Genomic DNA, 57,671 nt, shown 5'->3' on the forward strand with positions numbered 1-57,671 from the left:
AGATACTTATTTAGTGAAACAAATTAAAAATAATGATTTGCTGATGTTGTTCAGAACGGCAAGTAGGCAATACTCGGATGCTTCGATTTTTATGCATGAGGCGATAGCCCGTAAAGCAGGACTTTCAGGGGCCGACCATAAATATCTCGGATTGATACTGCAGCACAAATCAATTACAGCAGGGGATATTTCGAAACTTACGGGCTTAACCACGGGTGCAGTTACCGGCCTCATTGATCGGTTGGAGGAAAAAGGGCTGCTTAAAAGACAATTTGTCAAATCGGATAGGAGAAAGGTTGTGGTGGTTCCAAATATTGAAAATAGCATGAAGCTACTGAGCCCGTTTTTTGACGAACTGCAACAGAAAACCCAGAAACTACTCGCTACTTTTTCGGAACAGGAAATACAAACCATTGCACGATATTTTACCGAAGCCACTGAGATAATGAAAGAAACAGCAGATCATTTAAATAATAAATAAAATGGAAAACCTATCCACCAACGAGGTAACCAGAGCCGAAATATGGCTTGGCATTACTACGCTCATCTATTTTTTGATGAATGGTGCACAAATTTTTGAAACGATGGTATTTGTGCCCAAATGGGTTTCATCGGCTCCCGATAATTTTAAACTGCTGCTTGATGGAAACGGCACCAGCCTTAAAGTTTTCTGGATTGTTCTCCATTCGCTTCATGAGCTTACATGGATTTTGGCCCTTGTTTTTTGCTGGAAGATTGACCCTGTGCGAAATTGGCTTTTAATCCTTTTGGCAGTTCATTTGGCCGTAAGGGTATGGACATTGATGTTTTTCGCACCAAATATCATAGCATTTCAAAAAATGGCTGCAACGCAGGTGTTTCCAAACGACCTGGTTCATCGGGTTTCACTTTGGCAAACACTAAATTACCTCAGAGTGGCTATATTTTTTGCAATTTCCTGTGGCCTTATTCCTTTATGTTTTAAAGTGTTTGGCATGACGAAATAGACGGACCAAAACCCGCTATCCGGCATACGTGCTTGAATAGAATATCTTTCCAGAGATGATTTTATTGCACTCAACCCGACGTTTTGCCGATATATAGGCTTGCATAAGTTCACGTAAAACGATCCTTTATTCTATAGGATTTTAAAAAAAGTTTAAAAATAATTACTACTATTCCTATATACTTTATATATTTGGCGGATGAAATCGATAAAAATATTTTGTTCCATGCCACAATTAACCATGCACTATTGCTGTAAAGTGAGGTAAGGGAGTACTATATATATCTGATTTTAAAGACATAACATAGATGCTTCTCCTGAAAGAGAGGCATTTTTTGAATAAAAACACAACGAACAACCAATGCAAAGTTTTAGAACAGAACTTGAAAATCCAATCATAGAACAGGATATCATTGATCTTGAGCGTAAGATCAAGGCCTTCCGTGACGGTACGATACACGAAGAAAAATTTAGGAGCCTTCGCTTGGCAAGGGGCGTTTACGGACAGCGCCAGCCAGGGGTGCAAATGGTACGCATTAAACTGCCATTTGGTAAGGTAACTTTTAAACAATTGTTGCGTATTGCGGATATTGCTGATGAGTACGGAAGTGGCAACCTGCATTTAACCACCCGTCAGGATATTCAAATCCACTATGTGAGCCTAGACAGGACCCCGGAGCTTTGGGCCAAGCTGGAGCAAGATGACATCACCCTGCGTGAAGCTTGTGGGAACACCGTTCGTAACGTTACTTCGTCGCCAAATGCAGGTATTGATCCAGATGAACCTTTCGATGTTTCTCCGTACGCACAGGCTGTTTTTGCTTATTTTCTGCGTAATCCCATCTGTCAGGAAATGGGCAGGAAAATTAAAATCTCTTTTTCTTCGAGTGATAAGGATACGGCCTACAGCTATATCCATGATTTGGGATTTATTCCGAAAATCAACGAAAAAGGAGAGCGCGGATTTAAGGTAATGCTAGCGGGTGGCTTGGGAGCACAGCCATTTTTGGCCAGTGCTGTTCAGGAATTTTTGCACGAAGATCAGCTAATTCCCTATACCGAAGCTGTGCTACGCGTGTTTGACCGATATGGCGAACGCAACAACCGTAACAAGGCCCGTTTAAAATACCTGGTTCAAAAGCTTGGTTTGGAAGAAGTACTGCGTTTGGTAGAGGAGGAGAAAATTGCCAACAAGGTGAAAACTTTTAAGGTAGATATTTCGGCCGTTCCTCAACCCGAACCACCAGCTGAACAGGATTATGCTACAGTAGCGATTGAAAATGAACAGCACTACCAGCATTGGTTGGCTACCAACGTGATTGAGCAAAAGCAGCAAGGTTTTTATGGCGTTTATATAAAAGTAACCATAGGCGATATTAAAACCGATAAAGCCAGGGCATTTGTAGCGGCTGTTAAACCTTTTGTGGCCGATGAAATCAGAATTACCCAAAACCAAGGCTTGCTGTTGAAATTTGTAAGAAAAGAAGCCTTGCCATCATTATATGTAGCCCTAAATCAACTTGGTTTTACCGCTTTAGGTTTTGATAGTTTGGCAGATATCACCACTTGCCCAGGAACAGATACCTGTAACCTCGGCATTTCTAACAGTATGACCTTAGCGGAAGTTTTGGAAGACGTGATTTACCACGATTTCCCAGAATTTATCTACGAGAAGAACATCAATATCAAAATCAGTGGGTGTATGAACTCCTGCGGCCAGCATGGTTTGGCCGAAATTGGCTTTCACGGAAGTTCCCTAAAGGCCGATGGTAAAGTAGTACCGGCAGTACAAGTGATGTTGGGCGGCGGTACCGTTGGAAATGGCTACGGCCGCGTGGCAGAACGCGTCATTAAAGTACCTTCAAAACGTGCCACAAGCGTACTGCACTATTTGCTTAACGATTTTAAAGAAAACAACCAGACAGAAGAAACCTTTCATCAGTATTACGATAGGCAAGGGAAAGATTATTTCTATCAGCTTTTGAAGCCTTTGGCAGATTTAACTGCCCTTAAAGCAGAAGAATTTGTGGATTGGGGACACGAGGAAACCTTTGTAACCGCCATTGGTGTAGGCGAATGTGCAGGCGTAGTGATTGATTTGGTAGCCACTTTATTATTGGAAGCTGATGAAAAATTTGGTTGGGCAACTGCTTCGTTAAACAATGGTGCTTATGCCGATGCCATTTATCATACCTATGCTTCGATGGTGAGTGCAGCAAAATCACTCTTGCTTGATAAAGGGGTAAACAGTAGTACACAAGCAGGGGTAATCAGGGAGTTTGATAATCATTATGTAGAAACTGGCGAGTTCAATTTTGGACAAAGTTTCTCGGATTTGGTACTGCAAATTAATCAAAACGAGCCTTCGGAAACTTTTGCCAAAGCTTACCACGAGCAGGCCGCACAGTTTTTAAATGATATTAAGGCAAAGAGAACAGAATTAATTAGCTAATTGGATTATTTGATAATTAGCTAATTATCGAATTTTCAAATCATCACATTAATAAAATGACACAACATAACAAACATATAGAATCAAAAATAACCTTATTAGGAGCTGGTCCTGGTGACCCAGATTTGTTAACTTTGAAAGGAGTAAAAGCACTACAGGCTGCTGATGTGGTATTATACGATGCCTTGACCAACGAAGCATTGTTGGAGCACGCACCAAAAGATGCCATTAAAGTATATGTAGGCAAACGTTCGGGAGAACACTCTCATTCGCAAGACGCTATTAACAGATTAATGATTGATTATGCCCTGAACTACGGACATGTAGTGAGATTAAAAGGTGGCGACCCTTTTGTGTTTGGTCGTGGTTACGAAGAGTTAGATTTTGCTGCTTCCTATAGTATTCCCGTATCAGTTATTCCAGGTATTTCTAGTTCTATTGGCGTGCCAGGATTGCAGCAAATACCCGTAACTCACCGTGGTTTGAGCGAAAGCTTTTGGGTAATTACGGGAACCACCACCAGCGGTCAAATTTCTGCGGATATTTATCAGGCAGCGCAGTCCAATGCAACGGTGGTTGTTTTAATGGGCTTAAAGCAATTGCCAAAAATTGCCGAAATATTTAGTGCAGCGGGAAAAGCCCAATTGCCTGCCGCAGTAGTGCAAAATGGCTCTGCTGAAAATGAAAAATTAGTTATAAGCACCGTACAGCATATTGTGGCTAAAGTAAACGAGGAGCAGATTGAAGCACCTGCCTTGCTTATCTTTGGAGAGGTTGTGTCATTACACCCATCCTTTAAAAATGTAATTAAACAATATGCAGCCATCTCCTAGTCCAAAAACAGCAGTAGAAACCTTGCCAAACCATCAAAATGGCAATCAGCTTTTTCCAGCTTTTATCAAGCTGAATGAGCTGCGTACTTTATTGGTTGGTGCGGGCGAAGTGGGACTGGAAAAATTAAATGCTATTGTGAACAACAGCGAAGAAGCCAATGTTACCGTGGTAGCCAAGGATATCCACAACGCTTTTTTTGAAATCGCAGCGGCCAAACCCAACGTGTCTATCAGGCAAAAGGCTTTTTCTGCGGATGATTTGGAAGATATCGACCTTGTTTTTGCTGCTACCAACAACAATACTTTTAACACTGAATTACGGGCCTTGGCGCATGAAAAAGGCCTGCTCATCAACGTAGCCGATAAACCAGAACTCTGCGATTTTTATTTAGGTTCTATTGTTAAAAAGGGAGATTTGAAGATTGCCATTTCTACCAACGGCAAATCGCCAACCATGGCTAAAAGGTTAAAGGAAGTACTGGACAATGCTATTCCCCAGGAAATAGACCATTCAATTGGTCAGCTTAATCAAATTAGGCATAACCTTAATGGCGATATCAAGCATAAAGTGAAGGTATTGAACGGCATTACAGCTACCTTTTTGGAGAAGGAGAATAAGTTCAATGCGAAAAAAATCGTGATCTGGTCGCTGTCTGTTATCGCCTTGATGGTGGTTGGACATATCTTCTTATCGTTTATCCCATTTGCCAAGCTCGGAGATGTATTTGTTGGCCTAACCGATCAAGTAGATAGTACTATTCTGTACTTTATTTTGGGCGGCTTTTTGGCACAATTGGTAGATGGTGCCTTGGGAATGGCCTATGGCGTAAGTGCTACCACTTTTTTACTTTCCTTTGGGGTAACGCCAGCGGCGGCAAGTGCCAGTGTACACGCCTCAGAGATTTTCACCAGCGGCGTTTCTGGCTTAATGCACCTTCGTTTTGGCAACGTACGCACCAAGTTATTTAAGAAACTGTTATTGCCCGGTATTATTGGCGCCATTGCAGGGGCCTATATTTTATCGTCTTTGGAAAACTACGGACATATCATTAAACCTGTAGTTTCTGCATACACCTTGTTTTTGGGAGTCAAGATTTTATTAAAGGCTGTTGCCAAGCAGAAAAAGACCAAACCTTTGAAAAAAATTGGGCCGTTGGCTTTTGTAGGCGCATTTTTAGATTCGATAGGGGGTGGTGGCTGGGGGCCAATTGTAACCTCAACGCTAATTGCCAGAGGCGGACACCCACGCTATACCATTGGGTCGGTTAACCTTACCGAGTTTTTTGTGACCTTGTCCAGTTCGCTAACCTTCATCATGATGATTGGTTTGACCCATTGGCAAATTATTTTGGGACTGATTTTGGGCGGCTGTATTGCCGCACCGTTTGGGGCGCTGCTAACCAAGCGGCTAAATGCCAAAACCATCATGATCATGGTAGGCATTATCGTTATCATCACCAGTTTAAGAACCATTTTTATATTGTTAAGTAAGTAATGATCAAAGTATTGAAGAAAGCGCTGGAAGGTTTGGACGTGGTTGCTAAACTCCAATATCTGGCCCAGAAATATAAAGATAAAATTGTATTTTCGACCAGTTTTGGCTGGGAAGACCAAGTGGTTACGCACCTGATATTTGCCCATAAAATCCCGATCAAAGTATTTACGTTGGAAACAGGCAGGCTTTTCCCAGAAACCTACTATGTATGGAACAGAACCTTGGAAATTTATCAGCAGCCCATTCATGCTTATTTCCCGCAAAGCGATTTGTTACAGGCTATGGTGGCAGCAAAAGGCCCAAATAGCTTTTACGAATCGGTAGAAAACCGAAAGGAATGCTGCTACATCAGAAAGATTGAGCCTTTGAAAAGGGCCCTGGCGGGAAATGAACTATGGATTACAGGCATTAGGGCCGACCAAAGTGCTAACCGCGAGGGGATGGAAGACATAGAGTGGGACGAAGGAAACCAATTACTTAAATTCCATCCCATTTTTGATTGGACGCTGGATGATGTAAAAGCTTACGTGAAGGAACATAACATTGTGTATAATACCCTGCACGATAAAGGTTTCCCTAGCATTGGTTGTGCGCCTTGTACACGTGCGGTTAGGGAAGGAGAGGATTTTAGGGCAGGCCGTTGGTGGTGGGAAGACCAAAGCAAGAAGGAGTGTGGCTTGCATGCGAGTTAGGTATTAGTAGCTAGGAATTAGGGGTTAGTAATGGTAGAAAAGCTGGAAGGTTGTAAAGTTGGAAAGTTTTGCTTCCGTTCCAAAGCACAATTCCCCTCTTTTAGAGGGGTGCCCGAAGGGCGGGGTGTTTGAGAGATATCAGCCCAACCCCAACAAAAATAAACCCGATAGTAGTGAAAAGTTTGTCAGGCTGAGCTTGTCGAAGGCCAAACTTGAAACGGATAGCGGGACTAAAGCAACCGAAGAGCAATTGACCTTGCTTTTCAAATTAAAAAAAGACATAACCAAAAAAATGAGTAGATATAATTTTGATTATTTGGATGAGCTTGAGGCAGAGGCTATCCATATCTTGAGAGAGGTAGCGGGGCAGTTTGAAAAACCTGCATTGCTGTTTTCGGGAGGTAAGGATTCCATTACTTTAGTTCGTTTGGCGGAGAAAGCTTTTAGGCCGGGGAAATTCCCGTTTCCATTGGTGCATATTGATACCGGCCACAACTTTGAGGAAACTATCGACTATCGCGACAAAATGGTGGCTCGTTTGGGCGAGCGACTGATTGTAGGTTCTGTACAACAGTCTATTGACGAAGGAAAAGTAGTGGAACAGAAAGGCAAAAATGCCAGTAGAAACGCTTTGCAAACGGTTACCCTGCTGGACACCATTGAGCAGCACCAGTTTGATGCCTGTATTGGCGGTGCCCGCCGGGACGAGGAAAAGGCCAGGGCTAAGGAACGTATTTTTTCGGTAAGGGATGAATTTGGACAGTGGGATCCCAAGCGCCAGCGCCCAGAGTTGTGGAACATTTATAATGGAAAAATCCACAAGGGCGAAAATGTGCGTGTGTTCCCCATCAGTAACTGGACAGAGCTTGATGTTTGGAATTATATCCGCAGAGAAAATATCGAACTGCCGAGCATTTATTTTGCCCATGATCGTGAGGTGATTACGCGTAACGGACAGTTGATGGCGGCTTCTCCGTTTGTGAATATGGACGAGGAAGATGTGGTAGAACGAAAGAAAGTGCGTTTCCGTACGGTGGGCGATATTTCTTGTACGGCAGCCATTGAATCGGAGGCTTTTTTGATTGATGACATTATTGCGGAAATCAGCCAGTCTAAAATCTCGGAACGTGGTGCCCGCATGGACGACAAGGTTTCGGAAGCGGCCATGGAAGACAGGAAAAAGGGGGGATATTTTTAGGGAGTATCTAGTAGCGAGTATCAAGTAGCAAGTACTTTGATATTCGTTTAATCTTGATACCCGATACTAATTACTTGATACTAAAAGATGAACATACTAAAATTTTTTACAGCGGGTAGTGTTGATGATGGCAAGAGCACTTTGATTGGCCGTTTGTTATATGATACCGATTCTATTTTAGCTGACCAGTTGGAGGCTATTCAGAATGCCAACAGAAAAAATGATGATGGTACGGTAGATTTGGCCATTTTAACGGATGGTTTGAGGGCAGAGCGTGAGCAGGGAATTACCATTGATGTGGCCTATAAATATTTCCAGACGGCCCAGCGCAAATTTATTATTGCCGATACGCCGGGCCATATCCAATATACCAGAAACATGGTTACGGGCGCATCTACGGCAAACTTGGCCATTATTTTGGTGGACGCCAGAAATGGTGTGGTTGAGCAAACCATTCGCCATTCTTATCTGGTGTCGCTGTTGGGCATTAAACATGTAGTGGTTGCCGTGAACAAAATGGATATGGTAGATTACAGCGAAACGGTATTTGATGCCATTGCCCAAAAATATAGAAGCTTGGCGCAGGAACTAAGGCTTGAGGATGTTACCTATATTCCTGTAAGTGCGCTAAAAGGCGATAACATCGTACACAAATCTGAAAGAATGGCTTGGTACAACGGAGATAGCCTATTGCATTTCCTGGAGAAGGTAGACACCCATGTACAGGAAAAATCGGAAAAAGCCAGATTGCCGGTACAGTGGGTAATTAGGCCCCAAACGGATGAACTGCATGACTACAGAGGATACGCCGGCCGGGTGGTAAGCGGTACTTTCAGGGTGAACGACAAGATTACCGTATTGCCATCTGGTGCAAGTTCTACCATCAGTAAAATTGAGTTTTTTGATAAGGAGTTGGCCGAGGCCTCTTCTGGCCAATCTGTAACCATACATTTGGCTACCGATGTGGATATTAGCCGCGGCGACACGATTGTAAATTCATCGGCTTTGCCGCAAGAAAGCAAGCTGATTGAAGCTGATTTGTGTTGGATGGACACCAAAGCTTTGGATACCTCAATCACTTATTTGCTCCAGCATAATAGCAAAGTAACTAAGGTTAAAATAGCTGATGTGGTGTACAAAGTGGATATCAATACGCTGGAAAAACACGCCGCAGATGAATTTAAGTTAAATGATATTGGCAGGGTAGTACTTAAAACTGCCGATGCACTGGCTTTGGACCTTTATCAGGAGAATAAGGCGAACGGTTCGGCAATATTAATTGACAGTCGTACCAATTTAACGGTTGGCGCTACCATGTTTAGGGCTTTGGCCGATTAGTTTTTTATATATATTAGTTTAAAGGTTGTCTTTTTTAGGCAACCTTTTTGGTTTAAACGGGATTTTAACCGTTAAGAAGTTAAGCGAAGGATGTTTGTTTAGCGGCCTTTGAGGGGGCAGGGGAACTTATCTTTGCAATTTTTCCTCCCGCTTAATTCTCCTCCAAGGGGAGACATGGGCAGTGCTATGATCTGAAAAAAGCGCAGAAATTTAAAAAATAAAAAAAACGTAAAACAATTTTGGCATTCAGGTGTTTACTGGGTATTGGTACACTAAAATCTTGAAGGAAATGGCCGAGAATTCTTTTCTGCACGGAGCTACTAACGAAAATACCCGTTCAGGTAAAACATCAAACGAGAGAAATTACACCTCAACAGCAGTAAAGGATTACGTGAACCAGCGTAGGGAAAAAGCTGCAAAACAAACAAAAGACGAAAAAAACAGGGTTTCGAATACAAAATTTTCGGAACACCAATGGGAAAACCCCAAGAAATATAATTAGGCCGTTTTACCACGGCCCTAAAAAAGGATTCCTACTCTATGGGAATCCTTTTTTTTATGGGCAAATCTATTGATCCGCTTCATTTTTGGGCGCACTGCGATCTGGTTCATAATGTAAACCAGGAGATAGCCAATATAACAGCACCATTCTCGAGTAGCGATAGTTAAAAGGCGAAAACAGCAAGGTAGTTACAAATAGCACTGCAATAAAGTACCAAAGGTTTTCGTATTCCAGCGCCAGGCCAAAAATATAGGCTGCTACTCCGGCGGTTACCATTTCGGCCACATTCATGGCGTAGCTCACAAACATAGCCACATAAAAGTAACCTGGCTCACGTTCAAACTTTAAGCCGCAATGTGGGCAATGTTCATTCATCTTCTGGATTTTCAAACTGTAGGTATTTCCCGTAAAAGTGTTTCCAACCCTACATCTGGGACATTTTGCATGGCTAAATGCGTACCATTGAGAAATATAGTAAGGGTGGTTTTTGATCTCTTCCATTATGGTATAGTTATAAATTGTTTTCTAAATTTATCGGGGGTAGTGCCTTCGTATTTCTTAAAGAACTTCACAAAATAAGATTGGTCTTCGAAATGGAGTTTATCTGCGATTTCCGAAACCCTGAGGTCTAAGTTAATCAACAGGCGCTTGGCTTCTAATAAAATCCTATCCCTAATTAATTTGCCTGCCGATGTCGCCAGGAAATCATTACAAAGTGCATTTAAATGGTTTGGAGTAATGTAAAGCAACTCTGCATATTGTTTGGGCAAACGTAATTTGGTAAAGTTTTGCTCAATAAGCTGCTGGAAATTTTTGAGAATGGTATGGTTATAGGGATTGAGCTCCTGATGATTGGTGGCGTAGTTAGTTCGGGCTACCTCAATAAAAATCCTAAGCAGCAAAACCCTCACCAGATCGTCGTTAATGGGCTTTGGGGTGTCACCCTCTTTAAGGATATCCTCAAAAATTAGGGTAATTTTTTTGCTCGTAGGTTCATCCAGCCACAACACCTGTTCTTCGGGCCTGCCGCTAAAGAAATTGAACTTGTCCAAATATTCTTGTTTAAGCAGCAAAGAACTGAAATAAGTCGTGGAAAAATTGATTAGATAGCCATCCGGTTCGCTCTCAAAATCCCAGCTGTGTACCTGTCCAGGTATCATGAAATAAATCATGTTGGCATCAACATCAAACACTTTAAAATCTATCTGTTGTTTGCCACTGCCCTTGGTGAAAAATACCAAGTGGTAAAAGCTGTGCCGGTGAGCAGTATGCAAGTGCTGGTGCTGTTTTGCATAGTGCCCAAACCTGCTCACTAAAATTCCATCGTTTTTATACGCTGAAAAATTTTGAATATCGTAAACAGGAATACTGGATTTCATGTAACAAAGTTATACAATTCACTTGGCCTGGCCATGGTGTTTTATGGTTTAAATATGGTTCTTTTTACTTATTGTGATGCTTTTTTTGCTTATTTATGGCTAATTTTATGGGTTTAAATACTTTTTTGGGCATGTTTACATCAAGCTGGCCAAAGGGTGGATGAATATTTTTTTGAAAAAAAAGTGAATGTTTTTTTGGTTTATTGGAATCCTGCCGTATATTTGTCCTCGAGAGCGTTAATTTAGATGATGGGGGTAGGACTTCGGTTCTATCTCCATTTCTTTTTTCAGGCCTTTTTGTAGTGATAATTCAGGTGCAAAAGGTACAGGCCCCCAATTAAAAATCCACCCAAAATATCTGTAAACCAATGCGCTCCCAAGTAAATTCTTGATAAGGGACCCATAACTATCATCAGATAGGAAAATGCGCTTATTCCAGTTCGTAAATAGCCGGGGATAGTGGTTAACCTGTGCATCAGCAATATCAAAAAACCAAAAAACACTACGTAGGAAAGTGTATGGCCGCTGGGGAAACTATGGTTATGGTAACTTTCTACAATGGTTACATATTCGTTGCTAGGCCTTGGCCTATTAAACAAACGTTTTAGTATAAAGGTAAGCAAGCCCGTAAACGAAATAGCGATGGTGAACCATGCTTCACGCCTAAATTTAAATACGAAAAAGAGCATTGCCGTAACAGCCATACAGCAAAAAGCTATGGCTACGTTGCCAAAAGCACTGATAATGATCATTACCTGGTCCAGAACAGGCTGATGAAATTGTTGGATCCATGTTGAAATAGCCAAATCAAAGCCATTAATGGGGTATTGTCCCACAAAAAAAGCCAATACAGCAAAGCTGATGATCAATAAAATACTGTAAAATAAACGAGGAGAGTTGTTCATGGCAAAACCTTGGTTAAACTGCAATTTCGGTAAAATTTAGCTTTTTATGATGTCGTAATTCTTTTTCTTGTGGGTAAGTGTTTTTTGCGGGTGTTTAGGTTTGCCGCAGAGGTTTTTGGAGTTTCCGCAAAGTATCGCAAAGCATAATTTTTGATCATTTCCAATGATGGATATTACCGATAAGACGACCAAACGAATACCCGGCAGGTCATGCGGCCTTAACAGGCGGTGATATTAAAATTTTTCGGTTACATGATCTTTAGATACCTTTGAACCAAGTATGACAAATACAACAGAAAACAAAGGATTGGAATTGAGAACCGTTAACGTAATCCGTTACGTAACGCCGTTAAGGGAAGGCGGTTCAATGCCCGCAATAGCCGAAGCCGATGACGGGTTTTTATATGTGCTCAAATTTAGGGGCGCCGGGCAGGGGCACAAAGCTTTAATTTCCGAAATTATAGGCGGTGAAATTGCCCGTGCCTTAGGACTTAAAATGCCCGAATTGGTTTTTGCCAATTTAGATGAAGCCTTTGGGCGCACCGAGCCCGATGAGGAGATACAGGATCTTTTGAAAGCAAGTGTAGGTTTAAACCTGGCACTACATTATTTATCAGGAGCAATTACCTATGATCCTACCATTACCAAAATAGATCCGGTTTTGGCCTCCAAAATAGTATGGATGGATTGCCTATTGACTAATATGGACAGAACCGCCCGCAATACCAATATGCTGTATTGGCATAAGGAACTTTGGTTGATAGACCATGGCGCATCGCTATATTTCCACCACTCGTGGCAAAATTGGGAAGAGCAGGCCAAACGTCCATTTGTGTTGGTGAAGGACCATGTACTGTTGCCGCAGGCTACTGAAATTGAATCTGTTGATACCGCGTTGAAAGCGATTTTAACACCACAGTTGATTGCCGACATTTTAGCGCTAATTCCCGATGAATGGTTGGATGAGCGCCTCTTTGGAACTGCAGAGGCCCAACGTAATGCCTATGCCCATTTTTTAAATACCCGAATTGAAAATTCTTCAGTTTTTGTAAAAGAAGCCGAAAATGCAAGACAGACACTTATTTGAGTATGCCGTGATTCGGGTTGTGCCTAGGGTAGAACGTGAAGAATTTATCAACGTTGGAATTATTCTGTATTGCGCCAAGTTGAAATATCTAAAAGCTGTATTTCATGTGGAACCTCTAAAATTGAAGGCGTTAAATTGTGAATTGGAAACCTGTGTTATTGAAGATAACCTAAAAGCTATCGCAAATATTGGTGCTGGAGGGAAGGCCGCCGGCCCCATCGGACTATTGGATCTGGCCAGCCGTTTCAGGTGGCTAACCGCAACCAGAAGCACAGTGGTACAATGTTCTAAAGTACATCCAGGCTTTTGCATCGATCCCGAAATTACATTAAAGGAGTTAATGGACAAATTGGTACTTTAATAGCCGCTCTAGTTGAACCAACTATTATAAATAAAAGCCATTCCCAACGGGATGGCTTTTTTTGCGTAAAGAAAAACGGCAGCCCATCCAAGCTGCCGTTTTTTCAACCAAATATAAATTGTATGAACATTGAGGCAAATATAATAAAGTCTACTAAATTAGTAGTATTTATTTATTATTTTTTTTGATCATGTTACAGATGGGGGATAAGCCCTGTAAGAACCGTAGGTATTTTAAGATGATAGCTTGCTTTTTGCCCAAATACTATAATTTTTCAATTATGATGGCAATATCGTACATAAGGTTGTGAAGATTTTATAAATAAGCTAGCACGAAATGGTTTAAGTTTGCTTTCGCTTGACAGGTAGTTGGGCACAGTTAATAAACCTAACCAAATATAAAACATTCATGAAGAACCTTCCTATTTTAGATATATCTATCATCTTGCTCTATTTGCTGGCAATGGTATTGGTAGGTATATATTTTGCACGAAAAAACAAAAGCGCCGAACAGTTTACCAAGGCTTCGGGCAAAATACCTGGATGGGCAATAGGTTTATCTATTTACGCAACGTTTTTGAGTAGTAATACTTTTTTGGGAGTTCCCGGAAAAGCTTTTGGAGGCAATTGGAATGCTTTCGTATTCAGTATATCCATGCCTTTGGCAGCTTGGGTAGCCTCCAAGTACTTTGTCCCTTTTTACCGTAGTGTAGGAGGTATATCTGCATATTCCCACTTAGAACACAGATTTGGGCCTTGGGCCAGAACCTACGCCGTAATTTGCTTTCTGTTAACACAGTTGGCACGTATGGGATCTATCTTTTTCGGTATCGCGTTAAGCCTACAGGCGTTAACGGGCTACAGTATGTCAACTGTAATGGTTGTGATGGGGATTAGCATCATTATCTATACCGTAATGGGAGGTATGGAAGCCGTGATCTGGACTGAAGTGGTGCAAGGGATCATCAAAACCTTGGGCGCATTGCTCATCATTTACCTTATTGTGGCCGATATGCCTGGAGGGATTTCCAAAATCATTGATATTGGCACCGCCGATCATAAGTTTAGCTTGGGCAGCTTTTCGCCAAACCTCACTGAATCCACCTTCTGGGTAGTGTTGTTCTACGGTTTCTTTATCAATCTCAACAACTTCGGGATGGATCAAAACTATGTGCAGCGTTACCATACGGCCAGTACCGAAAAAGAAGCTACCAAATCAGTTTGGTTATGCGTTTGGCTGTACGTGCCCGCCTCGCTGTTGTTCTTTATCATAGGAGTTTGCTTGTATGCATATTATCAGGTGCATCCAGAATTTACCGAAGTAATCAAAAGCCAAGTGGCCGCAGAGCGTTTGCCAACATCGGCAACACCGGCTCAAATTAGCGAAATGGCAGCCTCTTTAAAGCCAGCAGATTATGGCGATAAGGTAATGCCGCATTTTATGGTAAACAAAATTCCGGTGGGTTTGGTAGGACTGATCGTATCGGCCATCCTTTCGGCAGCCATGAGCACCATCAGCTCGGGAATGAACGCCTCGGCAACGGTGTTCACCGTTGATGTATTTAAAAGATATTTCAAGCCAGATTTAACAGATAAACAAAACCTGCGCACCTTGCACGTTACCACAGTAATTTTTGGCTTAATGGGCATGGGCACTGGCTTGGCCATGATAGGGGTTAAAAGCTTGTTGGACATTTGGTGGGAGCTATCCGGAATATTCGCCGGTGGTATGTTGGGCTTGTTCCTTTTGGGCATGATCAGCAAAAAAGCCAAAAATACTGAAGCTTTTACGGCTACTTTAATCGGTATTGCCGTAATCCTTTGGATGACTTTCTCCAGCTTCATTCCCGAGAAATATGAATTTTTGAGAAGTCCATTCCACAAAAACATGATCATCGTAGTGGGTACCCTCACCATTTTCTTGGCAGGGGTTATCATCACCAAATTAAAAGGAAACAAACAGGCTGCCTCGGAAGCATAGCATTTGATCGATTTTGAATTAAGAAGATTTTAAGAAGATAACATGAACACAAAAAAAGGATTTATCCCAGTAATGCTTACGCCGTTTAAAGACAATGGTGCGGTAGATTTTGATGGATTGACCAAGTTGACCGAACTTTATCTGGAAGCTGGCGCCGCTGGACTATTTGCCAATTGCCTATCTAGCGAGATGTTTGAGCTTTCTGAAGATGAGCGAATTGCCACCGTAAAACACGTAGTGAAATTGGCCGAAGGGAAAGTGCCGGTGGTAGCTACGGGAACTTTTGGAGGTGAGATTGCCAAACAGGCTGATTTTGTAAAACGAATTTATGATACCAAGGTGGATGCCGTGATCGGTATTACCGGATTATTGGCCGAAGAAAATGACAGTGATGAGGTGTTTGAAGCCAATGTACATCGCTTATTGCAGCAAACGGAAAATATACCCCTGGGTTTTTACGAGTGCCCGGTACCTTATAAAAGAGTAATTACGCCAAAGCAACTTGGAGATTTGGTAGCTACCGGTAGGGTAACCTATCATAAAGACACCTGTTTGGATATTAAACAAATAAGGGAAAAGCTTGCGTTAACCAAAGACGCTCCAAATTTTGGGCTGTATGATGCCTACATGGTACATGCGGTAGAGTCTTTAAAAGCCGGCTCGGCAGGTTTATCCTGCATACAGGGCAATTATTTCCCTGAATTGTTGGTTTGGCTTTGCAATCATTACAACAGTGCTGGCCTGCAAAATGAGGTGGCATTGGTACAGCAGTTTTTTATTGACCAAATGGATGTCATGCACGACGTATATCCAACGGTTGCAAAATATTATCTCCAAAAAAGAGGATTGCAGATTTCAACTTTTACCCGCAGAACTGGCATTGGCGAGTTTAATGCGGAAGTGAAAGCTAAAGTTGACCAACTCTTTGAAGATTATGCCAGCTTAAGGGAGCGAGTAAACCTCGAAAGCGTATTGGCATAAAAGTAAATGGTCTGTAATGGATTATTATTTTTGGTTTGGGCTCCTGCTAATAGTAGGAGCTTTTTTATGAAACAATCATGATGAAAACAAAATTGGTGTTGGGCATAGCTTTAAGCTTATCCCTAAATTTTGCGCAAGCACAACAGGCAAGCCCGGCCCTAATCAGCGGACAGCCTATAAAAAATGGCAATTCAAGTGGCTACGGGCGGCTTTCGCTACCATTTTACAATGGCCATAATATGGGATTTGCCGCAGTAAAAAATAAGCAGCCAAAAGACCTGTTCCTGCAGGGTACCGATGGCCATGGCAGGGGCACCTATTTGTATGTTTACAAGGGATTATCGCCAGAAGGCATACCAATTTTTGCCGAACCAGTAAAAATTACCGTGCCTTTTGAAGATAAGGGCGATAACAGGGGACTCATTGTTCAGGATAAAAGTGGAAAAATTTACGGCGTATGGGCATTTGGACAAACCCTCCGCTATGCTGAATTTAACAAAAGCAACCTCAGCTTTGCGGAATTAAAGCGCATCAATATCAAAGGACAGCCCAGAGGCTATGCTAATTTTGGGATTGTACCGCTAAAGGATGGCAGGTTACAGTTCCTGTTTTCGGTTGGACAAGAGGGCGTGTTTAGCAACGGAAAGGATTTTCCCAAAATGATTACCTACAATGCCGAAGGCTTTTGGCCCTACGAGCTCCGTAAAATGGGGGTGTTTGGTGGCATAGCCGATGGCTTGGAAACCCAAACCGTTCATATCAAGCAATTAACAGAACTTGACCAAGCCTTATTTACCATTGATGGTTTTGTGAAATTTACCATGGCCAATAATAGTTACGTACTTTCGGGAACCCGTTTGGGCAATGTGTTATTTTACAAGCTGGATGAAAGCGCAGGGACACTCTCTAAACGTAAACATGCCGTTAATCAGGATGGGGTGCTGTTGCGCAATCCGGGGGTACATTCTTCGCCAGCCTATTTTTTTGATGGTGAGCAAAGCCAAGGTTTAATTACAGTAGGTGAGGGCGGCGTGTATTATTATAAAAACACCAATAAGATAGACAGGAACGGTAACTTGGTGATGCAAGAACCTGTGCATGTACTTCAGCAAAATCCAAAAGTGTACGGTGGCTCCTTGGTGCAGCCGTCGGTAGCTGATTGGGATGGAGATGGTAAGTTAGATATCATTGCAGGCAATTCTATGGGATTTTTGTTCTTCTATAAAAATACGGGAAGCAACCAGCACCCTATTTACGGCGATCCACAGCCCTTAGTGGCCGATGGCAAGGTAATCCATGTGCAACCAGGCTATCGCGAGGATATCCAAGGACCGGGTGAAGCCAGATGGGGCTATACCTCGCCAAATGTTATTGATTGGGATGGCGACGGTTTATTGGATATTTTAACTGGCGACAGCCGTGGCAAGTTTATGGTTTACCTTAATATTGGCACTAAAACCGCTCCGAAACTGGACCGCGAGCATACGCTGTATCTTGATGGCATGGATATGTACGGCACTTGGCGTACCCGGCCAGGTGCTGCAAAACTAGGCGGCAGAATGGCTTACATCACCTTGGATAAGGATGACGAGTTTCACCTTTATTGGCAGTTGGACAAATACAACTTGGAAGATGGCGGCAAGCTAAAAATGGGCGATAAAAATATTAGAGGAAATAAACTTGGCGGTGGTACCGTAGGTCGTGCAAAGTTTGAAATTGTAGATTGGGATGGCGATGGCGTGAAAGACCTGTTGGTAGGTACTTACGGCAAACAATCTATTCCCGACACCCTGAACGGACTTCCAGTTAACATGAAACCTAAACGAGGATCAACCATTCTTTTCCTGAAAAATAGCGGTACCGAGGTAAAACCCAATTACGAATTTCCAAAAGTGTTGAAGTTTAAGGGACAGAATATTTCGTTGGGCGGGCATGAGATAGGTGGCTGTGTGGCGGCTATTGGCCCGGGCAGCAACCCCATGAATTTGGTAGTTGGTATAGAAACGGGTGTATTTATGTTTTACGATAAGAAAGACTTGAGCTGGTGAGGCCTTCATTTAAGAACTCGTTATTTTCGGCACCTTAGGCACCGAGGAACATTTTAGTTTTCTGCAAGTGCTTAGATAAACGAAGGTGCCTTGGCCGTTTGATGCATTTTAGCGTTTTATATATTTAAGAACATCTATTGGCCAAATCCGTCATTTCGAGAAATGAGAAATCCCATGGTTACCATTAATATGATGGACAACCTATGGCTGATATTGAAGAGTCTTATCTCCCAAATGTGCCCAGTAAAAAGCAGATAGATTCTCAAATGATAATATCCTACAAACATTAGCGAATAATAGATAAAATAACAGTATTGCAGTTCGGTAACTTTAAATAACTGAATATATACCCTCTGTACACTGTATGAAAAAGAAAACCTCTTTGTTGGCCGCATGCCATTATTCTTTTTTGGTCAAGAATTTTTTTTTGCTGACCATCTTGTTATTTACCGGAACTTTAGTTCAAGCGCAAATCTTAGCATGGCAATTTGCCCTTCCTGAACCTACAAAAGGCGTGGAAACCAGTATAGGAGCCACTACCGTTCACGAATTTTTGGAAACCTCCTTGCTTACCAGAGGCAAAGGGGTATTGCCTAAACAAGGCAATAGCCGAGGTTTTAGCGGTAATTTTGGGGTTGACGAAAGCTTTGAGGAAGCTCAAAAATCAAACTCCTACTTTCAATTTGAGGTAAAGCCCAAAAAAGGATATCAGTTTTCTTTAACCAGTTTAAAAGCTACCTTGAGAAGGCAAGAGCAATCGGCACATATCTACCAGTGGACTTACAGCCTCGATGGCAAAAACTTTATCAAAATAGCAGAAAGTGCCAACGTTACCTCTATCCACAATAACGGAGCCGTACAGGCGCCTATTGACCTCTCTCAAATCAAAGCGCTTCAACAGGTAAATAAACCAATTATCCTACGTCTATACGCTTGGGGCGGTTTAACCAATCAAGGAAAAGCCATTGCTTTTGGCTTCGGAAAATCAGATGCTAAAGGTAGCAATGCCTTAACACTGGAAGGTACAGTTAATAAGAGATAAAATAAACCAAACAAACTAAATAAAAGCGTATGAAGAAACTTTTACTAATTACAGGTTTAACCCTTATCAGCGTTTTCGCTCGTGGACAAATACTTGCGTGGGATTTTTTCAGCAACACCTCTACCGCAACTTCTTACAATTCAACCTATAATAACCCTGATGTGGATGCCTCCGTTTTAACCAGGGGAAGTGGCGCAGGAGCTGGCGGAGGATATTCTTACGGTTTCTCTATTCGATTTGTAGAAGGTGCCAATAGTTACGAAAATGCAAAAGCTAACAATGCTTATGTAGAATTTAAGGTAAAGAGTGCCTCCGCATACCTATCATTAGAGGGCATTGATGTGAAGCTAAGATCGCATTCATTAGGGGCCACAAAATATCGCTGGGCGTATAAAAGACCCGAGGATGCCGATTTCGTTCCTCTGGGTACCGCCGATGGAAATTTTCCGGCTTATGATTCTGCAAATGACACCGGCATACCGCAACCTACCTTAGAATTAAGTTCTGTAAGTGCTTTACAGGGAATACCCGCAAATACAGAAGTAATATTCAGGTTGTATGGATGGGGAGGAGTAGGCACAACCGGTAATAATACTTCCGCTATTGGTAAGTCATCTTCTGCTCAAGGATCTATTTCTTTGATGCTGAGAGGTGTCTCAACTTCGTCGCCTATCAGCTTGTCTACCGATAAACAGATCGTTTCATGGCAGTGGGCTGCTTTAGGGGCATCCACGACCAATCCCATTGCTGATCCGGTTTCCGCCACCAACTACGATGCAAACTTAAGTTCCTATACCTTGTCCAGAGGAGCGGGATTAACAGCAGCGGCATACCAAAGAGCCTTCGCTTCTACTTTGGCGGCAACTTCAACCAGTTTGGCAGATGCCGAAGCTGCAAATGAATATTATCAAATCACGTTAAGTTCTAATTCCGGATATTATAAAACTTTATCTTCTTTACTTTATAGAATAAGAAGAACAGCTGCGGGACCCACGTCATATCAATGGAAATATAGTATTGATGGGGAACCTGAAGTGAATATCGGGACCAGTGGAACTTTTCCTGCACCTGCGGCGGGGTCTGATGGTGTAGATATGTATTTGGATTTACAAGGAATTAATGCTTTGAAGAATATACCGTCTAACAAAAACATCACCTTGAAAATTTATATATGGGGCAATGCCTCTACTGCGGCCGCTTTTGGTTTTGGCCGATTTACCCACAACACCACAGATTTTAGCAGCTTATACCTCAGAGGTATCGTTAGCGCAACGCTACCCATAACTTTAACCTCGTTTAAGGCAACTAAACAAACCAATTCGGTACGTTTAAATTGGTACACCTCTGCTGAAAACGGCAATAGCCACTTTGAAGTATTAAGGGCCGGTGATGATCAAAAATTTTTGAGCATTGGCAAAGTCAATGGAAGCGGTACAACCAGCACGGCTAAAGGGTATGCGTTAACAGATTATAAGCCATTATTAGGAGGAAATTATTACAAACTTGTACAAACAGATATCAATGGCGATTTTAAAGAAGTAGGTGATGTACAACATGTACAATTTAATTTTTCAAAAACCTCTTTAACAGTGTTGCAACAAGAAGATCAGTCAACGGTTAAAGCTTTACTGACTATTGACAAGGCAGATCAAGCAAATGTTTTGGTGTACAATGTTTCGGGCAATGCGCTTTATCAGGGTCAAGTTGCCTTTAATAGCGGTGTTAATGAAATTTTACTCCCAATTCATTTAAACAGGGGGATGTATATCTTGAAAGTTAAAACACAATCAGGAGCAATATGGCAAACAAAATTTGTGAGATAAAAATGTTTTTGATGCTTATGCTGTAAGCCTTTTTGTCATTTTAGAACTAAATAAACCAATATAAACCAAACTATATGAAAAAGATTAACATTGCCTTCATGATGCTGGCTTTGCTAACGGTTAATACCTTAAAAGCCCAGGTTATTGCAGGTTGGAATTTAAAAGCCTACAGTACCGGCAATAATTCCATCCCAGGAAGCCTTAACGCGACCACTCAGGACGCCAATATCGAAACACCTGTTTTATCAAGAGGCAGTGGGCTAACGCCAAGTTATTTCAACTATGCTTATTTTTCTGATGTCACTTCAACAAGCGCTACAGGAAATACCGCTATCAATGCTGTTAGTAATGGCGATTACTATCTCGTTACCCTAAAAGCGGCAACAGGTACAATGAACATCACGAAAATTAACTACCAATTATATCGATCGGCAAATGGACCAAACACTTTCAGATGGGCCTATAGTATTAATGGTGGCGCCTATGTGAATGTAGGTACCGCTGATGTAACCTATACAGGTACAGAAAACCTGGGATTGGTACAAAGTACCATTGATTTATCCGGTATAACCGAGTTGCAAAACATTCCTGCAACCTCAACAGTAACTTTCAGACTGTTAGGATGGGGAGCAGCCACGGGTACCAGAAGATTTGGACTGGGCAGAAACGCCTCTGCATCTGATAATACGTTAATTCTTGCTTTCGAGGGATCTTTATCCGCAACACTTCCTGTGGAACTTACCTCTTTTACCGCAAAACCACAAAGCAATACCGTGCAATTGAATTGGCAAACCGCCTCTGAACAGCGCAATTCACATTTCGAAATCCTGCGTTCAGCAAATGGGGCTAGTTTTGAGGTGATTGGAACAAAGCAAGGACACGGCACCACCCAAAGTAAACAAAACTACAGTTTTATGGATAAACAGCCCATAAACGGAACCAGCTATTATGCCCTGAAACAGTATAACGAAGATGGGGGAAGTAAACTTTATGATGCCATCTCTGTAAAAACTACCTTAACTTCTGAATGGTTCAGCGTGGCACCAAGTACAGCTGGTATTTCTCTTCGTGTAGATGCCGGTTTAAGCGAAAAGGCCAATATTTCCATTATGGATGTCAGCGGAAACAAAATTACCGAAAGACAACTGCTGTTAAATAAGGGTGTTAACCAATTAGAGATCGAGAATGTCATGCTGGCCAAGGGCAAGTTATATTTGGTCAACCTCAAATCGGCAAGTATCAACCAAACCGCTAAAATTATCAAATAGAAAAAAAGAAGAGCATTGATTTATATTTCATCTTTTAGGGATGAGTAGGGGATCTATGTGCCTAAAAAAACAAATTTATCCTTAAAAATATGCAGCGAAAATTAGCACCAGTGTTTTTTTTGTTTCTGTTGTTGAGCTGTTTTTTTACTTCGGTAAGAGCGCAGCAAACCTTAAAAGCAATTAGCCTTAAAGTTATAGATGCCGACCGAAACGACCCTTTGGCCGGTGTAGTTGTTGGCGCTGTTTTAGATAAAAAGAAATCAACCTTAACTAACGAAGAGGGCTTTTTCTCCATCACACTGTCTGAAACAGACACCTTAGTGATTTCTCACATTGGTTATCAGCGCCAGCGTATTGCCGTGAAGAAAATCAGTGGAAATACCATCGCCTTAAAACCAATGGCCACCCAATTGGAGGATGTGATCATTATCGGTTACGGAACAGCAAAAAGAGATGAAATAGCGGGCTCGGTAGCCAAGGTTGATATCGAAGAAATGAAAAAAGCACCCGTAACTTCTTTTGAACAGGCACTGCAAGGGCGGGTAGCAGGACTACAAATCTCAGCCAACGACGGGCAGCCCGGCGACGAAATGAACGTCGTGATCAGAGGCGGTAATTCGCTCACGCAAAGCAATGCACCCTTGTATGTGATTGATGGCTTTCCAATAGAAGATCCCTCTTTAAGTTCCCTCAGCCCCGATGATATTGCTTCTATCACCATTTTGAAAGATGCCGCCTCAACTGCAGTTTACGGTGCCAGGGGAGCAAATGGTGTAATTGTAATTGAAACCAAAAGAGGGCAAGAGGGAAAACCCGCATTCACTTATCAGCTTAACTATGGCGTGCAACATACGGATAAGCGAATGGATTTGATGAATCCTTATGAATTTGTGAAATACCAGTTGGAATTTAATCCAACCCGGGCAAATAGTACCTACCTAATTAACGGCCGCACTTTGGACAGTTACAAAGATATCGAAGGGATAAACTGGCAGGAGGCGGTATTTAGAACCGGAGCTTACCAGCAACATAATATCAGTGTAACAGGAGGTACCAAGCAGTCTAAGTACATGATCTCGGCTGCCATACTTGATCAGCAGGGAATGATCATCAATACTGGATTTAAGCGCTATCAAGGTCGTTTGGCCTTAGACCAAAGCTTTTCCAAACGAGTTACTTTTAGGCTGCGGGCCGATTATAGTAGTCAGGATGCTTATGGACAACGGGTAGCGGCATCCAATGCTGATAGTAACGGGGCGCAAGCAACCAGTTACTTGCTTTTTGGCACTTGGGGATATAGGCCTGTAACGGGAAATGTTGATGAAAATTTGGAAGATGACCTCCTGGATCCTACCATTCAGCTCTCTACAGACTCGAGAATCAATCCGGTAATGTCGGCCAGTAACGAATACAACAGTAACAAAATCCAGAACCTCAATGCCAATGCTTTTGTCAATTTCAACATTATGGATGGACTAGATTTTAAAATTTCTGGCGGCATCAGCAACAGAAACTCCAGGGTTGATGAATTTTACAACAGTAGCACTTCAAGGGGCAATATCAATATCTACGGTAACTCAGCAAGGGGAGTAAACGGCGCAATTGACTTTCCGTCAAGATTTAGCTGGACCAATGAAAATACCCTGAACTACACTAAACAATTTAACAAGGTACATCGTATCAATTCAGTGATAGGTTTTACCATGCAGGAAGTAAAAAGCTCGTCCTATGGCTTTGCTACCCGCCGCATAGCCGATGAAAGCTTGGGCATGCCCAGCCTGGCTTTGGGTACACCTTATCAGGTTGGAGCCATGGAGTCAAGAAATACCTTGCTTTCAGCACTGGGAAGGATCAACTACAACTATAAATCCAAATATACCATCGAATTTAGCATGCGTGCAGATGGCTCCTCTAAATTTAGGCCAGAGAACCGTTGGGGCTATTTCCCGGCAGCAAGTTTGGCATGGTTGGCAAGCCGCGAAAAATTCATTAAAAATATCAAGGCCATTAGCAATGCCAAGTTTAGGATAAGCTATGGCCTTTCTGGAAATAACCGCGTGGGCGATTTCTCTTATCTGTCAACCATTGGCTATCCTATGGCAAATGCTTATTCTTTCCAAAATCAAACCCCACAGTTGGGCAGTTGGTTAAGTAATTTGGGTAACCCACAATTAACTTGGGAAACTACCGCCCAGCTGGATTTGGGAACGGATATTTCTTTGTTAAAAGACCGAATTAACTTTACCATAGACTATTACAACAAAGAAACCAAGGATTTACTGCTAAACGCTGATATCCCTACCACTACGGGCTATTCGAGAGTGTTCAGAAACATTGGGAAAGTACAAAACAAAGGTTGGGAGTTTACCTTATCTACCATTAATATCAAAAATGCGAACTTTTCGTGGTCTAGTAATTTCAACATCTCCTTTAATAAAAATAAAGTATTGGAACTGGCAGATAACCAGGAAGTTTTCCTGAGCCGTGTATCATGGACCAGCACTTTTAATGCTACACCTTTGTATCTCACTAAGGTAGGCCAGCCCGTTTCGCAGTTTTATGGTTATGCCTTTGATGGCGTGTATCAATATGCTGATTTTGATCAGATGGCCGATGGCAGTTACAAACTAAAATCGGGAATTACCGACAATGGTAACGATAGAGAAAGTATCCAGCCTGGCGACGTTAGATACAAAGATATGAACGGAGACAGGGTCATCAACGATCAAGATATGGTCGTTATCGGTAGAACTTTACCTAAGCATACCGGCGGTTTTTCCAACGTATTCCAATATAAATCATTTACCCTTAGTGCTTTATTGCAATGGAGCTATGGTAACCACATCTTTAACGCCAATAGGGTGGTTTTTGAGGGCAATGAAATTAATCGAAATAATGTGAACCAATTTGCGGTTTACCAAAACAGATGGACCCCAACTAACCCGAGCAATACCATGTTTAGGGCAGGTGGATCAGGACCATTGGGAGCCTATTCTTCGCGTACGATTGAAGATGGTTCCTACCTGCGGTTAAAAACAGTGGCCTTGGCCTATCTCATTCCGGCAAAATGGTCAGCAAAAATCGGATTGAGCAAGTTGCAGGTCACCGCATCTGCACAAAACCTGGCCACTTGGACCAAGTATTCGGGGATGGACCCCGAGGTTTCGGTACGCAATACCATACTTACCCCAGGTTTCGATTACTCTGCCTACCCATTACCAAAAACAATTGTATTTGGGCTACAAGCATCATTTTAAGAGTTTTATGAAAAGAAAATATCAAATCATTATCGCATGCTTAACTGTTGGTTTCATCAGTTCATGCTCAAAGTTTTTGGATGTTAAACCTAAGGACTCCATACTGCCCGACGAGTATTTTGAAACTGAAATACAGTTGAACAAAGCCCTGATAGGCGTTTACGATGTGCTGGGCAGCTCGGCACTTTACGGCAACTACATGCACGGCCGTATGGGCTTAGATGCCGATGAAGGTTTTCAACGAAGCTCAACCTTGGTTACCGGTCCCATCACTTATGATGTAGAAGCGGCCGACTTAACAGTCCAGAACTTTTGGGCTGCTTTGTACGATGGCATTAACCGGGCCAATTTCCTGCTTGAAAATATCCACCGCCCTAAAATGGACGAAACCAAGAGAAACGAAATCAAGGGACAGGTGCTTTTTCTGAGAGGTTATTATTATTTCCTTTTGGTGGCCAACTTTGGCGATGTACCCCTAATTACTACGGCAACCAAATCCATAGGCAATACGCAAATTGCCCGCACACCTTCCAAACAGGTTTATGAGCAAATTGAAAAAGACATGCTTGCCGCCGAACCGCTGGTAAAAAGTGCTACCGAAGTGGGATTTGGCGGCAAAATCAACAAATCAGCGGTATGGGGCATATTGGCAAAAGTTTACTTGTACTGGGCGGGCTATCCGCTACGGGACCAAACCAAGTATGAAGAAGCCAGAAAATGGTCGTTAAAGGTAATTACCTCTGGAGAGCACACGCTAAATCCATCGTATCAGCAAATTTTTATCAATTATGCCCAGGATAAATACGATATCAAGGAAAGTATCTGGGAGGTAGAATTTTGGGGCAATGATGCCGAAGCTTATGTCGAGTCGGGCAGGGTAGGTAGTGTATTGGGAATTGCCAATTCCACGGATGATCCGGTAGTAGGCAGGGTGTTGGGGTACATCAACGCTACCGCTACATTGTACAGGAGGTATGAAGACACCGATTTACGCCGCGATTGGGCCATTGGACCTTTCCGGTACAGTGGCACCCCACCGGCAAAAATCAACTACAGTGCCACACAGATTTATCAGCGCAACGCCGGTAAATGGCGACGCGAATATGAAGTGGTTTCCCCAAAATCCATTATCTCAACTCCGCAAAACTATCCATTGCTACGTTACAGTGATGTATTGCTCATGTATGCCGAAGCAGAAACCGAAGTAAGCGGAACCCCAATTGCCGCGGCCTATAATGCCATTAACCAGGTGCGTAGGCGGGCTTATGGAAAAGAAATCAATACGCCCAATGCCACCGTTGATTTTTCGGGAATGGGAAAAGCCAGTTTTTTAGGCGCCCTGCAAGATGAAAGAAGTCGCGAGCTCGCTTTTGAATCCATTCGCAAAGGCGATTTGGTAAGATGGGGCCTATTGGTAAACAAAATGAAAACGGTGGAAGCTGATTTTGGAAAGGACATAGTGCCTGACAACCTCAAACATGGTGCTAAAACTTTCAAAAGCGCATCAGCCAGAGATGTGGTTTTCCCAATCCCAGCCTATGAAATGTCCTTAAACAGATTATTAATTCAAAATTACGGGTGGTAAAATTTAAGGTAATGAAAAACAACATGATATATGCAGCTTTGCTGGGCTTCTGTTTGGCTTCCTGCGATAAAGAAAAAACACTTAGCGAACCCGTTTTTGAGGTAAAGGCCAATGCCAGTACATACAAGGTAGGCGATAGGGTACAATTTAACTTAACCGGTAATCCGGATATCGTAAGCTTTTATTCGGGAGAAGTAGGTAACGACTACAATTATGTGCAAGGCAGGGTAATGCCCGCTACAAGTGCCCTTTCGTTCACTACCCGTGTGCTTGCCGCCGGGCAAACCAATCAGTTCGAGGTATTGGCCTCTTCTGATTTTAATGGGATTTACACCTTGGAAAATGTACAGGCCGCCACATGGGTTCCATTAAACAGTAGGATAAATTTGGCAACAGCAAATACAGAGGTTAACGCTGGTACAGTAAGTGTAAATGATGCCTTAAGCAAGGGAAAGGCCATTTACATAGGCTTCAGATATAAAACCAAGGCCAAAGAAAATGCAGGTAACCTGCTGGGCGCCCGTTGGCGGGTAACCAATTTTTCGTTCCTCATTTCATCGGCCATTTCTTCCGAAGAAAAGGCACTTAGCGGTAGCGCCGGATGGAACGTGGTTACCAGCAGCAACTACGAAGCTAACAGGGTGCGTATTACCAGTGCTTATTTAGAATTTATGGGAAACGCTACCAATACATCGGTAGATACCGAAGGCTGGATCATTACTTACCCTATCCTGTTTGATGGGTTTATCACTTATTTACCAGACAAGTCTAAACCAATTAAGAGTATTGGTAGTCAAAGCGTGCAAAACTATACCCATATTTACCAGCAAGCTGGAACTTACAAAGCAACTTTTATAGCTGCAAATGCCAATACAGAAGGTTCAAAACAAATTAAAAGAGAAATTACCCTAAACATTATTCCCTAAACCACAATGAAAAAACTTTTTTTAAGCATTGCTTGCACGTTACTGCTCCACCTTGGGTTACAAGCACAAGAAACACCGCATAAATACAGTTCGTTTCCCTTTAATACGCAAAGCCTAAAGGAAATTGGGTGCAGTGCCGAACAAATCAAAAAAATCGCAGAAATTAGAAAAACGGTGATGGACGAGCGTAAAAAGGTAAACGACGATGCCGCCATGACTGATCGTGACAAAAAACTGGAGCAGCGCAAGCTTATCGACAAAAGTAAGTTGCAAATGATGGAAGTACTTACGGATGAACAAAAGCAAAAGGTAGAAGAATTTAACAAAAAGGCCAAAGAAGAAAAATCATCGTGTTAAAATGAAGAAAATATGGATCGCCCTATCATTAACATGGTGGTTGGGTAGTGCGCAGGCAAAAGTAATATTGCCTTATGTATTTAGTAACGGAATGGTACTGCAACAGCAAAGTAATGCCGCCATTTGGGGTAAAGCCACTCCTGGAGCAGCGGTAAATGTGGTCACTTCGTGGAATAAAAAAGTGTATAAAGTGAAAGCCAATGCCGATAGCACCTGGAAAGTGAAAGTAGAAACCCCCCAAGCAGGTGGACCCTACCAAATTGACATCAATGATGGTGATTTGGTGAGTATTAAAGAAGTGCTGATTGGTGAGGTTTGGTTCATTTCTGGGCAGTCCAACATGGAGATGGCATTGCGTGGCATGGGTGAAAGCCAACCTATTCTTGGGGGACCAGAAGCAATTGCCAATGCCAATAACAACCAGATTAGGTTTTTTAGGAGCCAACATAAAGTTTGGGGAGCACCAACCGATAATTTGAGAGGCAGGTGGCAAGCCGCCAGTCCTGCAAGTGCACCGCTATTCAGTGCGTTAGGTTATTTTTTTGCCCTTAAACTTCAAAAGCAGCTAAACATCCCTGTGGGAATACTGCAAGTGGCCTATGGAGGTACACCCATAGAAGCCTGGATGAGCAGAGAAAGCTTGGCTCCATTTAGTGCCGAAGTAAAAATACCGCAGGAAAAAAATCAAGTGATCGCAAATAAAGGAACACCAACCAGTTTGTTCAATGGAATGATTAACCCGATGATCGGTTTTACGGTAAAAGGAATGTTGTGGTATCAGGGCGAACATAACAGACGCTTTCCAGCGCTTTATGCCAAACTTTTTCCGGCCATGGTGGCTGACTGGCGCAAACGCTGGGACAACGGCGAGTTCCCTTTTTATTACGTGCAAATTGCCCCTTATGGTTCGCCGGAAAGTTACGTGCCCTACATCCCGTTTTTAAGGGAGTCTCAGCTCAATAGCTTAGCCGTTATACCCAATTCAGGGATGGTGGTAAATGTGGATTTAGGCGTAGCGCATTTTAACCATCCACCATTTAAGGAAAAACTGGCCGATAGGATGTTGGCCATGGTGCTTCATAAAAGCTATGGATTTAAGCACCTGCCTTACCAGGGGCCAGTTTATAAGGCCTTGAGCGTGCAGGGAAATACCGCCATATTGAGCTTTAACCACGCTGAAAAGGGATTAAAGTTCAGCGAGCAGAACATGGCCAATTTTGAAGTGGCCGGCGCTGATAAGAAGTTCTATCCAGCATCAACGCTTAGCATCAAAGGTAGTAGCATCGAAGTTAGCGCAACGGAAGTAAGCAAGCCTGTGGCAGTGCGTTATGCCTTTAAAGGCTGGGTGGTAGGCAATTTATACAATGCTGAGGGGTTTCCCGCTTCATCCTTCCGAACCGACAATTGGGAAATCCCCAAGTAGCTTTTTCCTTCATCATTGCCGAGTACCCAACAATCCTAAAGCTAAATGATTTGATCTTTTCGATTGTGGTTATTACAAGGTACGAAGCAATGACGAATTTAAGAGTGACTTTATAACAAACCATTATCCAACTATTAATTAACATGAATAAAATCATAACCATATTGATTTGCTTTTTGCTCCAATCGCAATTATCCATGGCAAAAATTACCCTGCCTAGTTTCTTTGCCAATGGGATGGTATTGCAACAACAAGCACAAGTAAATTTTTGGGGCAATAGCAGTAACCCCTTAAAAATATTGACCATTACCACCTCGTGGGACAATAAGAAATATCAAATAACTAGCGACCCCGGCGGTAAATGGAAAACCAAACTCATTACACCAAGGGCCGGTGGGCCATATACCATTACCATTAACGACGGCGATAATGCCCAACTAAGCAACGTTTGGATTGGTGAGGTTTGGCTTGTATCAGGACAGTCTAACATGGAAATGCCAGTACAAGGCTTTAAAGATCAGCCTGTGCTAAACTCAGCCCAGATTTTCAAAAATGCCACCAACAAAAACATCCATGTTTTCAGAACAATTAAGGAAGCCAAGGGAGCACCAACAGATCACATGCGTGGAAATTGGCAAGTAGCTGATTCGGCTGCCATACGCCTTTTCAGTGCCGTGGGTTATCTTTTTGCCGTTGAACTGCAACAAAAGCTACAAGTACCAGTAGCTATTATCCAGTCTGCTTGGGGCGGTACAGGTGTAGAGTCGTGGATGAGCGCCGAAGCCCTGAAAGGATTTGATAAATACCCCCTAAAGGAAGCTAATGCCGTGCAAAAAACAGACCGGAATGCACCTTCGGCCCTGTTCAACGGAATGATCAATCCATTAATTGGTTACGGCATTAAAGGCGTGCTGTGGTATCAGGGAGAGCGTAACCACCGCGAACCAGACTTATACGCACAAATGTTCCCAAAAATGATTGCCGACTGGAGAACCCGCTGGAACATTGGCGACTTTCCGTTTTACTACGTGCAGTTGGCTCCTATAGAATCTGTAAAAGATGGAGAACAGATCTCGCTTTCGGCCTTGTTTAGGGAAATGCAATACAACACCCAGCTTTCAGTACCTAATACGGCCATGTCAGTTACTTTGGATGCGGGCGAGCAAAAGATAATCCACCCGGCAAACAAACCTGTAGTAGCCAAACGTTTGGCCGCCATCGCACTTCATAAAAACTATGGTTTTAAAGAAATACCCTATGCTGGCCCAAGTTATAAAAGCTTCACCGTAAAGGATAGGCTGCTTATCCTTAATTTTGAACATGCCGAAAATGGATTGAAAGCTTTTGATACGCCCAGTATCAATTTTGAGCTAGCCGGGGCCGACAAGGTATTTCACCCCGCAAAAGCTCAGGTTAAGGGCAATACGGTAATCCTACAGGCGGATCAGGTACCAAAGCCGGTAGCCGCACGCTATGGCTTTAAAATGTGGGTAATGGGCGATTTGTATAACGCCGAAGGCCTGCCAGCTTCATCCTTTAGAACCGATAATTGGTTTGCCCCAGCATACGGCAAAAAATAATTTGTTAAAAAGTATTAAAACCAATACAATGTATTCAGTTATTGAATATATTTAAACAATTAAATATAAATTCTTAATGAAAAAATTATTGTTTACGCTATTTATTGCGTGTTTTACCGTAGTATTTGCAAACGCTCAAGATGCCCCTAAAAAGAAAACTTCTTTTGGTTGGGACAAGGCCTCGCTTACCGAAATTGGTTGTGATGCAGAAACGATTAAAAAAATTGCTGCAGTAAAAAAAGAGGCTACAGCAAAGAGACAGAAAATTGATGAAGATGCCAGTCTTGACGAAAAAGCAAAAAAGGCGGCCATCAAAGAGGTAGTGAAAGAAAGAAACGATACGATGATGGGCTTTTTGAACGACGAGCAAAAGAAAAAAGTGGCGGAAATTAACGCCAAACTAAAAGAAGAAGCCAAAACAGCGGGTAACTAAATTACCCGATTAAATTTCAATAGGGGACAGGTCAATTGTTGCAATAGACCTGTCCCTTTTTTTATAGCTAAAGCCCTTTAAATGATATTTTAAAAGAAGCATGATAAGATAGTATAAAAATTGGGAAAGAAAAGTAACACTAATTTTGTAGGATACCACTAAATTAGCCAAATGCTACACCGTAGGCACAATAAAGTTCTATGAATTTACCTGCGTAGCATGAACAACCAATAGAGATGTATGATATGAAATTCAAGTTATTTTTAGCTGCACTATCCTTATTTTTTCTTTCAAAGGCCGCTGAGGCCAAAGTGGTACTACCATCGGTATTTTCAAATGGGATGGTATTGCAACGAAACACCGAAGTAGCCATTTGGGGTAGCTCCAACCCTTCAAAAGAAATTGTGTTAACTACTTCTTGGAACGGCAAAACCTACAAGGTAATGCCTACGGCAGGCCAATGGCGGGTTAAAGTGGCCACCCCAGCTGCCGGCGGCCCCTATACCGTAACCATTAATGATGGAGAGGAAACCAAATTGCAGAATATCCTGATCGGAGAAGTTTGGATAGCCTCGGGACAATCTAATATGGAAATGCCCTTAAAGGGATTTAAGGACCAACCGGTAAGTAATTCCGAAGAAACCATCAAAAACGCTGCTAACGATAAAATCAGATTGTTTCTGGGCGAAAAGGTAACTTGGTCCAATCCCTTAAATGAGGTGAAAGGACAGTGGCAAGCGGCTTCGCCATCGGTAGTAACCGACTTTAGTGCGGTAGGCTATGGTTTTGCCAAAACCTTGCAAGAGAAATTAAACGTGCCTATCGGGATTATCCAAGTGGCTTGGGGCGGTACGCTAGTTCAAGCTTGGATGAGCGCAGAAAGCTTAAAACCATATCCCGCAGTGAAAATTCCAGAAGCAAATAATACAGCACTAGCAGACAAGAATGTTGCTACAGGACTATTTAATGCTATGATTAATCCTTTGATAGGTTTTGGCATTAAAGGAGTCATCTGGTATCAGGGCGAGCAAAACAGGCACGAGCCCCAAAACTATTTGAAAATGTTCCCAGATATGGTAAAGGATTGGAGAAACCGTTGGGGAATTGGCAATTTTGCTTTCTACTATGTACAAATTGCCCCTTATATTTCCAAAACAGAGAAACTTTCAAAAGCAATGCTCGAGTTACAGCCAAAAGTTCCGTTTCTTCGTGAAGCACAATTGAAAGCCGAAAATATGATCCCCAACAGCGGAATGGCCGTAATTATGGATGTTGGTGCACAAAACACCATCCACCCGCCAGATAAACAATCCGTTAGCGATCGCCTTTCATTCATCGCCCTAAATAAAAGCTACGGACTGAAAAATGTTGCTTACCAAGGCCCTGTTTATAAAAGCCAACGTATTAACGGCGCACAAGTTACCTTGAAATTCGACCATGCAAAACAGCTGAAATTTATTGGTGATGCGAAAGAATCATCAAACTTTGAAGTGGCAGGTAAAAACCAGGTGTTTTATCCGGCCAAGGCCGTAATTACCAAAGATGGTATTGTAGTAAGCGCAAGCGAGGTACCAGAGCCGGTATCGGTGCGCTATGCTTTCAAAGCTTGGGCGCTGGGCGATTTGGTAAACGAACATGGTCTGCCAGCTTCGTCGTTCCGTACAGATAACTGGGTAATTCCAATGTAATGGATTAGGGAACAAAAGACCAGACAAAAAATCAGCAGAAAAGTAATTGACCAGTGCCTGTCATCCTTGGTTATGCGCAGGATAACAGGCTAAAATGGCCGGAGCGGAATGAACCGATAGCCATAGTCAATTATCCGGTTAAACCAATGAACTAGAGAACCAATGAACCAACAAATGAAACAAAAATGGATGCTGGGTATTGCCCTTATGGCTTCGGCCAGTTTGCTGGCCTTTACCCTAAAGAAAGAAAGCCCATCAAAGTATGCCGAAGAACCCAAACTTCAGCTCCTTAAATATAACAACCCTAACCTGGTAGTTGACTTGGGGGTAGGCCTGTGGGCTTGGCCAGTGCCGGTAGATTGGGACGGTGATGGCGATATGGACCTGTTGGTTTCCTGTCCTGATAAACCTTTCAACGGCCTTTGGTTGTTCGAAAACAAATCGGGAGCTAAAATCCCGGTATTCGAAAAGCCGGTAAAACTTGGCCCAGCAGTTAAAAACATCCAGATTTCATACAGCAATGGCAAGCCACGCTACACCACGCCAGGCGTTGAACTGCCCAACTTTAAAGCCGACCTGGGTAAAAAGAAAAACAAGCTATTTCCTGCTGATTCTATTTTAAAAGACCTCAAAGGCCGCAACCGTTTTAACCAATGGAAATTTGTAGACTATGATGCCGATGGAGATGATGATATCATTGTGGGAATTGATGACTGGGGCGATTATGGTTGGGATAATGCTTTTAACAAACAAGGCGTTTGGACCAACGGGCCATTAAGGGGCTTTCTTTACCTGATCGAAAACAAAAATGGAAAATATGAGAACAAAGGACGTTTAAAAGCCGAAGGCAAAGAGATTGATGTATACGGTGCGCCTTCGCCAAACTTTGCCGATTTTGATGGCGACGGCGATCTGGATATCATTTGTGGCGAGTTTTTGGATAAGATGACCTATTTTGAAAATATTGGAACCAAAAGCCAGCCCAAATATGCCAAGGGCAGATACCTCCAAAATGACGCTGGTATCATTAAAATGGACTTGGAAATGATTTTGCCAACCGCAGTTGATTGGGATGGTGATGGTGACGTAGACCTCGTTGTAGGAGATGAAGATGGCCGGGTAGCGCTGATAGAGAACACTGGCAAAGTGAAAAATGGCATGCCTGTATTTAAATCACCTTATTACTTTAAACAAAAGGCCGATAATGTGAAGTTTGGTGCCTTAGCAACACCTGTAGGCGTTGATTGGGATAACGACGGTGATGATGACCTTATTGTAGGCAACTCGGCCGGTTATGTGGCCTTTATCGAAAACCTGGGCATGAACGGCCAAAGCCCTAAATGGGCCGCTCCCAAATTGCTTGAAAGCGAGGGCAGGATAATCCGTATCCAGGCGGGCGATAACGGCTCTATCCAAGGCCCTGCCGAAGCCAAATGGGGCTATACCACAGTTTCAGTGGCCGATTGGGATGGCGATGGCCTGAAAGATCTTGTGGTCAACTCTATTTTTGGCGAAGTGTTGTGGTACAAAAACATCGGCACTGCCAAAGCGCCCAAATTGGGCAGGGCACAAAACGTGAAAGTGAAGTGGGAAACCAATGCCAAAGGACATAAACCGCATTGGAACTGGTGGGACCCAAAGCCTCAAACCTTGGTAACGCAGTGGCGTACCACACCTTTCGTGATAGATTGGAACAAGGATAAGCTCAATGATATTGTAATGCTGGATACGGGCGGTTATTTAACTTTCTTTGAACGTTTTAAACAAGGCAACGAATTATGGTTAAAGCCAGGTAAACGAATTTTTGAAGGCACCAAGCACAGCGCCTATGATCAAAAACACAGTATCAAGGACAGCCTGCCTGGTACATTAAGGTTAAATGATGGTAACTTTGGCCAAAGTGGCCGACGGAAGTTTACCATTGTTGACTGGGATGGCGATGGGGTACTGGATTTGGTGGCCAACAGTAAAAATGCCACTTTCCTTAAAAATACAGGAACCAAAAACGGTAAGGTATTTCTTAAAGATGAAGGCTATTTGGATGAACTGGTATTGGCCGGGCATGACACCAGCCCAACCACGGTTGACTGGAATAAAGACGGCATCCCGGATTTGTTGATTGGCGCCGAGGATGGCCATTTCTACTATATGTTAAACCCCAGAACAAAAAAAAAGTAAAATCGATGTTCCAATCGAAAGAAATTCAGTTGACCTACAGTGCCCACGGGCACACACTAAATACGGGCCAAGTATTTTCGCCCAATGATGAATGGATCGTTTTTGATCACCGAAATAATGATGGGGACATCAAGATCACGGGAAGCATTGCCATGGTGAATATAGGTACGGGCGAGGAAAAATTGCTTTACAGTACCGCCAACCAAAGCATACATGGCCCCGGAGTTGGGGCAGCAAGCTTCTCGCCGGTAGCCAACCAGGTTATTTTTATCCACGGTATTCGCAACGCTAACCAAAATCAACCTTATGATTTTACCCGCCGTACCGGGGTGGCCATCAATATACAGGCGCCACAAAAGCCCATTTTTATGGATGCCCGCAACGTGGAAGCTCCATTTACACCGGGTGCGCTGAGAGGAGGTACGCATGCCCACTCTTGGAGTGCCGACGGCCAAATGATCAGTTATACCTATAACGATGATGTGCTGGCCAAACTGGCCAAAACCAACCCTGAGGTAAAAGATTTGCGCACCATTGGAATCATGTTCCCCAAAAAGGTGCAGGTACCTGACACCGCCAATGTAGAAAACAACTCGGGCCAAATGTTCAGTGTGCTGGCGGCAACGGTAACCGAAAATCCTAAGCCTGGCAGCAATGAAATTGATAAAGCTTTTGACGAATGTTGGATTGGAAAAGACGGATATCTTAAGCCTGATGGTACCCGTCAGCAAAAGGCCATAGCCTATCAGGGCAATGTGAGAGATGCCCAGGGCAATACCATTACCGAGGTTTTTGTAGCCGATATTCCTCACGACATTCCTCAGGCTTCTTTTAACCAAAGTATAGCAGGTACGGAAAATACAAGGCCTTCGGTGCCGCAGAACATCAGCCAGCGGCGTATTACCTTTAGCCAAAAAGGTGTAAAGGGGCCAAGGCATTGGTTGCGCAGCAGCGCTGATGGCAATTTGATTTTTTTTCTTTCGGAAGATGAAAAGGGTACTGTGCAGGTGTTTGCCGTGTCGCCCAACGGTGGTGCTGTACGGCAGATCACCCATCATGAGTTCTCGATTACCAGTCCAATCAATATCAGCCCTAATGGCCAGTATCTTTCTTACATTGCCGATCAGAGCGTATTCATTGCCGAAATTGCTACAGGTACACCCAAGCGTTTAACTGCCAGATATGAAGCGCCCACGCAATTAAACGGTGCAGTGGTTTGGTCTAACCATGGAAATATGCTTGCGTTTAACCGCTACGTAAAATCCGAAAGTGGTGTTTTCCTTCAGGTTTTTGTACTGGTTGATCATTAAGTTCACCGGGGTAAGCATCAAAAAATGTGTTGGCTTTCAAATTTACGTGGTTTATGCCTAAATCTTGCCACATTGGGGCGGCGGGCAACTGCTTTTTACTTCCATGCCTAACAAATAGGTTTCATCAGCATAGGGACTTTTGTACTTGTTACGTTGGCGGGGCCGCCAACGACAGCGGTTGATGAAATGACCAAATGAACCAATGAGCCAATGACCATCGTTTTTTGTACTGGCCAGGTTGGCGTCCCCGCCAAGGACGATGATGTTGCCACATTGGGGCGGCGGGCAACTGCTTTTTACTTCCATGCCTAACAAATAGGTTTTATCAACATGGGGACTTTTGTATTTGTTACGTTGGCGGGGACGCCAAGGACAGCGGTTAATGACATGAACCAATTAACCAATGAGCCAATGACCATCGGTTTTTTGTACTGGCCAGGTTGGCGTCCCCGCCAAGGACGATGATGTTGCCACATTGGGGCGGTGGGCAACTGCTTTTTACTTCCATGCCTAACAAATAAGTTTTATCAACATGGGGACTTTTGTATTTGCTACGTTGTCGGGGCCGCCAACGACAGCGGTTGATGAAATGACCAAATGAACCAATGAACAAATGACCCAATCAACCAATGAACCAATGACCATCGGTTTTTGTACTGCAGCGTCGGCGTCCCCGCCGACGACGATGATGTTGCCACATTGGGGCGGTGGGCAACTGCTTTTTACTTCTATGCCTAACAAATAAGTTTTATCAACATAGGAGCTTTTGTACTTGCTACGTTGGCGGGGACGCCAACGACAGCGATTGATGAAATGAACAAATGAACAAATGAACAAATGAACCAATGAACGAATGAGTCAATGACCATCGGTTTTTTGTACTGGCCAGGTTGGCGTCCCCGCCAAGGACGATGATGTTGCCACATTGGGGCGGTGGCCAACTGCTTTTTACTTCCATGCCTAACAAATAGGTTTTATCGACATAGGGACTTTTGTACTTGTTACGTTGGCGGGGCCGCCAACGACAGCGGTTGATGAAATGACCAAATGAACCAATGAGCCAATGACCATCGTTTTTTGTACTGGCCAGGTTGGCGTCCCCGCCAAGGACGATGATGTTGCCACATTGGGGCGGTGGGCAACTGCTTTTTACATCCATGCCTAACAAATAGGTTTCATCAGCATAGGGACTTTTGTACTTGTTACGTTGGCGGGGCCGCCAACGACAGCGGTTGATGAAATGACCAAATGAACCAATGAGCCAATGACCATCGGTTTTTGTACTGCCACGTCGGCGTCCCCGCCGACGACGATGATGTTGCCGCATTGGGGAGGCGGGCAACTGCTTTTTACTTCCATGCCTAACAAATGGGTTTCATCAGCATAGGAACTTTTGTACTTGTTACGTTGGCGGGGACGCCAACGACAGCGGTTAATTACATGAACCAATGAACCAATGAGCCAATGAACCAATGAGCCAATGAACCAATCAACCAATGACCATCGGTTTTTGTACTGGCCAGGTTGGCGTCCCCGCCGACGACGATGATGTTGCCGCATTGGGGAGGCGGGCAACTGCTTTTTACTTCCATGCCTAACAAATAGGTTTTATCGACATAGGGACTTTTGTACTTGTTACGTTGTCGGAGCCGCCAACGACGGCGGTTGATGAAATGAACAAATGAACCAATGACCCAATCAATCCAGATCACTTATAATCCATCACATACCTGCTTAAATTAGGCTGGTGCGCTTTTTTCCGTTGCAGTTCATATTCGTAAATGCTGCGGCCAAGGTTTTTCATGAAAGGATAGCAAACGGTTTCGTATTCATACTTGCCATCATTATAAATACCGTCCTCGTTACTTTGTACTACGGCGGTAAGGAAAAACTCTACACCGTTCTTAAAATCAACGATATAGGCATTGTCAATGATAAAGCCATAACTATCGCCATATTTATCAAATATGCGGATGTTGGGTTCAATCACGGCATTTTTGTCCCTTCCGTAAAAAAGCATCTTGGCATAGGTAGGCCAGAACTCCCTGGCATCGTATTTAGGATAATCACTTTCTGTGGGCAATTTGCTCATGTAAGTGTAAATCAGCTGGTAGTCGGCTGCCGAGAGGTTAAACCTTTCCTTGGGAGCAAAAGCTTCGGGCATCATCAGGCGTTTCATTAACCATTGCTGGTCTTTAATGGTAAACACGTTCTTGTTTTCAAAGCTATAAGGTTTGTTCACCAATTGTTCCCTGCTATCCATGTAGCCCACGCCCGCAATAAGATTGGTTAAATCCAAGGGATAGTTTTTGGGGTCGTATTGAGGTGGCTGACTGTAAACAAGAACATCGCCCTCGTAAAAGCGGATGGGGTTAGTGTTCTTTTCCCGTTCGCCGCCATCGCCTATGGCTAAGCGGTTAAGGATCCGGCTTTCGGTCATGCCATACTTTTTAAGCTTGGCATTGATTTCGGCCCTGCCAATAAACTCGAACAGGCGGTTGTAGGCATCATTATCGCTGGTAAGCAATACCTTTTTGATATAATGGGCTATACTTGGTTTGCCATCGGGCGATGTTTGGTCGTTGGTTACCGGTGTTTGGCCCTTAAAAGCAGTATCGGTAATCATGGTGCTATAGGCACTTAGCCCTTTTATTTTAAGCTCATTTATTTTTTCCAAGGCAAAAATAACAGCGGCAAGCTTTACGGTACTGGCCGGATAAAAGTAATGTTTGGGATTAACCCGATAGCCAAAGGTTTTAAAGCTGGGCTTATTGTTCTTGTCGCGGTTTACCTGTGTATACATCACCTGTACCTCATTTTTGTTGGGGTGGTTAAGTACCCCTGAAAATAGCTCGGGCTTGCTAGTCAACAGTTGCTTTAAAAAAACGGTATCAATTTGTTGCGCCATGGTACTGGAACTAATCAATAGAAGTAATGAAAAAATGGTTTTGTGCATGTTTGTGCTTGTTGATAGCTTAAAGATAGGGGTTTTGCCTGGTTAGTTGGTTTTTTAGTTGAGCAAAGACTGGTTATTTAATCATTTGAACCAGAGTATTGGTGCATAGTTGGTTTAAATATCCTTCTCAATCTATTGTGCACCTTCCATTTAACCTCGTTAAAAAAAATGGCCAATCTACCATGTTTTGGCACCTACCTTTTGGGCAATCGGTTGCTTGTTGTGCGGTTTCCAAAGCAGGGTTCCATCATCTCATAATAGCTTTGCGATGGCCCATGAGCTTGTCCGCTTTTTGTCCGCTTGATATCTTTTGCCGAAACAGTGGTTTATTCATAGCTTAGGTCGTCGATTGATTTCCCCACAATCATAACGCTAAACCTCAAAATATGAAGAAACTTCTACTATTTGCTATCCTTATTCTTTTAGGTGGCATTACAATTGTTAGTGCGCAAACCAGCACTGTAACTTTTGAAACCTCGAGTGGTGGCAGCACCTCCTTTATTGATAATGGCTATACCTTTAACATTGTTTCGCAAGCCGGAACCTTTAGGATTCAGTCAAACTATCCCAATACAGGTTGGAGTGGAACTGCCATTGATAATGTATATATAGACAATACAGGAACAACCAATATCAATGCTCCTTCTTTCAGTGTGAAGAGTAGTTCGGGGTTCACCGTATCGAAGTTTTGGGTGTTTTTAAGTAATACCGCATTAAATCAAACTAATTCATCAGGAACTTTGATCATTACCGGAAAATTGGGAGGAGTTACCCAATTTACAACTACAAAATCATCCGGCTTTAATACCACTTTTAATGCAACAACTGGAACAACTGGTGTTAACAATGGGTTTACCTTAATTGATTTGGCAAACATTAATGGCCAAAATAACAGTAATACGATTATTGATGAAATTCAACTCCAATCTACCGGGGGTTATCTTTATATGTGCCTTGATGCCTTCACTTGGTCAAAAGCAGTTATTCCCATTACTCCCGATGCCAACGGCGTACTGTATGTAAAAGAGGGAAGCACAGGTAGCGGTAGCAGTTGGGGTAGCGCAGTAGGTGAACTGGCCGATGCTCTTAAGGCAGCCAAAACCAACACCGCTATTAAAGAAATTTGGGTGGCTGCGGGTACCTACAAACCGATGTACAGTCCCCGCGATGGGGCCAACTTTGCCGATGAAGGCCGAGATAACACCTTTTTAATGGTGAACAATGTAAAACTATATGGCGGTTTCCCCACCATCGGCAATCCTGGGCTAAACAACCGCAACCCTGATGCTAACAAAACCATACTAAGCGGCGATATAGATAATAATGATGTACTAACCAATGGTATTAGCACCACCATTAACGGCAATAACGCTTACCATATCATGATAGCTATGGGTAATGTAGGTACTGCTGAACTCAATGGCTTTACCCTTACAGGAGGGCAGGCTAATGGAACAGGCAACATTGTTTTGGGCAACTCGATCTTTAGCAACGATACTGGTGGAGGCATGTATAACGTTAGTTCTAACCCCATTATAGCTAACGTAACCCTCGGCGGAAATACAGCTGTCAACGCTGGCGGTGGCATGTATAACGTTAGTTCTAACCCCATTCTGACCAATGTAATCGTCAGTGGAAATACCACCTCCAGCGCTGGAGGTGGAATCTGCAATATTAGTTCCAGTCCCAGATTGACCAATGTGAACCTTGTTGGCAACAAGGCCAACCTTGGCGGAGGTATGTTCAACAATGGTTCCAACCCTAGTTTGACCAATGTGACTCTTGCTGGCAATACGGCCGCCAACTCCGGTGGGGGTATGTACAACAATGGTTTCTCCAGTCCAAGTTTGACCAATGTAATCGTCAGCGGAAATACAGCTGTCAGCTCTGGCGGGGGTATGTTTAACAATGGCAGCCCTAGTTTGACCAATGTAACTCTCGCCGGCAACACCGCTAGCAATGGTGGGGGCATGTATAACTTTAATGCCTCCAAGCCCAAAATAAACAACAGTATTATTTATGGCAACAACACAGGTGTTGTTAATGCGAGCGCTTCCACCGATGTGCCTGTGTATGCCAATAGCATGGTACAGGGTAACCCCATCGGCACCAACATGCAAAGTTTTAGTGGCCTTGCAAGTGAAGTGTTTGTGGATCCTCGGTCTCCGGGGCTATCTACCGCTGGCGACTATACCTTGCGTAACGGAAGCCCCGCCCAGAATAAAGGCAATAATACTCTATATACTACAGCAGGAGGCAATTTAGCCACTGATAAAGATTTGGCAGGAAACAACCGTCTGTTTGACACAACCATAGATTTAGGTCCTTACGAAAACCAAACCATACCCATCATACCTGATGTTAACGGCGTGCTGTATGTCAAGAAAGGAAGCACAGGGATTGGCAACAGCTGGAGCAATGCCATAGGCGAACTGGCCGATGCCCTCAAAGCTGCTAAAAACAATACAAATATTAAGCAAATTTGGGTAGCAGGCGGTACCTATAAACCCATGTATAGCCCCGAAGATGGTGTGAATTTTGGAACTGACAAGGGCAGAGATAATGCTTTTTTATTGGTTAAAGATGTAAAGGTTTATGGTGGTTTTGCAGGAACAGAAACAGCCTTAGCTCAAAGAGATGTTTCTATTATAGCTAATAAGAGTATTTTAAGTGGCGATTTTAATGGTGATGATGTGGTGACAGGTTCAGGAGCTACGCTCAACTTTGCAGGTAATGGTGAAAACGCCCATCATGTAGCGCTATCCGTGGGTGAGGTAGGTGTGGCAGAGCTCAATGGTTTTGTAGTAAGCGGTGGTAATGGAAGCGGTAACAGTATTATAGTAAATACCTTTTCGATACAAAAAGGTTATGGTGCAGGTATGAACATTACCGCATCGAGCCCGATGGTTACCAATTGTATCTTCCAATATAATCATGTGCAAACTGGTAGGGGCGGAGCCATTTATATAGATACATCTAATGGAGCAACCACAGCGGCACCAATCATCTCTAAAAGTCAATTCTTGAATAATAGAAGCACTAATTTTCCTGGTCAGGGTTGGGGCGGTGAAGGAGCAGGTGCAATGTATAACGTTAATTCAAATCCAACAATTACTGACTGTAGCTTTACAGGAAATTTGGTAACAGGTAGTCGTGTCGGTGGTGCTATTGTCAATTCATCCTCAGAAGCACAATTTAACAATGTCACCATCAGTAATAATGCTTCGCAGGGAACATCTGGCGGAGGCGGCGGTTTAGCCAACTTGGGTAACAAAACAGTAATGTTAAATAATGTCATCTTTACTGGAAACAGTGCGGATGCAAACGGAGGTGCTATATTTAACAGCAACGGAGCAGTTTCTGTGCTCAACAATGTATTGATTAGTGGTAACGCGGCTAATAATGGCGCTGCCCTTTACAATTCCAATTCATCGCCTATTTTAACCAATGTGACCATTAGTGGTAATCAAGCCAATGTAAATGGGGTAATTTATAATACTAACACTTCATTGCCACAACTGCAAAATACGGTGGTTTTTGGCAATAGTGCAGGCGTAGTAAATAACTCGGGTACTACTGATGTGCCGGTTTATAGAAATAGTTTGATACAGGACGCTATAGGTGCAGGACTTATTACCTTTAACGGAACTGCTGCTGACCTATTCGTAGCTCCACTCTCACCAGCTTTATCTATTGGTGGAGATTACAGACCTAAGGCCGGAGGTGCTATCATTAATGCGGGTGACCAAACATTATTTGTGGGATTAAATGCCACTACCAAAGATTTAGACGGCAATGCACGTTTGATAGGCAGTAATATTGACTTGGGGGCCTATGAATCCTCCATCCAACCCCAAACCATTACCGCGGCAAACCTTTCCAAAACCTATGGCGATGCCGATTTTGAACCAGGGGCTACAGCAAGCTCTGGCCTAACGGTGAGCTATGTCTCTACCGACAACAACATTGCCGAAGCCTATCAAGATGCAAGCGATGGTAATAAATGGAAATTGAAGATTAAAAAAGCAGGTACGGTAAATATTACTGCTAGCCAGGCAGGTGGCAATGGTTATTCTGCTGCTCCCGATAAGGTTTTTGCACTCGTTATACAACCCAAGGCCTTAACCATTACCGCCACGGGAAATAATAAGATTTATGATGCCACTGTCAATGCCACGGTGAACCTTAGTTCCAATGCGCTAGCTGGCGATGTGGTTACGCTTGCCTATACCTCAGCTACTTTTGGCGACAGGAATGTTGGCAACAATAAAACCATTGTGGTTAACGATATTGCCCTATCAGGTACCGATGCGGGAAACTACACGTTCAATGCCACGGCCAGCACTACGGCCAATATTACGCCTTTTGCCCTAACGGTTTCTGCCACGGGCAACAACAAGGTGTACAACGGCAATGCAGGTGCCACGGTGAATTTAACTCACAATGCCTTTGCCGGAGATGCAATTACGATAGCCTATGCCGTTGCTAGTTTCGACAATAAAAATGTAGGAAGTGGTAAAACGGTTTCGGTTTCCGGGATCAGCATTTCGGGTGCCGATGCAGGGAACTACACATTCAATGCCACGGCCAGCACTACGGCCGCAATTACCCCAGCTTCGTTGAGTATTGTTGCGCAAGCAAAGGCCAAAAACTATGGAGAGGCTGATCCAGCCCTAACCTACCTCGCTACGGGCCTAATTGGTACAGATGCCATAACGGGCGCACTCACCAGGACCAATGGCGAAAATGTAAATACCTATCCCATTACACAGGGAACTTTAACCGCCGGAACAAACTATGCGCTTACGTTTACAGGAGCCAACCTATCCATCAATAGGGCCACACTTACTGTAACGGCAATTAATGCTTCCAGATGTTTTGGACAAACCAATCCAAATTTTGGACTCAGCTACAATGGTTTTAAATTTACTGATAACGAAAATAGTTTAACCAGCAAACCTCAGGCTACTACCGCGGCTAATGCCAATAGCGAGGCCGGCAATTATGTTATTAACGTAACTGGTGGAGCTTCGGATAATTATACATTGGTATATGCCCCTGGTACCCTAAGGGTAAATGCACTGCCCAGTGTGTCTATTGTGCCAAGTAAGGCCGGGGCCATTGGCAAAGGCCTTAGCATGCAACTGGTGGCTTCTGGTGGCAACACTTATAGCTGGGCCAATGCGCAAGGCATAATATCTGGTCAAAACAACGCTACCTTAACCATTAGGCCAACAAGCAATACTACTTATACGGTAACCGTAACCAATGCTAATGGTTGCAGTACTACAACAAGCTATATGGTTACAGTAGTTGACGATCTTTCTATCCTTAAAGCCACCAATATTTTAAGCCCTAATGGAGATGGTGTGAACGACCTATGGAAAGTGGATAACATTGACATGTATCCGCAAGCCATGGTACGCATTTTTGATAAGGCAGGCCGGGTCGTATATACCAAAAAAGGTTACGAAAATAATTGGGATGGTACGTACAACGGACAGCCATTGGCCGAAAGTACCTATTACTATATCATTGATTTGGGAGCTGGAAAGATATTAAGAGGTTATATCACTTTAGTAAGAGATAGGTAGTTGCCAGTTCCTAATAAACTGGTGAATAAACAAACTAATGAACTGATGAGCCAGTGAACTAACAAACAAAGAACCAGAGATCATGAGAAAAAACATATATATCAATATCCTAAGCTTAACCATGATGCTTGCTGTTTTACAGGTAAAAGCACAATTGGGACCGCTATCGGCACAATATTTCCAAAATCCCTATTTGGCCAATCCGGCCATGGTAGGGGTTGGCCAGGGGCTTGACTTGTCCTTAGGTTACAGAAGTCAGTGGAGCAAAATGCCTGGAGCTCCCGAGCAGCAGGCACTTACGGTTGGCTATGGTAAAAACCGCACAGGTTGGGGCGTTAATCTTTATTTGGATAGGACTGGGCTGCAACGCCAGTTACGGGCATTGGGCAGTTATGCCTATCATTTGCCTCTTTCAACCAAACAGGCTTTACACTTTGGCCTCTCGGTGGGTGTTTCTCAGCAACGCCTGTCCTTAGAAGATATTCAGGGACGTTCCGATGATCTTTCGGCACAACGTTATAACGACCGTAATGCTTATTTGGATGGTGATTTTGGCATTGCCTATACCTACAATGGCTTAAGGTTAGAAGCAGCATTACCTAATTTGGATAGATTGTTACGGGGCAACAGCGAAAACGGGCTGGTAGATGTGGCAACCTTTTACGCTGCGGCAGGATATAGGTTTGGTCTTGCGGCCAATCAAAGTTGGGAACTGGAACCCAAAGTAGCCTACCGGGGTGTTAAAGGTTTTGATAGTGTGCTTGATATGGGCGGGGCGTTGTGGTTTGAAGATGGACAACTGATGCTGAGCGGGCTGTATCATAGCAGTAAAAGTGCCACTTTTGGCCTAGGTATGGATTTGAAGAAAAGATACCGAATATTAGCCACTTATACTACACAAACCTCGGCATTGGGAAACTACACCAATGGAAGCTTTGAACTAGGCTTGGGAATACATTTAGGGAAATAGGCGAGGAGAGCTTTCGGCGCACTTAGAATAACCAAATAGCCGAAACAAACCAGTGAACCAAACATATTTGCAACTCACCATCAAATCCATTACCTTTGCATCGCTTTTGGTTCCCTTGGGTAACGCCTGGGGATTAAAAGGGAATACGGTGTAAATCCGTAACTGTCCCGCAGCTGTAAGCTCTTTAACTGTTTGCTAATCTACGGCCACTATGTTAAACATTGGTAACATGGGAAGGCAGCAAACAGGGAGTAAGTCAGAAGACCTGCCTTTAGCACGATAATTCATAGCTTTCGGGGATTGAAGCTAGGAGTGATGTGCCAGTAAATTACTAGCTCCTTAATTTCTGTTGCTGTGAGGGAATAGTTCACCTCAAAAAATGGTTAAAAGAAAAGCCGTAGTTCGGCTAAGCTTATTTCGTTGCTTGTTGCCCTTGGGCCTGCTTTACGTAGGTTTACCCAAGGCCTATGCCCAAAAGACCGATAGCGTGGCCAAGGCCAACCAGCTGAAGGAAGTACATATCTTACGTTATCGCTTAAGCAGGCAGCACCTCTCCCCAGTACCGCAACAAATCATGACGGCACAGGAACTGAAAAGGCTCAATAGCTTATCTGTTGCCGATGCTTTGAGGTACTTTTCTGGCGTTCAACTGAAAGATTATGGCGGCATTGGCGGATTGAAAACCGTTAACATCCGTAGTATGGGCAGTAACCATACAGGCGTTTTTTTGGATGGCGTAGCTTTAAGCAATGCTCAAAACGGACAGGTTGATTTAGGGAAGTATGCTTTGGACAACATCGAAGAAATATCCCTGTTAAGTGGACAAAACCCCAACCTGTTGCAGCCTGCTAAATCGGTAGCCTCGGCAAGTGCCATCTTCCTTAAAACCAAAACCCCAAGTTTCGATTCAGAAAAGCACTACGCCCTAAACACCGAACTGAAAATAGGCGATTTCGGACTCGTAAATCCAAATATCAGCTACCAGCAACGCATCAACAATAACCTGTGGAGCAGTGTAAGCACTTCTTACATCCGTGCCAATGGCCGATACAAGTTTAGATTGACCAATGGTGTTTTTGATACCACTGCGGTGAGGAGCAATGGCGATGTAGAACGTTTTAGGTTACAGGCAGGTTTATTCGGTAGAACCAAGGATAGTGCCAGTTGGAATGTACAAGCATATTCCTTTCTCTCCGAACGCGGATTGCCAGGTGCCATCATTTCCAATAAGTTCGATTACCAACAACGCATCTGGGACAAAAATTTCTTCCTACAAGGCAACTTTCAAAAACGCTTAGATAAATTTGAATTGCTCCTTAACGCAAAACTAGCCTACGACCAAACCCGTTATATCGATCCGGAGTACATCCGCATTGATGGTTACTTGGATAACAGGTTTTACGAAAAAGAAGCCTATCTATCAGCAGCACTTAAATATAATGTCACCACACAATGGCAGCTAGCTTTGGCCAGCGATTATCAATTGCAGGATTTGGATGCCAACCTTTATCGCTTTGCGTACCCTACCCGACATAGCTTTTTAAATGCCATTAGCGCAGCATACACCACTAACCGATTAACCTTGCAGGGAAACTTGTTGAGTACTACCATTAGGGAAGAAGTGCAGGCCTTTGAAGCGGGTGGCAACAAACAGGTGTTTAGTCCAACTTTCCTGTTCTCGTGGAAGGTGTTTGAGGATCAAGCATTCAGAATTAGAGGCTTTTATAAGGATATTTTCCGCATGCCTACCTTTAACGATTTGTACTATACCTTTAGCGGAAATACCTTGTTGCGACCAGAATACACCAAGCAATACGACCTTGGATTTACCTACGCCACGGTTTTCGACCAAAGTCGTTTCAAATATTTGGAGTTTCAGGCAGATGCTTACTACAATACCGTAAAAGACAAAATTATTGCACAACCTGGTGCCAACTTGTTCAGGTGGGTCATGTACAATGTGAGCAGGGTAGAAGTAAAAGGTTTAGAAGCCAATGTGAAAACGGGGATTGATTTAGCGAAGCGCTTGCATTTGGGCCTAGGTTTTAATTATACCTACCAACAAGCCATTGACGTAACCGATAAGAGTGACGAAAGCTATCGCAATCAAATCCCTTATATTCCTAAGCACAGCGGCTCCTTTTTGGGAAGGTTAGATTATAAGCAATGGAAACTGAACTATAGCTTTATTTATACAGGTTCTCGTTATAACCAACGTGCCAATTTGATTTACAACTATATGCAGCCGTGGTACACCCATGATGCTGCATTGGGCTACACCTTTGCCATAGCCAAGCAGCAATTTGAAATTACTGGCGAAGTAAACAACTTGCTCAATCAGTATTATGATGTCGTACCAAACTTCCCAATGCCGGGCCGTAATTATCGTTTAACCCTTCAGTACCGCTTATGAAACGATTAGGATTTTTATTGCTGTTATTAACGGGACTGGTAAGTTGTAGAAAAGACCCCGCTCCACTGCCTGCAGAAATCAGTAGGGTAGAAGCCGATCCAGGTTCGGTATTAAAAGGAATGTATTTGGTAAACGAAGGCAATATGAGCATGAACAAAGCTTCGCTAGATTACCTCGATTTACGTAACGGCCTTTATACCCGTAACCTTTATAACCAAGTGAACCCACAAATTACCAAAGGTTTGGGCGATGTAGCCAACGATATTGGCCTGTATGGTAACAAACTTTATGTAGTGGTTAACCTATCCAACAAAGTAGAAGTATTGGAGGTGAAAACGGGCAAACGTTTGGGGCAGGTTGATCTCATTAATGGCAGGTACGTTACGTTTGCTAACGGAAAAGCCTATGTAAGTGCTTATGTAGGTAAAGTGTACGATCCTAACTCGCCAAATGGTGTAGTGGCCGAAATTGATACCACGGCGCTTAGCATTACCCGCATGGTAACCGTAGGTAGGCAGCCCGAAGAACTGGCGGTAGTGAACAATAAGTTATATGTGGCCAATTCGGGAGGCTACAGTCCTAATAATTACGAGCGTACCGTGTCGGTGGTTGACTTGAATACCTTTACAGAAACCAAACGCATTGACGTGGCCATTAACCTACATCGTTTAAAGGCCGATAAATATGGCGATTTGTATGTGACTTCAAGAGGCGATTACTACAATGTCCCTTCTAAACTGTTGGTGGTAGATACCCAAACGGAAAAAGTAAAAAGAACTTTTGACCTGGCTGCGAGCAATCTAGCTATTGATGATGACGTGGCTTATGTGATTGCTACCGAATGGAACCAAAGCCAACAAAAGAATACGATTAGCTATAACACCATTGATGTAAAGAATGAACTGCTTTTAAGTAGACCTTTTGTAAGCGATGGTACACAAAATAGCATATTACTGCCTTATGGTATTAATGTGAACCCTTATACCAAAGAGATTTACCTTACCGACGCCAAGGACTACGTTAGCCCAGGCAAGTTGCATTGCTACACCCCTGATGGTAAATTAAAATGGTCGGTTACTACGGGAGATATACCCGCACACATGGTTTTTGTTAAATAATAAAATGAAACATAAAAAAATGAACACGATAAACAAATTAAAAAGAACAGCCCTTGGCATTTCGGTATTAGCCGCTTTGCTTACCGGTTGTAAAAAAGACAACGAACGTGAAATTTTGCTTACGCAAGAAATTACGGGTACCAAAGGAATTTATATCCTTAATGAAGGAACTTATAGTGCAACTGGCGCCAATAGTTCTATTAGTTATTATGACGTTGCTAAGAAAACAGTTGTAAAAGATTACTACAATCAGGTAAATGGTAAAGCTCTTGGCAAAAATGCTAACGATTTAAAACAGTATGGAAGCAAATTATATTGTGTAGTAACAGGTCCAGACGATAAAGCCGAGTCATTTGTAGATGTGATGGACGTTAATACGGGTAAAACGATTAAGCGTATTGCTTTTAATGGTACTACTACTGGATATTATCCTCGTTTTATTACTTTTTATAAAAACAAAGCTTACGTAAGCAGATATGATGGTAAAATTAGCCGTATTGATACCACAAGTTTAAATATAGATGCCGAACTACAGTTAAAAAATGGTGCTGACAATGCAGAAGCATTGGAAGGTGTTGCTGTTGCTAATGGAAAATTGTACGTGGCTGGTTCTAATAATTTTCAGTACCCGAAATCCTTAAATGATAAAGTCGTTGTGATAGATCTTAACACCTTTGCTAAGGTTAAAGAAATCACAGTGCATTACAATCCTTCTAAAATAGTGGCTACTGAGAAAGGAGACCTGTATGTGACCTCGTTGGGCATATATCAAGTTTTGAATCCAGCGATGCAAAAAATTAGTAGTGCTACTGATGCCGTTACGCAAACTGAAGATTATAATTTGGAAACTATTGCTATTCAAAAAGATCAAGCTTGGGTAGCAAAGGACATCTACGGTACACCAAGTATCAAATTATTAAATCTTACCACTGGTAAATTAGGAGCAGATTTAATTACTGATGGAAGCAGTGTAGACACACCTTATGGTTTAACCATCAATCCATTTGACAATAGTGTAGTAGTTGCTAAAAGTGACGTGAGTAAAGCCGCGGTGTATGGCAAAGAGGGTAAAAAACTTTACGAGTTTGAAACAAATTCATTCCCGAAAAATGCTGCCTTTGCCTATACCTACAAATACGTTTATAAATCATTGTAAATCCATCAATAGACTTACGAAGTTTTTAAAACTTCGTAAGTCTTGATAATGAGCACTACCTCAAAAAACAGCTAAATCAAATTGCTTTTAACAAATCAAACCCAAATGAAACGAATACTTTTACTTTCCTTATTAGCCGTAACCTTATTTTTCTCTTGTAAAAAAGACAAAGACGAAGCTTTCCCAACATTAAGTATGCAGGTTACAGAAAAGACCTTAACCGTACAGGTAAATACCCAAAAAAGCTTTTCGGTAGTGATCCCTAGCGGTAAAACCATTACTAGCGAATGGAAGCTGGATAATATTGTAGTAGGTACAGAAGCTACTTATATATTTAAACCAACTTCGGCAGGTGATTATACTTTAACCTATATCGGTAGCAACGCACAAGGAAGTTTTACCTTCACTTATCAAATTAATGTACCAGTGCCCGTAGTTGATCCTGGAGCCAACAGCAGCATGTACATCAGCCGCGTGTTTGAATATTTGCCAGCCCCAGGACAGCATATTAACATGCCTACTTTAGGTTCTTTGGAGCAAGCGCAAAAATTAATAGGAAGTACTGATAACCTACTTTCACTAGGTGGTTTTGGAGGTTATGTCATTTTTGGTTTCGACCACTCGGTGAAAAATAACGAGGGTTACGATTTGGGAGTTTATGGTAATCCAACAGGACCGAACAACGCTTCTGCGGAACATGGCATTGTAATGGTAAGCCAGGATAAAAACGGTAATGGATTGCCTGATGATGAATGGTATGAATTAGCTGGTAGTGAATATGCTAAAATAACAACCATTAAAAATTACGAGATTACCTATACCAATCCTAAAGCTTTTACTGATGTAGAATGGGTGGATAATCAAGGGAATAGAGGTTCAGTTAAAAATATAAATAAAAATAAAAACCACTATCCATTATTTGCTGCCAATCAAGAAAAAATCACCTTTAAAGGTACCTTATTACCTTCTACCAGTTTAAGCACTTCGGGCTTGATTATCAATAAGCCATTTGAGTGGGGTTATACAGATAGTTACTCGGTAGGAGATGATTATCAAAATAAAGGCTACAACAGCTTTGATATCTCTTGGGCAGTAGATAAAAACGGAAATAAGGTTGAGCTTAAAACCATCGACTTTGTAAAGGTTTATACTGCACAGAATATCAATGCAGGTATTTTGGGAGAAATCTCAACAGACATTAAAGGCGCCGTGGATTTACACATCAAAGCTTTGAAATAAACATTAATGAAACAACACACACAAATGAAAACAAGTGCCAGTTATTTTTTAATGCTGGCACTTTTATTAGCCACTGTATTTGGCTGTAAAAAAGAGAAAATCAATCCGGTTTCCTTTGCCGATGACATCAACACTTCGGTAAGGGCCAAAGCACAAGAGCCTTTGGAGCTAAAACCACAGATGACAGGTACCGCTACTGCTTACGAGTGGTTAGAAGACGGAAAAGTAGTAGGTACCCAAAGCAGTTACATCTTTACCAAACAAGATAGAGGTGACTACGAGCTAACTTTTAAGGCAACCAATAAAGCCGGAACAACTACCTTAACCTATAAAATTAAAGTGGTAGGTAAATACGCAGATGGTATTTTATTGGTGAGCAATACCAATGCCAATGGCAATGCCGCTGATATTTCTTATTTAGATGAAAAGGAAAAACTAACCCCCAATGTGTTTTCCCTTGAAAATAATGGAACAAAGCTGCCATTAAATACCATGAGCGCTTTTCGTTATAGCAATCAGCTGTATATAACCTCATCTGGCACTCCCAATGTTCAGGTAGTTGATGATGAAACTTTGAAACTAGCGAATATAGAGATCAGTAATAGCAGCGTAAGGTCAATAACTTATTTTGCTACCACCGATGGAAAAACGGGGTATGTCGTTGGAGGTACCGGCTCAAGACGAGGGCTGTATGCCGTAGATCTTACGGCTAAAACCATTGCAGGTACTTTGTTGACCGGAACAGCTTCTGCCGCTTTGATTCCGATAAAGACCTACAACAATGCCTATCTCACGCCAGTGCTTAAAAAACTGGTGAGCGTTAAAGATGGTGTATTGCAAACCTTGTTTACCTATCCCGAAAATATTGCTGGTATAGTGAAAACGTCCAATAAGCAAGTATGGATGGGTATTTCTAAAGGAAGTAGCGCTAATGCCAAAATGGTAAGGCTCAACGAAAATTTGGAAGTGCAGGAAACCATTGATCTACCTTCTGAACTCCTTTTGAACCAAAATGGGGAGATGATCAGCGCCGATGGAATTAACGAATTTATTTACTGGCAGGAAACCGAAACGGGCGAAATCTATCGCTTTAACGCTACCACCAAAAAAACAGAGCTATTTGCCTATCCTTCCAAAAATGATGGGGCTGGTTTTTTAACCGCTTGGAAAGTACACCCTCGTACGGGAGAGTTGTATGTGATTGATGCAAAAAGTACATCAGATAGTTTACCCAGCGATTTGTTGATTTATAGCCTTGACAAGAAACTGAGAAAGAAAATTGCCAATGTAGGCTATCAAGTAAAGGATGTTGTTTTCCCCAAGTAGTATTTTTATTACCTTTGTGTTAAATCATTAGATCAATGGAAAGAAAATCAAATACCCGTTTAGTTGTTTTATTGTTGTTTATTGCATTTGTGATAGGCTTAAGGATGATTGCCCCGCTTTCGCCGGATTTTAAATTGTTTGCCAATTTTTCTGGTTTGGGTGCTGTAGCCATTTTTAGCGGGAGCTATTTTAAAAATAAGTTTTCGGGCTATGTTTTACCTATGCTGGTGTTATTGCTTAGCGATTTAGGCTTAGCTTTAATGATGGGCGAGAGCTATGTGTTTTATCCAGGTTGGTACTACACCTACATTGCCTTTGCCTTAATGGTATTGACGGCGCAAATTTTAGTGAAAAAAGTAAGCGTAGCAAATGTATTTATAGCCACTTTGGTAGGGGTAATCATTCACTGGATTGTTTCAGATTTTGGCATGTGGCTAGGCTTTGATACCTATCCTAAAACCTTAGCAGGCTTTGGCGAGTGTTTGGTTGCCGCAATTCCCTTTGAGCTAAAATTCCTTTACGGCACCTTGGTTTACTCGGCCATCATGTTTGTTGGTTTCGAGGCATTGAAAGCCAAATTCCCGTCTCTAAAACAACATTCGGCTATTGCCTAATAATACATTAAAATATTTAGAGCCCTCTTGCAAAACATGTAAGGGGGCTTTTTTGCTGGTTCATGGGTTAGTTTGTCCATGAGTAAACCTGCACTTCGGTAGCCAAGCATCTTTTGGAGTTTTTCTCAGCAAACTTTGCTGCTGCATAGGATATACTACTTCTCATTCATTTATTCCTACAACTTTTTGCTAGCTTTACCTTTAATGAAAAGGAAACTGGTTGTGTTAACAGGTGCAGGCATTAGCGCCGAAAGCGGTTTGAAAACTTTCCGTGATGCCGATGGTTTATGGGAGGGCTATAATGTTATGGAGGTTGCCACGCCCGAGGCCTGGGCACGTGATCCCGTGTTGGTACAACGCTTTTATAATGAACGCAGAAAGCAGGTGAACGCCGCCCAGCCAAATGCTGCCCATAAAGCCATAGCCAATTTAGAGCAGTATTTTGATGTCGAAATTGTTACCCAAAACATTGATGATTTGCACGAGCGGGCAGGCTCAACCAAGGTAACCCATTTACACGGCCTGATCACCTATGCGCAATCGTCTAAACGGGCTAATTTGATTTATCTGCTGCAAACCGACGAAATTAAAATGGGAGAGCTGTGTGAGCTAGGCTCGCAATTAAGGCCACATGTGGTTTGGTTTGGCGAGGCTGTGCCCATGATTGAAAAAGCCGCTAAACGATGTGCACAGGCTGATATTTTTGTGCTCATCGGGACTTCTCTTGCGGTATATCCAGCTGCAGGATTGATAGATTACGTGCCACATGAAGTTCCAAAGTATATCATTGATCCTAAAATTCCTCCTGTATCGGGACTAAACAATATAATTAAGATAGCCAAAAGCGCCACAGAAGGTGTAGAAGAACTTACAACACTTTTAAAGGAGAGTTTACTTTAAGCTTAGCGACGTTAGTATCCCTATGTGTCTATGTGTTTATATTTTTTAAAATTAAGCACATAGACACATAATAAACTTAAGGGCTTCGATCTTGTATATTATCCATAAAAAACCTGAGCTCTTGAAAGGCTTGAAATGAATAAAAACAGCTTCATAGCTAGGAGATTGCTTCGTTCCTCGCAAAGAAGGACGTGGTATCGTCACTGCGAGGAACGAAGCAGTCTCTACACTGATTGTATTATCAATCTTCCATTTTATTTTGAACCGTTACTTAAACAACCTGCTTAAATTTGGTTTGATCCCAAAGGTGAGAGGCATGGTCGTAAAACTCCGATCTTGTATTTTCTTAAAGCCGTTCATAAAACCTATTTCGGCAAATAGGGATAATCCTCCCAAGTTAAATTCGGTACCAGCACCAACTTCCAACATAGGCATGAAATGAGTTTTATTGCTAATTTTTACTTGTTGAGCGGCATCGTTAACCCTTACCATTGGCGTAAGGATGTAACCCCCGCCACCACCAGCAAAGCCATAGAACGCAAATTTTCCGACGATTTTACGGTAGCCTAAACCGAGATTTAACAGGTACGTGGTAGCCCTGCCAGTTTGTGCGGTATAAGTAAAGCCGGGTTCAGCAATCTTTCCCCTATAGGAAAGTGCATGCAAACTTAATTTCGGGTAAAGAAATAGCCCATTTTTGCCCACACCTATATTCAGCCCCAAGGTGGTAGATATCTTCGGGCCAAAAACATCCGAAGCCAGACCAACAGGCATGGATGTGCCAATGCCGCTAACCGTAAAAAGTTTATCGCTACGATTTTGGGCTCGTAACGGCATTGTTAAATTAGTAAGGAGAAGCGTGATCAGATATAACAAAAGAAATCTGTTCATCTAAGTTTAACATCAGCATAAAGCTTTTGTTTGTTCCCTACTTTTCACCGGGGTTCTTCTTTTTACTTAACAGCTTGTCTATCATTTTATGAATACGATCCGTTCTGGTTTTTTCCTGCTTTGCCGTAATTACCCATAATACGTATTCTTTTCTATGCGAGTAAGCAAGTGTTTCATAGTAGGTTAGCGCTTCTGGTTGCTTAGCTAACGCCGCTTGTAAATCTGCTGGAAGAGCCACGGTTTTATTGGCCACATCAATATATTTGCCGTAATCGTTGTGGGCAATTTCGGCATTGCCTACACCAGATTTCTTTTGACTTGCGGCGGTTTTAATCCTGATGCCTGTCCATATTTCATTTACAGCGGCTGAACCGCAAGGTGCTAAATTCAATTTCACCAAATCATCCCACGACTGCATAAGATTCAAATCGGCAGCTAGTGGTGTTTTAGCTTTGGGATAAAAAATCCAGGTAATCGTTTTGTCGTTAATGGATTTTTCAATGGCATTTAAAGCGGCAAACATATCGGCCTTGGTAATGGCAAATATCAAATAACCATCTTGTTTTGAGCTGATCCCGTAATTAAGAGAAATGCTGGGAGGGATATCCCCCAAAATAGCAGCTGCATTTTCTGGGGCATTAATTACGCTTACCTTAAAGCCGGGTTTGATCTGTAGTTTCTTAAGAAGTTGATTTTCCATCCTATAGTTTCATTTTTGCAAAAAAGTCCCACAACACAATTCCAGCAGAAATCACAATATTAAAAGAGTGTTTGGTGCCAAATTGCGGTATTTCGATGCACTTGTCTATCTGTTGCATGGCTTCATCGCTTACGCCGTTTACCTCGTTGCCAAAAATAAGCACGTATTTTTCGGCTAAAGTGGGTTTGTTGGTATGCAGCATTACACTGTTTTGGGCTTGCTCTATGGCAATGATTTGATAGCCCAATTGGCGATATTTCGCTATGGCCGTTAATGTGTCGTCAATGTGTTCCCAATCTACCGACTGTGTAGCTCCCAAAGCCGTTTTTTCTATTTCACGGTGGGGCGGCTGCGCAGTAATGCCGCAAAGCACCACTTTTTCTACCGCAAAACCATCGGCGGTTCTAAAAACAGAACCTACGTTGTGCATACTGCGTACATTATCAAGCATAATCACCACTGGAAGTTTTTCCTGTGCTTTAAATTCTTCAATATCAACCCTGTTCAGCTCGTCTAATTTTAATTTTTTCATATTTATTGGTCTCTTTCGCTGCTTACCTCTTCTTTAGGCTCCACATATCATTCTCTTTTTTGTCGAAATAATGATCTTTCATTTAAACGGAAATGTGCATATTTAGCTATTATTGCATGCTTAAAAAAGAGCGTCTAAGATAGGAATAATGAAAGC

The 57,671-nt window shown here is 42.7% G+C and carries 47 protein-coding genes and 1 riboswitch (1 of these 48 only partly in view); of the genes, 37 read left to right on the forward strand and 10 right to left on the reverse strand.

Translation table 11 applies throughout. The annotated features are described in order from the left end of the window. Positions 1–13: 13 nt before the first annotated feature. From DUT71_RS03380 to DUT71_RS03420, 9 genes are all read left to right on the forward strand, one after another. Entirely contained in the window at positions 14–481 is a 468-nt protein-coding gene (locus tag DUT71_RS03380; RefSeq protein WP_205313836.1) for a MarR family winged helix-turn-helix transcriptional regulator, read from the forward strand. A 1-nt stretch (position 482) separates the two neighbouring features. Beyond that, positions 483–986, forward strand: coding sequence for a transposase (locus DUT71_RS03385; protein ID WP_113661137.1), 504 nt, complete (start codon positions 483–485; stop codon positions 984–986). A 360-nt stretch (positions 987–1,346) separates the two neighbouring features. Next, positions 1,347–3,437: a HEPN domain-containing protein gene (locus DUT71_RS03390; protein WP_113661138.1), complete on the forward strand. Its 2,091-nt coding sequence runs from the start codon at positions 1,347–1,349 to the stop codon at positions 3,435–3,437. Positions 3,438–3,493: 56 nt separating this feature from the next. After that, the gene (cobA, locus tag DUT71_RS03395) at positions 3,494–4,270 is read left to right on the forward strand and encodes a uroporphyrinogen-III C-methyltransferase (RefSeq protein WP_113661139.1); all 777 of its coding nucleotides are present in this window, start codon (positions 3,494–3,496) and stop codon (positions 4,268–4,270) included. After that, entirely contained in the window at positions 4,254–5,765 is a 1,512-nt protein-coding gene (locus tag DUT71_RS03400; RefSeq protein ID WP_113661140.1) for a TSUP family transporter, read from the forward strand. Before cobA ends, DUT71_RS03400 begins: the two co-directional genes overlap by 17 nt. Next, a complete protein-coding gene (locus DUT71_RS03405; protein ID WP_113661141.1) occupies positions 5,765–6,457 on the forward strand; it encodes a phosphoadenylyl-sulfate reductase in 693 nt (230 codons plus the stop codon). Before DUT71_RS03400 ends, DUT71_RS03405 begins: the two co-directional genes overlap by 1 nt. Positions 6,458–6,749: 292 nt before the next feature. Further along, positions 6,750–7,655: a sulfate adenylyltransferase subunit CysD gene (cysD, locus tag DUT71_RS03410; protein WP_113661598.1), complete on the forward strand. Its 906-nt coding sequence runs from the start codon at positions 6,750–6,752 to the stop codon at positions 7,653–7,655. An 87-nt stretch (positions 7,656–7,742) separates the two neighbouring features. Further along, the gene (locus tag DUT71_RS03415) at positions 7,743–8,993 is read left to right on the forward strand and encodes a sulfate adenylyltransferase subunit 1 (protein ID WP_113661142.1); all 1,251 of its coding nucleotides are present in this window, start codon (positions 7,743–7,745) and stop codon (positions 8,991–8,993) included. A gap of 289 nt (positions 8,994–9,282) precedes the next feature. After that, positions 9,283–9,495, forward strand: a complete 213-nt coding sequence (locus tag DUT71_RS03420; RefSeq protein ID WP_113661143.1) for a hypothetical protein — start codon at positions 9,283–9,285, stop codon at positions 9,493–9,495. Positions 9,496–9,561: 66 nt separating this feature from the next. Here DUT71_RS03420 and DUT71_RS03425 read toward each other — a convergent pair whose 3' ends face one another. The 3 genes from DUT71_RS03425 to DUT71_RS03435 form a co-directional block, all read right to left on the reverse strand. After that, the gene (locus tag DUT71_RS03425; RefSeq protein WP_113661144.1) at positions 9,562–9,996 is read right to left on the reverse strand and encodes a DUF983 domain-containing protein; all 435 of its coding nucleotides are present in this window, start codon (positions 9,994–9,996) and stop codon (positions 9,562–9,564) included. Beyond that, complete coding sequence (locus DUT71_RS03430) at positions 9,996–10,874, reverse strand: helix-turn-helix transcriptional regulator (RefSeq protein WP_113661145.1); 879 nt, start codon at positions 10,872–10,874, stop codon at positions 9,996–9,998. The genes DUT71_RS03425 and DUT71_RS03430 overlap by 1 nt, the downstream gene beginning before the upstream one ends. Positions 10,875–11,161: 287 nt before the next feature. Beyond that, entirely contained in the window at positions 11,162–11,803 is a 642-nt protein-coding gene (locus tag DUT71_RS03435; protein ID WP_113661146.1) for a phosphatase PAP2 family protein, read from the reverse strand. Between the two features lie 256 nt (positions 11,804–12,059). Here DUT71_RS03435 and DUT71_RS03440 point away from each other — a divergent pair, with 256 nt between their 5' ends. From DUT71_RS03440 to DUT71_RS03525, 18 genes are all read left to right on the forward strand, one after another. Further along, positions 12,060–12,866, forward strand: a complete 807-nt coding sequence (locus DUT71_RS03440; protein ID WP_113661147.1) for a HipA family kinase — start codon at positions 12,060–12,062, stop codon at positions 12,864–12,866. After that, the gene (locus DUT71_RS03445; protein ID WP_113661148.1) at positions 12,844–13,227 is read left to right on the forward strand and encodes a DUF3037 domain-containing protein; all 384 of its coding nucleotides are present in this window, start codon (positions 12,844–12,846) and stop codon (positions 13,225–13,227) included. Before DUT71_RS03440 ends, DUT71_RS03445 begins: the two co-directional genes overlap by 23 nt. A gap of 408 nt (positions 13,228–13,635) precedes the next feature. Continuing rightward, a complete protein-coding gene (locus DUT71_RS03450; protein ID WP_113661599.1) occupies positions 13,636–15,207 on the forward strand; it encodes a sodium:solute symporter in 1,572 nt (523 codons plus the stop codon). A gap of 42 nt (positions 15,208–15,249) precedes the next feature. Continuing rightward, a complete protein-coding gene (locus DUT71_RS03455; RefSeq protein ID WP_113661149.1) occupies positions 15,250–16,188 on the forward strand; it encodes a dihydrodipicolinate synthase family protein in 939 nt (312 codons plus the stop codon). Positions 16,189–16,265: 77 nt separating this feature from the next. Then, positions 16,266–18,236 (forward strand): FG-GAP repeat domain-containing protein, encoded by a 1,971-nt coding sequence (locus DUT71_RS03460; protein ID WP_162795929.1) that lies wholly within the window; start codon positions 16,266–16,268, stop codon positions 18,234–18,236. Between the two features lie 364 nt (positions 18,237–18,600). Then, positions 18,601–19,278, forward strand: coding sequence for a hypothetical protein (locus DUT71_RS03465; RefSeq protein WP_113661151.1), 678 nt, complete (start codon positions 18,601–18,603; stop codon positions 19,276–19,278). 29 nt (positions 19,279–19,307) lie between these two features. Then, entirely contained in the window at positions 19,308–21,101 is a 1,794-nt protein-coding gene (locus tag DUT71_RS03470) for a T9SS type A sorting domain-containing protein (protein ID WP_113661152.1), read from the forward strand. 74 nt (positions 21,102–21,175) lie between these two features. Beyond that, complete coding sequence (locus DUT71_RS03475) at positions 21,176–22,369, forward strand: T9SS type A sorting domain-containing protein (protein ID WP_113661153.1); 1,194 nt, start codon at positions 21,176–21,178, stop codon at positions 22,367–22,369. A gap of 89 nt (positions 22,370–22,458) precedes the next feature. Beyond that, on the forward strand, positions 22,459–25,626 hold the full coding sequence (locus DUT71_RS03480) for a SusC/RagA family TonB-linked outer membrane protein (protein ID WP_240186839.1): 3,168 nt from the start codon (positions 22,459–22,461) through the stop codon (positions 25,624–25,626). A 7-nt stretch (positions 25,627–25,633) separates the two neighbouring features. Continuing rightward, positions 25,634–27,211 (forward strand): RagB/SusD family nutrient uptake outer membrane protein, encoded by a 1,578-nt coding sequence (locus DUT71_RS03485; protein WP_113661154.1) that lies wholly within the window; start codon positions 25,634–25,636, stop codon positions 27,209–27,211. Positions 27,212–27,222: 11 nt separating this feature from the next. Then, on the forward strand, positions 27,223–28,137 hold the full coding sequence (locus DUT71_RS03490; RefSeq protein ID WP_113661155.1) for a DUF5017 domain-containing protein: 915 nt from the start codon (positions 27,223–27,225) through the stop codon (positions 28,135–28,137). Between the two features lie 6 nt (positions 28,138–28,143). After that, positions 28,144–28,494, forward strand: coding sequence for a hypothetical protein (locus tag DUT71_RS03495; protein ID WP_113661156.1), 351 nt, complete (start codon positions 28,144–28,146; stop codon positions 28,492–28,494). Between the two features lies 1 nt (position 28,495). Next, on the forward strand, positions 28,496–29,917 hold the full coding sequence (locus DUT71_RS03500) for a sialate O-acetylesterase (protein ID WP_113661157.1): 1,422 nt from the start codon (positions 28,496–28,498) through the stop codon (positions 29,915–29,917). Positions 29,918–30,060: 143 nt separating this feature from the next. Continuing rightward, on the forward strand, positions 30,061–31,497 hold the full coding sequence (locus DUT71_RS03505) for a sialate O-acetylesterase (RefSeq protein ID WP_113661158.1): 1,437 nt from the start codon (positions 30,061–30,063) through the stop codon (positions 31,495–31,497). 76 nt (positions 31,498–31,573) lie between these two features. Further along, positions 31,574–31,930, forward strand: coding sequence for a hypothetical protein (locus tag DUT71_RS03510; protein WP_113661159.1), 357 nt, complete (start codon positions 31,574–31,576; stop codon positions 31,928–31,930). A 245-nt stretch (positions 31,931–32,175) separates the two neighbouring features. Next, complete coding sequence (locus DUT71_RS03515; RefSeq protein WP_113661601.1) at positions 32,176–33,618, forward strand: sialate O-acetylesterase; 1,443 nt, start codon at positions 32,176–32,178, stop codon at positions 33,616–33,618. A gap of 174 nt (positions 33,619–33,792) precedes the next feature. After that, positions 33,793–35,796, forward strand: coding sequence for an FG-GAP repeat domain-containing protein (locus tag DUT71_RS03520; protein ID WP_240186840.1), 2,004 nt, complete (start codon positions 33,793–33,795; stop codon positions 35,794–35,796). A 5-nt stretch (positions 35,797–35,801) separates the two neighbouring features. Continuing rightward, positions 35,802–37,106, forward strand: a complete 1,305-nt coding sequence (locus DUT71_RS03525) for a DUF3748 domain-containing protein (protein ID WP_113661161.1) — start codon at positions 35,802–35,804, stop codon at positions 37,104–37,106. 57 nt (positions 37,107–37,163) lie between these two features. On the opposite strand, the gene DUT71_RS03530 is transcribed toward DUT71_RS03525, so the two are convergent. The 4 genes from DUT71_RS03530 to DUT71_RS03545 all read right to left on the reverse strand — a co-directional run bounded on the left by DUT71_RS03530 (position 37,164) and on the right by DUT71_RS03545 (position 40,062). After that, complete coding sequence (locus DUT71_RS03530) at positions 37,164–37,412, reverse strand: hypothetical protein (RefSeq protein WP_113661162.1); 249 nt, start codon at positions 37,410–37,412, stop codon at positions 37,164–37,166. A gap of 469 nt (positions 37,413–37,881) precedes the next feature. Continuing rightward, positions 37,882–38,433 (reverse strand): hypothetical protein, encoded by a 552-nt coding sequence (locus DUT71_RS03535; protein ID WP_162795930.1) that lies wholly within the window; start codon positions 38,431–38,433, stop codon positions 37,882–37,884. A gap of 109 nt (positions 38,434–38,542) precedes the next feature. Then, on the reverse strand, positions 38,543–38,698 hold the full coding sequence (locus DUT71_RS20330) for a hypothetical protein (RefSeq protein ID WP_205313837.1): 156 nt from the start codon (positions 38,696–38,698) through the stop codon (positions 38,543–38,545). Between the two features lie 116 nt (positions 38,699–38,814). After that, a complete protein-coding gene (locus DUT71_RS03545; RefSeq protein ID WP_113661165.1) occupies positions 38,815–40,062 on the reverse strand; it encodes a serine hydrolase in 1,248 nt (415 codons plus the stop codon). A gap of 386 nt (positions 40,063–40,448) precedes the next feature. On the opposite strand from DUT71_RS03545, the gene DUT71_RS03550 reads away from it, so the two are divergent. The 9 genes from DUT71_RS03550 to DUT71_RS03590 all read left to right on the forward strand — a co-directional run bounded on the left by DUT71_RS03550 (position 40,449) and on the right by DUT71_RS03590 (position 55,392). Next, positions 40,449–45,656, forward strand: a complete 5,208-nt coding sequence (locus DUT71_RS03550) for an MBG domain-containing protein (protein WP_113661166.1) — start codon at positions 40,449–40,451, stop codon at positions 45,654–45,656. An 82-nt stretch (positions 45,657–45,738) separates the two neighbouring features. After that, positions 45,739–46,626, forward strand: coding sequence for a PorP/SprF family type IX secretion system membrane protein (locus DUT71_RS03555; protein ID WP_113661167.1), 888 nt, complete (start codon positions 45,739–45,741; stop codon positions 46,624–46,626). Positions 46,627–46,716: 90 nt separating this feature from the next. Continuing rightward, positions 46,717–46,913, forward strand: a riboswitch (cobalamin riboswitch). A 92-nt stretch (positions 46,914–47,005) separates the two neighbouring features. After that, entirely contained in the window at positions 47,006–49,039 is a 2,034-nt protein-coding gene (locus DUT71_RS03560; RefSeq protein ID WP_113661168.1) for a TonB-dependent receptor plug domain-containing protein, read from the forward strand. Next, entirely contained in the window at positions 49,036–50,157 is a 1,122-nt protein-coding gene (locus DUT71_RS03565) for a YncE family protein (RefSeq protein WP_113661169.1), read from the forward strand. The genes DUT71_RS03560 and DUT71_RS03565 overlap by 4 nt, the downstream gene beginning before the upstream one ends. Before the next feature lie 4 nt (positions 50,158–50,161). Further along, positions 50,162–51,313 carry a DUF5074 domain-containing protein gene (locus DUT71_RS03570; protein WP_113661170.1) on the forward strand — a complete coding sequence of 384 codons (1,152 nt, stop codon included), beginning with the start codon at positions 50,162–50,164 and terminating at the stop codon, positions 51,311–51,313. Positions 51,314–51,418: 105 nt separating this feature from the next. Next, positions 51,419–52,552 (forward strand): PKD domain-containing protein, encoded by a 1,134-nt coding sequence (locus DUT71_RS03575; RefSeq protein ID WP_113661171.1) that lies wholly within the window; start codon positions 51,419–51,421, stop codon positions 52,550–52,552. 6 nt (positions 52,553–52,558) lie between these two features. Further along, positions 52,559–53,878 carry a DUF5074 domain-containing protein gene (locus DUT71_RS03580; protein WP_113661172.1) on the forward strand — a complete coding sequence of 440 codons (1,320 nt, stop codon included), beginning with the start codon at positions 52,559–52,561 and terminating at the stop codon, positions 53,876–53,878. Between the two features lie 35 nt (positions 53,879–53,913). Next, complete coding sequence (locus tag DUT71_RS03585; RefSeq protein WP_113661173.1) at positions 53,914–54,492, forward strand: DUF6580 family putative transport protein; 579 nt, start codon at positions 53,914–53,916, stop codon at positions 54,490–54,492. Between the two features lie 204 nt (positions 54,493–54,696). After that, positions 54,697–55,392 (forward strand): SIR2 family NAD-dependent protein deacylase, encoded by a 696-nt coding sequence (locus tag DUT71_RS03590; RefSeq protein ID WP_113661174.1) that lies wholly within the window; start codon positions 54,697–54,699, stop codon positions 55,390–55,392. A gap of 267 nt (positions 55,393–55,659) precedes the next feature. Here DUT71_RS03590 and DUT71_RS03595 read toward each other — a convergent pair whose 3' ends face one another. The 3 genes from DUT71_RS03595 to DUT71_RS03605 are packed head-to-tail and all read right to left on the reverse strand — an operon-like array spanning position 55,660 to position 57,515. Then, entirely contained in the window at positions 55,660–56,283 is a 624-nt protein-coding gene (locus DUT71_RS03595) for a hypothetical protein (RefSeq protein WP_162795933.1), read from the reverse strand. A 37-nt stretch (positions 56,284–56,320) separates the two neighbouring features. Continuing rightward, complete coding sequence (locus DUT71_RS03600; RefSeq protein ID WP_113661176.1) at positions 56,321–56,983, reverse strand: YdeI/OmpD-associated family protein; 663 nt, start codon at positions 56,981–56,983, stop codon at positions 56,321–56,323. A gap of 1 nt (position 56,984) precedes the next feature. After that, positions 56,985–57,515 (reverse strand): RNA methyltransferase, encoded by a 531-nt coding sequence (locus tag DUT71_RS03605; protein ID WP_113661177.1) that lies wholly within the window; start codon positions 57,513–57,515, stop codon positions 56,985–56,987. A gap of 148 nt (positions 57,516–57,663) precedes the next feature. Between DUT71_RS03605 and DUT71_RS03610 the strand changes: the two genes are divergently transcribed. After that, positions 57,664–57,671, forward strand: the beginning of a protein-coding gene (locus DUT71_RS03610) for an aldose epimerase family protein (protein ID WP_113661178.1). The gene runs 1,042 nt beyond the window's last position; 8 of the gene's 1,050 nt are visible here — the first part of the coding sequence; its start codon is at positions 57,664–57,666; the stop codon falls past the right edge of the window.

This window comes from Pedobacter nanyangensis (genome assembly GCF_003313505.1).
Classification (GTDB): Bacteria; Bacteroidota; Bacteroidia; order Sphingobacteriales; family Sphingobacteriaceae; genus Pedobacter; species Pedobacter nanyangensis.

What these genes read in the sequence shown, in the direction of transcription:
- DUT71_RS03385 (WP_113661137.1), top strand. Translation starts at nt 483, where the DNA reads ATGGAAAACCTATCCACCAACGAGGTAACCAGAGCCGAAATATGGCTT.
- DUT71_RS03390 (WP_113661138.1), top strand. Translation starts at nt 1,347, where the DNA reads ATGCAAAGTTTTAGAACAGAACTTGAAAATCCAATCATAGAACAGGAT.
- cobA (WP_113661139.1), top strand. Translation starts at nt 3,494, where the DNA reads ATGACACAACATAACAAACATATAGAATCAAAAATAACCTTATTAGGA.
- DUT71_RS03400 (WP_113661140.1), top strand. Translation starts at nt 4,254, where the DNA reads ATGCAGCCATCTCCTAGTCCAAAAACAGCAGTAGAAACCTTGCCAAAC.
- DUT71_RS03405 (WP_113661141.1), top strand. Translation starts at nt 5,765, where the DNA reads ATGATCAAAGTATTGAAGAAAGCGCTGGAAGGTTTGGACGTGGTTGCT.
- cysD (WP_113661598.1), top strand. Translation starts at nt 6,750, where the DNA reads ATGAGTAGATATAATTTTGATTATTTGGATGAGCTTGAGGCAGAGGCT.
- DUT71_RS03415 (WP_113661142.1), top strand. Translation starts at nt 7,743, where the DNA reads ATGAACATACTAAAATTTTTTACAGCGGGTAGTGTTGATGATGGCAAG.
- DUT71_RS03420 (WP_113661143.1), top strand. Translation starts at nt 9,283, where the DNA reads ATGGCCGAGAATTCTTTTCTGCACGGAGCTACTAACGAAAATACCCGT.
- DUT71_RS03425 (WP_113661144.1), bottom strand. Translation starts at nt 9,996, where the DNA reads ATGGAAGAGATCAAAAACCACCCTTACTATATTTCTCAATGGTACGCA.
- DUT71_RS03430 (WP_113661145.1), bottom strand. Translation starts at nt 10,874, where the DNA reads ATGAAATCCAGTATTCCTGTTTACGATATTCAAAATTTTTCAGCGTAT.
- DUT71_RS03440 (WP_113661147.1), top strand. Translation starts at nt 12,060, where the DNA reads ATGACAAATACAACAGAAAACAAAGGATTGGAATTGAGAACCGTTAAC.
- DUT71_RS03445 (WP_113661148.1), top strand. Translation starts at nt 12,844, where the DNA reads ATGCAAGACAGACACTTATTTGAGTATGCCGTGATTCGGGTTGTGCCT.
- DUT71_RS03450 (WP_113661599.1), top strand. Translation starts at nt 13,636, where the DNA reads ATGAAGAACCTTCCTATTTTAGATATATCTATCATCTTGCTCTATTTG.
- DUT71_RS03455 (WP_113661149.1), top strand. Translation starts at nt 15,250, where the DNA reads ATGAACACAAAAAAAGGATTTATCCCAGTAATGCTTACGCCGTTTAAA.
- DUT71_RS03460 (WP_162795929.1), top strand. Translation starts at nt 16,266, where the DNA reads ATGATGAAAACAAAATTGGTGTTGGGCATAGCTTTAAGCTTATCCCTA.
- DUT71_RS03465 (WP_113661151.1), top strand. Translation starts at nt 18,601, where the DNA reads ATGAAAAAGAAAACCTCTTTGTTGGCCGCATGCCATTATTCTTTTTTG.
- DUT71_RS03470 (WP_113661152.1), top strand. Translation starts at nt 19,308, where the DNA reads ATGAAGAAACTTTTACTAATTACAGGTTTAACCCTTATCAGCGTTTTC.
- DUT71_RS03475 (WP_113661153.1), top strand. Translation starts at nt 21,176, where the DNA reads ATGAAAAAGATTAACATTGCCTTCATGATGCTGGCTTTGCTAACGGTT.
- DUT71_RS03480 (WP_240186839.1), top strand. Translation starts at nt 22,459, where the DNA reads ATGCAGCGAAAATTAGCACCAGTGTTTTTTTTGTTTCTGTTGTTGAGC.
- DUT71_RS03485 (WP_113661154.1), top strand. Translation starts at nt 25,634, where the DNA reads ATGAAAAGAAAATATCAAATCATTATCGCATGCTTAACTGTTGGTTTC.
- DUT71_RS03490 (WP_113661155.1), top strand. Translation starts at nt 27,223, where the DNA reads ATGAAAAACAACATGATATATGCAGCTTTGCTGGGCTTCTGTTTGGCT.
- DUT71_RS03495 (WP_113661156.1), top strand. Translation starts at nt 28,144, where the DNA reads ATGAAAAAACTTTTTTTAAGCATTGCTTGCACGTTACTGCTCCACCTT.
- DUT71_RS03500 (WP_113661157.1), top strand. Translation starts at nt 28,496, where the DNA reads ATGAAGAAAATATGGATCGCCCTATCATTAACATGGTGGTTGGGTAGT.
- DUT71_RS03505 (WP_113661158.1), top strand. Translation starts at nt 30,061, where the DNA reads ATGAATAAAATCATAACCATATTGATTTGCTTTTTGCTCCAATCGCAA.
- DUT71_RS03510 (WP_113661159.1), top strand. Translation starts at nt 31,574, where the DNA reads ATGAAAAAATTATTGTTTACGCTATTTATTGCGTGTTTTACCGTAGTA.
- DUT71_RS03515 (WP_113661601.1), top strand. Translation starts at nt 32,176, where the DNA reads ATGAAATTCAAGTTATTTTTAGCTGCACTATCCTTATTTTTTCTTTCA.
- DUT71_RS03520 (WP_240186840.1), top strand. Translation starts at nt 33,793, where the DNA reads ATGAAACAAAAATGGATGCTGGGTATTGCCCTTATGGCTTCGGCCAGT.
- DUT71_RS03525 (WP_113661161.1), top strand. Translation starts at nt 35,802, where the DNA reads ATGTTCCAATCGAAAGAAATTCAGTTGACCTACAGTGCCCACGGGCAC.
- DUT71_RS03530 (WP_113661162.1), bottom strand. Translation starts at nt 37,412, where the DNA reads ATGGAAGTAAAAAGCAGTTGCCCGCCGCCCCAATGTGGCAACATCATC.
- DUT71_RS03535 (WP_162795930.1), bottom strand. Translation starts at nt 38,433, where the DNA reads ATGCGGCAACATCATCGTCGTCGGCGGGGACGCCGACGTGGCAGTACA.
- DUT71_RS20330 (WP_205313837.1), bottom strand. Translation starts at nt 38,698, where the DNA reads ATGGAAGTAAAAAGCAGTTGCCCGCCTCCCCAATGCGGCAACATCATC.
- DUT71_RS03545 (WP_113661165.1), bottom strand. Translation starts at nt 40,062, where the DNA reads ATGCACAAAACCATTTTTTCATTACTTCTATTGATTAGTTCCAGTACC.
- DUT71_RS03550 (WP_113661166.1), top strand. Translation starts at nt 40,449, where the DNA reads ATGAAGAAACTTCTACTATTTGCTATCCTTATTCTTTTAGGTGGCATT.
- DUT71_RS03555 (WP_113661167.1), top strand. Translation starts at nt 45,739, where the DNA reads ATGAGAAAAAACATATATATCAATATCCTAAGCTTAACCATGATGCTT.
- DUT71_RS03560 (WP_113661168.1), top strand. Translation starts at nt 47,006, where the DNA reads ATGGTTAAAAGAAAAGCCGTAGTTCGGCTAAGCTTATTTCGTTGCTTG.
- DUT71_RS03565 (WP_113661169.1), top strand. Translation starts at nt 49,036, where the DNA reads ATGAAACGATTAGGATTTTTATTGCTGTTATTAACGGGACTGGTAAGT.
- DUT71_RS03570 (WP_113661170.1), top strand. Translation starts at nt 50,162, where the DNA reads ATGAAACATAAAAAAATGAACACGATAAACAAATTAAAAAGAACAGCC.
- DUT71_RS03575 (WP_113661171.1), top strand. Translation starts at nt 51,419, where the DNA reads ATGAAACGAATACTTTTACTTTCCTTATTAGCCGTAACCTTATTTTTC.
- DUT71_RS03580 (WP_113661172.1), top strand. Translation starts at nt 52,559, where the DNA reads ATGAAACAACACACACAAATGAAAACAAGTGCCAGTTATTTTTTAATG.
- DUT71_RS03585 (WP_113661173.1), top strand. Translation starts at nt 53,914, where the DNA reads ATGGAAAGAAAATCAAATACCCGTTTAGTTGTTTTATTGTTGTTTATT.
- DUT71_RS03590 (WP_113661174.1), top strand. Translation starts at nt 54,697, where the DNA reads ATGAAAAGGAAACTGGTTGTGTTAACAGGTGCAGGCATTAGCGCCGAA.
- DUT71_RS03595 (WP_162795933.1), bottom strand. Translation starts at nt 56,283, where the DNA reads ATGAACAGATTTCTTTTGTTATATCTGATCACGCTTCTCCTTACTAAT.
- DUT71_RS03600 (WP_113661176.1), bottom strand. Translation starts at nt 56,983, where the DNA reads ATGGAAAATCAACTTCTTAAGAAACTACAGATCAAACCCGGCTTTAAG.
- DUT71_RS03605 (WP_113661177.1), bottom strand. Translation starts at nt 57,515, where the DNA reads ATGAAAAAATTAAAATTAGACGAGCTGAACAGGGTTGATATTGAAGAA.